Source organism: Citrobacter sp. Cy070, from assembly GCF_030332245.1.
Taxonomy (GTDB): Bacteria; Pseudomonadota; Gammaproteobacteria; order Enterobacterales; family Enterobacteriaceae; genus Citrobacter; species Citrobacter youngae.
In genome coordinates this window covers 1-56,416 of sequence record NZ_JAOWIG010000085.1, presented here as the reverse complement: position 1 = coordinate 56,416, position 56,416 = coordinate 1, and the positions used below count along the sequence as shown (strand labels likewise).

Annotated in this window: 58 protein-coding genes and 3 tRNA genes (1 of these 61 cut by a window edge); 18 read left to right on the top strand and 43 right to left on the bottom strand. The window is 52.4% G+C overall.

The annotated features are described in order from the left end of the window. Positions 1 to 1,508: the 5' portion of a methyl-accepting chemotaxis protein gene (locus OGY19_RS17400; RefSeq protein WP_115601093.1), read on the bottom strand. It extends 64 nt beyond the left edge of the window; 1,508 of the gene's 1,572 nt are visible here — the first part of the coding sequence; it begins with the start codon at positions 1,506 to 1,508; its stop codon lies beyond the left edge, outside the window. A gap of 245 nt (positions 1,509 to 1,753) precedes the next feature. Between OGY19_RS17400 and ytfE the strand changes: the two genes are divergently transcribed. After that, positions 1,754 to 2,416: an iron-sulfur cluster repair protein YtfE gene (ytfE, locus tag OGY19_RS17395; protein ID WP_115601094.1), complete on the top strand. Its 663-nt coding sequence runs from the start codon at positions 1,754 to 1,756 to the stop codon at positions 2,414 to 2,416. An 83-nt stretch (positions 2,417 to 2,499) separates the two neighbouring features. On the opposite strand, the gene cycA is transcribed toward ytfE, so the two are convergent. Together cycA and bamJ are read right to left on the bottom strand one after the other, a co-directional pair. After that, entirely contained in the window at positions 2,500 to 3,909 is a 1,410-nt protein-coding gene (cycA, locus tag OGY19_RS17390) for a D-serine/D-alanine/glycine transporter (RefSeq protein ID WP_048212871.1), read from the bottom strand. A gap of 308 nt (positions 3,910 to 4,217) precedes the next feature. Further along, the gene (gene bamJ, locus OGY19_RS17385) at positions 4,218 to 4,838 is read right to left on the bottom strand and encodes a BamJ family beta-barrel-assembly machinery protein (RefSeq protein WP_048213487.1); all 621 of its coding nucleotides are present in this window, start codon (positions 4,836 to 4,838) and stop codon (positions 4,218 to 4,220) included. 218 nt (positions 4,839 to 5,056) lie between these two features. Here bamJ and OGY19_RS17380 point away from each other — a divergent pair, with 218 nt between their 5' ends. After that, entirely contained in the window at positions 5,057 to 5,707 is a 651-nt protein-coding gene (locus tag OGY19_RS17380; protein ID WP_048212872.1) for a LysM-like peptidoglycan-binding domain-containing protein, read from the top strand. A gap of 58 nt (positions 5,708 to 5,765) precedes the next feature. Here the strand turns inward: OGY19_RS17380 and OGY19_RS17375 are convergent, their stop codons facing one another. The 6 genes from OGY19_RS17375 to OGY19_RS17345 form a co-directional block, all read right to left on the bottom strand. Beyond that, positions 5,766 to 6,689: a DMT family transporter gene (locus OGY19_RS17375; protein WP_115601095.1), complete on the bottom strand. Its 924-nt coding sequence runs from the start codon at positions 6,687 to 6,689 to the stop codon at positions 5,766 to 5,768. A gap of 142 nt (positions 6,690 to 6,831) precedes the next feature. Then, complete coding sequence (rplI, locus tag OGY19_RS17370; RefSeq protein WP_003025676.1) at positions 6,832 to 7,281, bottom strand: 50S ribosomal protein L9; 450 nt, start codon at positions 7,279 to 7,281, stop codon at positions 6,832 to 6,834. A 41-nt stretch (positions 7,282 to 7,322) separates the two neighbouring features. Next, positions 7,323 to 7,550, bottom strand: coding sequence for a 30S ribosomal protein S18 (gene rpsR, locus OGY19_RS17365; RefSeq protein WP_000135199.1), 228 nt, complete (start codon positions 7,548 to 7,550; stop codon positions 7,323 to 7,325). Positions 7,551 to 7,554: 4 nt separating this feature from the next. Further along, on the bottom strand, positions 7,555 to 7,869 hold the full coding sequence (priB, locus tag OGY19_RS17360; protein WP_043018188.1) for a primosomal replication protein N: 315 nt from the start codon (positions 7,867 to 7,869) through the stop codon (positions 7,555 to 7,557). A gap of 6 nt (positions 7,870 to 7,875) precedes the next feature. Next, entirely contained in the window at positions 7,876 to 8,271 is a 396-nt protein-coding gene (gene rpsF / locus OGY19_RS17355; RefSeq protein ID WP_003025672.1) for a 30S ribosomal protein S6, read from the bottom strand. 158 nt (positions 8,272 to 8,429) lie between these two features. Continuing rightward, positions 8,430 to 9,194, bottom strand: a complete 765-nt coding sequence (locus OGY19_RS17345) for a TSUP family transporter (protein ID WP_061067108.1) — start codon at positions 9,192 to 9,194, stop codon at positions 8,430 to 8,432. Between the two features lie 298 nt (positions 9,195 to 9,492). Here OGY19_RS17345 and yjfY point away from each other — a divergent pair, with 298 nt between their 5' ends. Continuing rightward, positions 9,493 to 9,768, top strand: coding sequence for a DUF1471 family protein YjfY (gene yjfY, locus OGY19_RS17340; RefSeq protein ID WP_003025668.1), 276 nt, complete (start codon positions 9,493 to 9,495; stop codon positions 9,766 to 9,768). A gap of 133 nt (positions 9,769 to 9,901) precedes the next feature. Here the strand turns inward: yjfY and OGY19_RS17335 are convergent, their stop codons facing one another. Genes OGY19_RS17335 through ulaA form a run of 6 tightly spaced genes read right to left on the bottom strand, consistent with a single transcriptional unit; the run spans position 9,902 to position 14,310 of the window. Next, a complete protein-coding gene (locus OGY19_RS17335; protein ID WP_115601096.1) occupies positions 9,902 to 10,588 on the bottom strand; it encodes an L-ribulose-5-phosphate 4-epimerase in 687 nt (228 codons plus the stop codon). Beyond that, entirely contained in the window at positions 10,588 to 11,442 is an 855-nt protein-coding gene (locus tag OGY19_RS17330; RefSeq protein WP_115601097.1) for an L-ribulose-5-phosphate 3-epimerase, read from the bottom strand. The genes OGY19_RS17335 and OGY19_RS17330 overlap by 1 nt, the downstream gene beginning before the upstream one ends. A 9-nt stretch (positions 11,443 to 11,451) precedes the next feature. Further along, entirely contained in the window at positions 11,452 to 12,102 is a 651-nt protein-coding gene (locus OGY19_RS17325; protein ID WP_115601098.1) for a 3-keto-L-gulonate-6-phosphate decarboxylase UlaD, read from the bottom strand. Between the two features lie 12 nt (positions 12,103 to 12,114). Beyond that, positions 12,115 to 12,582 carry a PTS ascorbate transporter subunit IIA gene (gene ulaC, locus OGY19_RS17320; protein WP_115601099.1) on the bottom strand — a complete coding sequence of 156 codons (468 nt, stop codon included), beginning with the start codon at positions 12,580 to 12,582 and terminating at the stop codon, positions 12,115 to 12,117. A 9-nt stretch (positions 12,583 to 12,591) separates the two neighbouring features. After that, complete coding sequence (ulaB, locus tag OGY19_RS17315; protein WP_115601100.1) at positions 12,592 to 12,897, bottom strand: PTS ascorbate transporter subunit IIB; 306 nt, start codon at positions 12,895 to 12,897, stop codon at positions 12,592 to 12,594. Between the two features lie 15 nt (positions 12,898 to 12,912). Continuing rightward, a complete protein-coding gene (ulaA, locus tag OGY19_RS17310; RefSeq protein WP_040232971.1) occupies positions 12,913 to 14,310 on the bottom strand; it encodes a PTS ascorbate transporter subunit IIC in 1,398 nt (465 codons plus the stop codon). Positions 14,311 to 14,673: 363 nt separating this feature from the next. On the opposite strand from ulaA, the gene ulaG reads away from it, so the two are divergent. Beyond that, a complete protein-coding gene (gene ulaG, locus OGY19_RS17305) occupies positions 14,674 to 15,738 on the top strand; it encodes an L-ascorbate 6-phosphate lactonase (protein ID WP_115601101.1) in 1,065 nt (354 codons plus the stop codon). A 106-nt stretch (positions 15,739 to 15,844) separates the two neighbouring features. Next, positions 15,845 to 16,600, top strand: a complete 756-nt coding sequence (gene ulaR / locus OGY19_RS17300) for an HTH-type transcriptional regulator UlaR (RefSeq protein ID WP_061067103.1) — start codon at positions 15,845 to 15,847, stop codon at positions 16,598 to 16,600. Here ulaR and yjfP read toward each other — a convergent pair. Further along, entirely contained in the window at positions 16,597 to 17,346 is a 750-nt protein-coding gene (gene yjfP / locus OGY19_RS17295) for an esterase (protein ID WP_115601102.1), read from the bottom strand. The two genes, ulaR and yjfP, sit on opposite strands and share 4 nt — an antisense overlap. 181 nt (positions 17,347 to 17,527) lie before the next feature. On the opposite strand from yjfP, the gene bsmA reads away from it, so the two are divergent. Then, positions 17,528 to 17,857, top strand: coding sequence for a biofilm peroxide resistance protein BsmA (bsmA, locus tag OGY19_RS17290; RefSeq protein WP_040232967.1), 330 nt, complete (start codon positions 17,528 to 17,530; stop codon positions 17,855 to 17,857). A gap of 147 nt (positions 17,858 to 18,004) precedes the next feature. Beyond that, positions 18,005 to 18,280, top strand: coding sequence for a DUF1471 family protease activator YjfN (yjfN, locus tag OGY19_RS17285; RefSeq protein ID WP_145993854.1), 276 nt, complete (start codon positions 18,005 to 18,007; stop codon positions 18,278 to 18,280). Positions 18,281 to 18,365: 85 nt separating this feature from the next. Here yjfN and OGY19_RS17280 read toward each other — a convergent pair whose 3' ends face one another. The 15 genes from OGY19_RS17280 to nnr all read right to left on the bottom strand — a co-directional run bounded on the left by OGY19_RS17280 (position 18,366) and on the right by nnr (position 36,193). Then, complete coding sequence (locus OGY19_RS17280; protein ID WP_115601103.1) at positions 18,366 to 19,988, bottom strand: isovaleryl-CoA dehydrogenase; 1,623 nt, start codon at positions 19,986 to 19,988, stop codon at positions 18,366 to 18,368. A 119-nt stretch (positions 19,989 to 20,107) separates the two neighbouring features. Next, entirely contained in the window at positions 20,108 to 20,839 is a 732-nt protein-coding gene (gene rlmB, locus OGY19_RS17275; protein WP_003830482.1) for a 23S rRNA (guanosine(2251)-2'-O)-methyltransferase RlmB, read from the bottom strand. Positions 20,840 to 20,909: 70 nt separating this feature from the next. Beyond that, positions 20,910 to 23,372, bottom strand: coding sequence for a ribonuclease R (rnr, locus tag OGY19_RS17270; protein ID WP_115601104.1), 2,463 nt, complete (start codon positions 23,370 to 23,372; stop codon positions 20,910 to 20,912). A gap of 156 nt (positions 23,373 to 23,528) precedes the next feature. Further along, the gene (gene nsrR, locus OGY19_RS17265) at positions 23,529 to 23,954 is read right to left on the bottom strand and encodes a nitric oxide-sensing transcriptional repressor NsrR (protein WP_005134424.1); all 426 of its coding nucleotides are present in this window, start codon (positions 23,952 to 23,954) and stop codon (positions 23,529 to 23,531) included. A 216-nt stretch (positions 23,955 to 24,170) separates the two neighbouring features. Then, positions 24,171 to 25,469 (bottom strand): adenylosuccinate synthase, encoded by a 1,299-nt coding sequence (purA, locus tag OGY19_RS17260; protein WP_005134423.1) that lies wholly within the window; start codon positions 25,467 to 25,469, stop codon positions 24,171 to 24,173. Positions 25,470 to 25,571: 102 nt separating this feature from the next. Then, a complete protein-coding gene (locus tag OGY19_RS17255) occupies positions 25,572 to 25,769 on the bottom strand; it encodes a DUF2065 domain-containing protein (protein WP_005122170.1) in 198 nt (65 codons plus the stop codon). 82 nt (positions 25,770 to 25,851) lie between these two features. Then, positions 25,852 to 26,856, bottom strand: a complete 1,005-nt coding sequence (hflC, locus tag OGY19_RS17250; RefSeq protein WP_005122169.1) for a protease modulator HflC — start codon at positions 26,854 to 26,856, stop codon at positions 25,852 to 25,854. A 2-nt stretch (positions 26,857 to 26,858) separates the two neighbouring features. Beyond that, complete coding sequence (gene hflK, locus OGY19_RS17245; protein ID WP_048212892.1) at positions 26,859 to 28,112, bottom strand: FtsH protease activity modulator HflK; 1,254 nt, start codon at positions 28,110 to 28,112, stop codon at positions 26,859 to 26,861. A 189-nt stretch (positions 28,113 to 28,301) separates the two neighbouring features. Continuing rightward, the gene (hflX, locus tag OGY19_RS17240) at positions 28,302 to 29,582 is read right to left on the bottom strand and encodes a ribosome rescue GTPase HflX (protein ID WP_003025589.1); all 1,281 of its coding nucleotides are present in this window, start codon (positions 29,580 to 29,582) and stop codon (positions 28,302 to 28,304) included. Between the two features lie 74 nt (positions 29,583 to 29,656). Beyond that, positions 29,657 to 29,965 (bottom strand): RNA chaperone Hfq, encoded by a 309-nt coding sequence (gene hfq, locus OGY19_RS17235; RefSeq protein ID WP_003025584.1) that lies wholly within the window; start codon positions 29,963 to 29,965, stop codon positions 29,657 to 29,659. A gap of 84 nt (positions 29,966 to 30,049) precedes the next feature. Further along, on the bottom strand, positions 30,050 to 31,000 hold the full coding sequence (gene miaA, locus OGY19_RS17230) for a tRNA (adenosine(37)-N6)-dimethylallyltransferase MiaA (RefSeq protein ID WP_115601106.1): 951 nt from the start codon (positions 30,998 to 31,000) through the stop codon (positions 30,050 to 30,052). After that, on the bottom strand, positions 30,993 to 32,861 hold the full coding sequence (gene mutL, locus OGY19_RS17225; RefSeq protein WP_115601107.1) for a DNA mismatch repair endonuclease MutL: 1,869 nt from the start codon (positions 32,859 to 32,861) through the stop codon (positions 30,993 to 30,995). Before mutL ends, miaA begins: the two co-directional genes overlap by 8 nt. A 9-nt stretch (positions 32,862 to 32,870) precedes the next feature. Beyond that, positions 32,871 to 34,196 (bottom strand): N-acetylmuramoyl-L-alanine amidase AmiB, encoded by a 1,326-nt coding sequence (amiB, locus tag OGY19_RS17220; protein ID WP_115601108.1) that lies wholly within the window; start codon positions 34,194 to 34,196, stop codon positions 32,871 to 32,873. A gap of 16 nt (positions 34,197 to 34,212) precedes the next feature. Then, positions 34,213 to 34,674: a tRNA (adenosine(37)-N6)-threonylcarbamoyltransferase complex ATPase subunit type 1 TsaE gene (gene tsaE, locus OGY19_RS17215; RefSeq protein ID WP_048212897.1), complete on the bottom strand. Its 462-nt coding sequence runs from the start codon at positions 34,672 to 34,674 to the stop codon at positions 34,213 to 34,215. Next, positions 34,646 to 36,193, bottom strand: a complete 1,548-nt coding sequence (gene nnr / locus OGY19_RS17210) for a bifunctional ADP-dependent NAD(P)H-hydrate dehydratase/NAD(P)H-hydrate epimerase (protein WP_286596888.1) — start codon at positions 36,191 to 36,193, stop codon at positions 34,646 to 34,648. The genes tsaE and nnr overlap by 29 nt, the downstream gene beginning before the upstream one ends. Between nnr and queG the strand changes: the two genes are divergently transcribed. Then, entirely contained in the window at positions 36,192 to 37,331 is a 1,140-nt protein-coding gene (queG, locus tag OGY19_RS17205; protein ID WP_115601110.1) for a tRNA epoxyqueuosine(34) reductase QueG, read from the top strand. The genes nnr and queG overlap by 2 nt on opposite strands. A gap of 269 nt (positions 37,332 to 37,600) precedes the next feature. Here the strand turns inward: queG and OGY19_RS17200 are convergent. The 4 genes from OGY19_RS17200 to orn all read right to left on the bottom strand — a co-directional run bounded on the left by OGY19_RS17200 (position 37,601) and on the right by orn (position 38,808). After that, a tRNA-Gly gene (locus OGY19_RS17200) sits at positions 37,601 to 37,676 on the bottom strand. Positions 37,677 to 37,832: 156 nt separating this feature from the next. Continuing rightward, positions 37,833 to 37,908 (bottom strand) — tRNA-Gly (locus tag OGY19_RS17195). Between the two features lie 37 nt (positions 37,909 to 37,945). Then, positions 37,946 to 38,021, bottom strand: a tRNA-Gly gene (locus tag OGY19_RS17190). A 241-nt stretch (positions 38,022 to 38,262) separates the two neighbouring features. Continuing rightward, a complete protein-coding gene (orn, locus tag OGY19_RS17185; RefSeq protein WP_003839477.1) occupies positions 38,263 to 38,808 on the bottom strand; it encodes an oligoribonuclease in 546 nt (181 codons plus the stop codon). A gap of 106 nt (positions 38,809 to 38,914) precedes the next feature. Between orn and rsgA the strand changes: the two genes are divergently transcribed. The 3 genes from rsgA (at position 38,915) to mscM (ending at position 44,360) form a co-directional block, all read left to right on the top strand. Next, positions 38,915 to 39,967 carry a small ribosomal subunit biogenesis GTPase RsgA gene (rsgA, locus tag OGY19_RS17180; protein ID WP_170973043.1) on the top strand — a complete coding sequence of 351 codons (1,053 nt, stop codon included), beginning with the start codon at positions 38,915 to 38,917 and terminating at the stop codon, positions 39,965 to 39,967. A 92-nt stretch (positions 39,968 to 40,059) separates the two neighbouring features. Then, positions 40,060 to 41,028, top strand: coding sequence for an archaetidylserine decarboxylase (gene asd, locus OGY19_RS17175; RefSeq protein ID WP_115601112.1), 969 nt, complete (start codon positions 40,060 to 40,062; stop codon positions 41,026 to 41,028). A gap of 17 nt (positions 41,029 to 41,045) precedes the next feature. Further along, on the top strand, positions 41,046 to 44,360 hold the full coding sequence (gene mscM / locus OGY19_RS17170; RefSeq protein WP_115601113.1) for a miniconductance mechanosensitive channel MscM: 3,315 nt from the start codon (positions 41,046 to 41,048) through the stop codon (positions 44,358 to 44,360). 89 nt (positions 44,361 to 44,449) lie between these two features. On the opposite strand, the gene OGY19_RS17165 is transcribed toward mscM, so the two are convergent. The 4 genes from OGY19_RS17165 to epmA all read right to left on the bottom strand — a co-directional run bounded on the left by OGY19_RS17165 (position 44,450) and on the right by epmA (position 48,533). Continuing rightward, on the bottom strand, positions 44,450 to 44,764 hold the full coding sequence (locus OGY19_RS17165; protein WP_003025555.1) for a YjeO family protein: 315 nt from the start codon (positions 44,762 to 44,764) through the stop codon (positions 44,450 to 44,452). Next, positions 44,765 to 45,478: a hypothetical protein gene (locus OGY19_RS17160; protein ID WP_032948365.1), complete on the bottom strand. Its 714-nt coding sequence runs from the start codon at positions 45,476 to 45,478 to the stop codon at positions 44,765 to 44,767. Positions 45,479 to 45,836: 358 nt separating this feature from the next. Beyond that, on the bottom strand, positions 45,837 to 47,339 hold the full coding sequence (gene yjeM, locus OGY19_RS17155; RefSeq protein ID WP_286596884.1) for a glutamate/gamma-aminobutyrate family transporter YjeM: 1,503 nt from the start codon (positions 47,337 to 47,339) through the stop codon (positions 45,837 to 45,839). A gap of 216 nt (positions 47,340 to 47,555) precedes the next feature. Further along, positions 47,556 to 48,533, bottom strand: a complete 978-nt coding sequence (gene epmA / locus OGY19_RS17150; protein WP_048212905.1) for an elongation factor P--(R)-beta-lysine ligase — start codon at positions 48,531 to 48,533, stop codon at positions 47,556 to 47,558. 324 nt (positions 48,534 to 48,857) lie between these two features. Here epmA and frdA point away from each other — a divergent pair, with 324 nt between their 5' ends. From frdA to frdD, 4 genes are read left to right on the top strand one after another with little or no spacing between them, the layout of a single operon-like run. Beyond that, positions 48,858 to 50,648 carry a fumarate reductase (quinol) flavoprotein subunit gene (gene frdA, locus OGY19_RS17145; protein ID WP_048212906.1) on the top strand — a complete coding sequence of 597 codons (1,791 nt, stop codon included), beginning with the start codon at positions 48,858 to 48,860 and terminating at the stop codon, positions 50,646 to 50,648. Continuing rightward, complete coding sequence (frdB, locus tag OGY19_RS17140; protein ID WP_048212907.1) at positions 50,641 to 51,375, top strand: fumarate reductase iron-sulfur protein; 735 nt, start codon at positions 50,641 to 50,643, stop codon at positions 51,373 to 51,375. The genes frdA and frdB overlap by 8 nt, the downstream gene beginning before the upstream one ends. A 10-nt stretch (positions 51,376 to 51,385) precedes the next feature. Beyond that, positions 51,386 to 51,781, top strand: a complete 396-nt coding sequence (gene frdC / locus OGY19_RS17135; protein ID WP_048212908.1) for a fumarate reductase subunit FrdC — start codon at positions 51,386 to 51,388, stop codon at positions 51,779 to 51,781. Positions 51,782 to 51,791: 10 nt separating this feature from the next. Continuing rightward, positions 51,792 to 52,151, top strand: coding sequence for a fumarate reductase subunit FrdD (frdD, locus tag OGY19_RS17130; protein WP_048212909.1), 360 nt, complete (start codon positions 51,792 to 51,794; stop codon positions 52,149 to 52,151). Positions 52,152 to 52,192: 41 nt separating this feature from the next. Here frdD and ampR read toward each other — a convergent pair whose 3' ends face one another. Continuing rightward, entirely contained in the window at positions 52,193 to 53,068 is an 876-nt protein-coding gene (ampR, locus tag OGY19_RS17125) for a LysR family transcriptional regulator AmpR (RefSeq protein WP_115601115.1), read from the bottom strand. A 131-nt stretch (positions 53,069 to 53,199) separates the two neighbouring features. Between ampR and blaCMY the strand changes: the two genes are divergently transcribed. Continuing rightward, entirely contained in the window at positions 53,200 to 54,345 is a 1,146-nt protein-coding gene (blaCMY, locus tag OGY19_RS17120) for a CMY-2 family class C beta-lactamase (protein ID WP_115601116.1), read from the top strand. Positions 54,346 to 54,438: 93 nt separating this feature from the next. After that, entirely contained in the window at positions 54,439 to 54,972 is a 534-nt protein-coding gene (locus tag OGY19_RS17115) for a lipocalin family protein (RefSeq protein ID WP_048212912.1), read from the top strand. On the opposite strand, the gene sugE is transcribed toward OGY19_RS17115, so the two are convergent. Then, positions 54,969 to 55,286, bottom strand: a complete 318-nt coding sequence (sugE, locus tag OGY19_RS17110; protein ID WP_000118520.1) for a quaternary ammonium compound efflux SMR transporter SugE — start codon at positions 55,284 to 55,286, stop codon at positions 54,969 to 54,971. The two genes, OGY19_RS17115 and sugE, sit on opposite strands and share 4 nt — an antisense overlap. A gap of 259 nt (positions 55,287 to 55,545) precedes the next feature. Between sugE and OGY19_RS17105 the strand changes: the two genes are divergently transcribed. Next, positions 55,546 to 56,145, top strand: a complete 600-nt coding sequence (locus OGY19_RS17105; RefSeq protein ID WP_048212914.1) for a helix-turn-helix transcriptional regulator — start codon at positions 55,546 to 55,548, stop codon at positions 56,143 to 56,145. Between the two features lie 30 nt (positions 56,146 to 56,175). On the opposite strand, the gene ecnB is transcribed toward OGY19_RS17105, so the two are convergent. Both ecnB and OGY19_RS24480 read right to left on the bottom strand, forming a co-directional pair. After that, complete coding sequence (ecnB, locus tag OGY19_RS17100; RefSeq protein ID WP_003025482.1) at positions 56,176 to 56,322, bottom strand: lipoprotein toxin entericidin B; 147 nt, start codon at positions 56,320 to 56,322, stop codon at positions 56,176 to 56,178. 32 nt (positions 56,323 to 56,354) lie between these two features. After that, positions 56,355 to 56,416: IS1 family transposase (locus OGY19_RS24480; protein WP_071528444.1), on the bottom strand; the 62-nt coding region annotated here is incomplete at its 5' end.

Here is a 56,416-nt window from a genome sequence, read left to right as displayed (position 1 = left end):
TCTTCGAGCGCGGCGGCGGCGGAAGCGGACTCCTCCACCAGCGAGGCGTTTTGCTGCGTGACGCGATCCATCTCAGCCACCGCCTGGCCGACCTGATCGATACCCCGACTCTGTTCATCGGAGGCCGAGGCTATCTCGCCCATAATATCGGTCACGCGGGTCACGGCGCTGACGATTTCCGCCATCGTTTCACCCGCTTCATGCACCAGCGCTGTACCGGCATTAACCCGATTCCCCGAGTCATCAATCAGCGCCTTAATCTCTTTTGCCGCCTGAGCGCTACGCTGCGCCAGCGTGCGGACCTCACCGGCAACGACAGCAAAGCCGCGCCCCTGTTCGCCCGCGCGCGCCGCTTCTACCGCCGCGTTCAGCGCCAGAATATTGGTCTGGAAAGCTATGCCGTCGATAACAGTGGTAATTTGCGCAATTTTGCTGGAACTGGTGGCGATTTCATCCATCGTACGCACCACACCGTCGACCACGGCTCCACCTTTCTGCGCCGTCTGCGAGGCATTTTTTGCCAGACTGGTCGCCTGACGCGCGTTATCCGCATTCTGTTTCACGGTTGCGGTGAGTTGTTCCATGCTGGCAGCAGTTTCTTCCAGAGAAGCAGCCTGCTGCTCGGTACGTGAAGAGAGATCGTTACTGCCAGCGGCAATTTCACCCGCCCCGGTATAGATGGTGTCAGCCCCGTCACGCACCACGCTGACAGTGTTCGCCAGCGCCTGCTGCATCTCGCGGACGTTCTGGGCCAATAGCGCCATTTCGTTACGGCCATCAGCAGTAATAGTATGGGTCAGATCACCTGAAGCGATATGCCGAATATGCCCCATCACCTCGTGGAGTGGTTTCAGCAGGACACGCTGCATGGCAATCCAACTGACGATAATGACGGTCAACACAATCAACAGTATGGCGGATAACAACCAGATAATTTTCTGGTAGTCATTTTCGTTATCCCGAACGCCCTCATTTGCCAGCGTGGTTTGCGCGGCACGCCATTCCCGATAAACTTCCTGCATGGCCGTTTGCTTTTGCTCGGCGTTCTGTTTGAACATCTCTTCCAGCTTGCCTTCAGCCAGCAGCGCGTTCATTTTTGCCAGCGTCGCAGAATAGATGCCGTACTGTTCTTCCAGTCGATCGGCCAGATGCTCATCCAGCCCCGGCGTTTCCGGTAGAGCGTAGTATTTATCGTAATGCTCTTTCGATTCGGCCAACAGGCGATTTGCCGTGTTCACCAGTTCCTTCAACTGACCGCCGTTAATATCGCTGGCCATCGTGCCCTGTAAACGCAGCATGCCCCGGTTAAGCGTGACGCGAGCCTGGTTCAGGCTAATCCATGCATCGGTAAACTCCGCCACGTTCTGGCTGGAAAGTTGAGAAACGTTAAAGTTTTCCTTGTCGTTTTTAAGCGCGCCAATAAATACGCCTGCGGAAATGAGTTGCATCGCGCCCATGGCGAGTAACACGGTGATAAGTAAGGTTATCACTTTGATTCGTTTGAACATCTGTTGCCTTTTAATTATGCAGGTATTGTCTGAGGTCTAACTATCGGCAGCTGCGTCGGCTTATTTAATCTTGTGGCGTAGCTTTTTTCGCCGCTTTGTCCCTTTTCAATAAGATTCAGCATGTTAACGAGATAAGAAATTTTCGTGACAATCATCACAAAATCCTCTGACCCGAAAGGGTTATATCCTTCCTAATAAGTTGCATTTAAAATACATCTTATATTATTGAGAATGAGGTAACGGCTATGTCTTATCGCGATCAACCTTTAGGTGAACTGGCGCTCTCTATTCCTCGCGCTTCGGCCCTGTTTCGTAAATACGATATGGATTACTGCTGCGGCGGTAAGCAAACGCTGGCACGCGCTGCCGCACGTAAAGAGCTGGATGTGGAAGCTATCGAGGCGCAGCTCGCCCAGTTGGCTGAACAGCCGCTGGAAAAAGACTGGCGTACCGTGGCACTGGCAGAAATCATCGACCATATCATCGTGCGTTATCACGACAGACACCGCGAACAGCTGCCGGAGCTGATCCTGCAGGCCACGAAAGTTGAACGTGTTCATGCCGACAAGCCGAGCGTACCGCGTGGTCTGGCGAAGAACCTGACGATGCTGCATGAAGAGCTGTCCAGCCACATGATGAAAGAAGAGCAAATCCTGTTCCCAATGATCAAACAGGGCATGGGTAGCCAGGCGATGGGGCCAATCAGCGTGATGGAAAGCGAACATGACGATGCGGGTGAACTGGTGGAAGTGATCAAACACATCACCCACAACGTGACGCCGCCGCCAGAAGCCTGCACCACCTGGAAAGCCATGTATAACGGCATTAACGAAATGATCGATGACCTGATGGAACACATCAGCCTGGAAAACAATGTGTTGTTCCCGCGTGCCCTCGCAGGTGAATAAAAAAAGGCGCCCGAGAGCGCCTTCCTGAAGTCCGAATTCGGCCACTGCTTATGTGGCCTTTTTTGTGTCCGATATGACAACGCTTAACGCATACCCGCCATACGTTTCTTACCGATAAACAACCAGCCCAGACCCAGCGCGATGAACCACAGCGGCGTCACCATCAACGCCTGACGGGTATCTTCTTCCAGAGTCAGCAGCACCAGTACGAAGACAAAGAACGCCATACATACCCAGCACATTAGCTTGCCTAACGGCATCTTGTAGATCGATTTCTCATGCAGGTGTGGACGCTGTTTGCGGTACACCAGGTATGAGCAAAGAATGATGGTCCAGACAAACATAAACAGGATTGCCGACACGGTAGTGATCATGGTGAACGCGCCAATCACGCTCGGGTTCACATAAAGCATCACCACGCCACCCAGCAGACAGATACAGGAGAAGGTTAAACCTTTCGCCGGAACCGCGCGTTTAGACAGCTTGGCAAACGCTTTAGGCGCAACGCCTTCCTGTGCCAGGCCGAACAGCATACGGCTGGTAGAGAACACGCCGCTGTTTGCGGAAGAGGCCGCTGAAGTCAGCACCACAAAGTTAATCAGGCTCGCCGCCGCAGGCAGACCGACCAGCACAAACAGCTCAACGAATGGGCTCTTGGTTGGTACTACCGAGCTCCACGGCGTCACGGACATAATCACGATCAGCGCGAAAACGTAGAACATGATGATACGGATTGGAATCGAGTTAATAGCGCGCGGCAGAGACTTTTCCGGATCTTTAGTTTCTGCAGCCGTCGTACCTACCAGCTCAATACCAACAAACGCGAAAACTGCTATCTGGAAGCCAGCAAAGAAGCCGCTCAGACCTTTCGGGAACCAGCCACCGTCATTCCACAGATGCGTGAACGAAGCCTGAACGCCGGTTGGCGACTGGAAGTGCGTCAGTACCATCACCAGACCGACGACAATCAGGCCGACAATGGCGACGATTTTGATCATCGCAAACCAGAACTCCATCTCACCAAACATTTTCACCGTGGCGAGGTTAAGAGCCAGCAACAGAATGATCACCGCCAGTGATGCCACCCAGTCTGACAGTCCGGGGAACCAGAATTGCGCATACGCCGTAATCGCAACGACGTCTGCCATCCCTGTAACCACCCAGCAGAACCAATAGGTCCAGCCGGTAAAATACCCGGCCCATGGCCCGAGCAGGTCGGAGGCGAAATCACTAAAGGATTTGTATTCGAGATTCGAGAGCAGTAATTCTCCCATTGCCCGCATCACGAAAAACAGCATAAAACCGATGATCATATAGACAAAAATGATCGACGGCCCGGCGAGGCTGATGGTTTTCCCTGAGCCCATAAACAGGCCGGTACCAATAGCGCCACCAATGGCAATAAGTTGAATATGACGGTTTGTGAGATTGCGCCGTAGCGACTGTTCAGACGAAGCCTCTTCAACGGCGTCGACTTTTACCTGATCTACCATGTTTTTTCTTCCTGTACCTGTCTGTGTTGTTCAGGCTCTACGGCCTTTAGTGTGTCTATGATACGACGATCCTGTTGGCAGGACTCATCGATATTAGGTAAGAATCGGCGGGATGAATACTAAGATTTAGATATAATGTTAATTTTATGTTTAAAGTGAGTGTCATATCACTCTGATAGCGAGAATCAGTTCACAAAAATACACGCAATAACATCATTTGCAAGATAAAATATCGACATCGACGTAACTATAGCTTTTCACGCTATTTTGTTGCTCCCCCCAGCGTCGGGGGGAACAGAAGTTACTGCTTACAGGATTTCAAGCAGCTCAACTTCAAATACCAGTGTGCTGAACGGAGGAATGGATGCGCCAGCGCCACGCTCACCGTAAGCCAGTTCCTGAGGAATAGTCAGTTCCCATTTCGAACCTACCGGCATCAGGGTCAGTGCTTCAATCCAGCCAGGGATCACGCCGTTAACCGGGAATTCAGCCGGTTCGCCACGCGCAACAGAGCTGTCAAACACGGTACCGTCGATCAGTTTACCGGTATAATGCACGCGTACGTGGTCGGTACGTGCCGGGATAGAACCTTCGCCCTGAGTCAGAACACGGAACTGCAGACCGGATTCAGTGCTGTTCACACCCTCTTTCTCACGGTTTTCTTCCAGATATTTGACGCCATCAGCCGCCATAGCCTGGAAACGCTCGCGACGTACTGCATCAGCACGTTCGTGAATTTCACGCAGCGCACGGTGCACAACATCAACAGGCACTGCCGGGTGTTTACCTTCCAGCGCATCAGCGATACCCGCTACCAGCGCTTCAGGCAACAGCCCTTCCAGACCGGATTCGCTCAGCTGTTGTCCTACCTGCAAACCAATGCCGTAGCTTGCTTGCGCTTCGATAGTGTCAAAAGTCGGGTTAGCCATCATATTTCCTTTCATCGGATGTAAAGTAGCGGGCAGCATATCAGCCATGCCGCATCCGGTAAAACTTTGTCTCGGGAACAGATGACAAATCGCGAGGAAAAAGAAACAATGCTATTGCCCGCATCAATGTCACGAAAGCGGGTACCTGAACAAGTATCATAGAGTTAGCGATCTATACTCTATGACAGAGGAACGAGACGCGGAGCAGGAGGAAAGCCATGCCCGGGCGCTTTGAATTAAAACCAACCCTGGCGAAAATCTGGCATGCACCGGACAATTTTCGCATTATGGACCCGCTACCGCCTATGCACCGACGCGGCATTATTATTGCTGCTATCGTGCTGGTGATAGGTTTCCTGCTTCCTTCCAGTGACACTACTGATACCCCTGTGGTTACGCGTACTGCCCAGCTGGATTTACAGTCACAGTCGCAGCCGCCAACCGAGGCTCAGCTTCAGGCACAGTTAGTGGCCCCGCAAAACGATCCCGGCCAGGTGGCTCCCGTTGCGCCGGAACCCATCCAGGAAGGAGAACCAGACGCGCAGCCGCAGGCTCAGCAATCACAGCCTCAGACGCAGCCCTTTCAGCAGAATAGTGGTATTGAGCAGCAGTGGCGTACCTACCGCGTAGACTCAGGGAAAACGCTGGCGCAGGTCTTCCGGGACCATAACCTTCCGCCAACTGATGTGTACGCCATGGCGCAAGTGGAAGGTGCCGGGAAGCCGCTGAGCAATTTGAAAGACGGCCAGATGATCCAAATCAGGCAGAATGCTAACGGGGTGGTGACCGGGTTAACCATTGATAGCGGAAATGGTCAGCAGATATTGTTTACCCGCCAGCCCAACGGCAGCTTTATTCGCGCACGCTAAGACTGTCTCAGTCAGTAGGCCTGATGCGCGTAGCGCCATCAGGCCTCAAGGTGAAGCACTAACGCTTCACCTTATTCACCCACCAGATCCCCGAACAGACCAGCACCAGCGCCAGCGCATATTTCCATTCGAGAATGTTTTCGCCGAGGAATATCGCCGACAGCACCGCCCCCGAAACCGGGATCAGGAAGTTAAACGGCGCAATCATCCCCACGCGGTTGTACTTGAGCAAAATGCTCCACAAAGCGAAGGCCACCGATGAAAGCAACGTCAGGTAACCCAGAATAGCCACTGAAGCTAAGCCGTGTACGGTCAGCGTGCCACCAAAAGCATAACCGCCGATAACTAACGCCAGACCGCCCATCCCCAGTTGGTAGCCTGTCATGACCGTCGGGTCTAGCGTCTGAGAAATGCGTTTACCGTATAGCGTGGCGGCAGAAAGGATAAAGGCCGCTATCACCACTGAACCATCACCTAACAGGCTGAAGCTAAAATCCATTCCGCTGTTAAAGTTCACCACCATCACGCCGGTAAAACCCAGAATACAACCTAGTGCTTTGTTGTAGCTTAGTTTGTCGTTTTGATAGATAAAATGGGCCAACAGCACGCTAAAGAATGTCCCGGTCGCATTCATGATGGACCCTTTCACCCCCGTCGTGAACGCCAGGCCAATATAGAAGAAGATGTATTGCAGCGAGGTTTGCGTCAGCCCCAACAGCGTGAGTTGGCCGTACTGACGCAGGCTTAACCGGCCAATCGGTTTACGCTGCGCCATCGCCAACAGTAGCAGCAATAATCCCGCAAACAGGAAGCGATAGCCGGCAAAGACAATTTTTGACGGAATGTCATCCGTGGCAATCTGGAAGATCTCGTATCCGCTTTTTATCGCTGGATAAGCGCTCCCCCACAACAGACAACAGAAGGCTGCGCCCAGGTAGACAACATTTTTACGCGCGAACAGAGGTTGGTGCGTTGGTTCCATTCCATCACCACTTTGAAATAATGTTTTATTTTTATGATTATCCCGAAAAGGACAAAGAATAGCCAGAGCGAAAAACAGGAGGGTAGAAAAGCAAAACGCCGGCACAGGGCCGGCGCTTTTACGCGGTCATCAGAATAAAAACTTATTCTGCAACTACGTTTACAGTCAGCTTAGCAAACACTTCGCTGTGAACCTGGAAGCTCACTTCGTGCTCACCAGTGGTACGCAGAACGCCGTTCGGCAGACGAACTTCGCTCTTAGCAACTTCAACGCCAGCTGCAGTTACAGCGTCAGCGATGTCGCGAGTACCGATGGAACCGAACAGTTTACCTTCGTCGCCAGCTTTAGACGCGATGGTTACGGTTTCCAGTGCGTTGATTTTCTCAGCACGAGCTTCAGCAGCGGACAGAACGTCAGCCAGTTTGGCTTCCAGTTCAGCGCGACGCGCTTCGAAAAATTCAACGTTTTTCTTGGTAGCAGGAACAGCTTTACCCTGTGGTACCAGGAAGTTACGAGCATAGCCCGCTTTAACGTTAACCTGATCACCCAGGCTACCCAGGTTTGCTACTTTATCAAGCAGAATAACTTGCATTACCTTATCCTCTCAAAGTCGTATTAATGGACCGTGACCGATTACTGATGACGATCAGTGTACGGCAGCAGGGACAGGTAGCGAGCGCGTTTGATAGCGCGAGCCAGCTGACGCTGGTATTTTGCACGGGTACCGGTGATACGGCTTGGGACAATCTTACCGCTTTCGGTGATGTAGTTTTTCAGCGTAGCGATATCTTTATAGTCGATCTCTTGAACGCCTTCCGCGGTGAAACGGCAGAACTTGCGACGACGGAAATAACGTGCCATATGGCTAGTCTCCAGAATCTATCAATTCAATCTGCTCGGCATGCAGAACCATTTTGCTCAGGCCGTTCTTTGCCTTGTGGCAAGAGATGAACCCCTGAACGGTTACTGCGCTACCGACCGTTATACTGTGAGTAATGGCCTGGTTTTCGTGTCCGCTAATAATAACGGGCATTTGGCACCACGCCTGCCGGTGAAACCCGGCTTCCTCCTGCACAGAACGATGCTCAAGCACGAACTGGCAATGAGGAATTCCTGATGGACTGACCTTTCGAAGGGGAGCCCTGCACACGGTGCCGGACAGCGCCAGACGGTTGGCCATCAGAAATTACTCTTCAGAATCCCCAGCTTCAGCATCATCTGCGGTTTCGTTAGCGAAATCATCGCGACGTTCACGACGCTCGTCTTTCGCTTTAACCATCGGAGATGCTTCGGTAACAGCGTGTTTAGTACGCATAACCATGCTGCGGATAACGGCATCGTTGAAGCGGAAGGTAGTTTCCAGCTCATCGATCACTTCCTGCGGCGCTTCAACGTTCATCAGAACGTAGTGAGCTTTGTGCAGTTTGTTGATCGGGTAAGCCAGCTGACGGCGGCCCCAGTCTTCCAGACGGTGGATCGTGCCTTCTGCACCAGTGATGGCAGCAGTGTAGCGTTCGATCATACCCGGAACCTGTTCGCTCTGGTCAGGATGGACCATAAAAACGATTTCGTAATGACGCATCGAATTGCTCCTTACGGATTATTCAGCCTCCTGTCTGGGTCAGCCGAGGCCCATGGAGGCAAGGAACGTGTTAAAGGTCGGCTGAAAAATGACGCGTCATAATACTGGGGTCAGCAGGTAAACTCAAGGTGCTTGTACGATTATTTATCGTGTCGCCATTAATACATATCCAGCAGCATTTTGACGCTGATGCAAATGGAGACAATGACAATCATCGGCCGGATAACTTTCTTCCCGCGCGTCAGTACCACCGTCGCACCAAGACGTGCGCCAAGGGACTGACCGGCAAACATCACCAGCCCCAGCGACCAGATCATTTTACCACCGAAAATGAAGAACAGAATCGAGGCAATGTTCGACGCCAGGTTGATAAAATTCGAGTGAATTTGCGCCTTATCGATGCTGTATCCCCACAGCAGGATGTAGCAGAGCGTATAAAAGGAGCCGGCCCCGGCACCGAGAAAACCATCATAAAACCCAATACCTCCCCCGCAGATCAACGAGAAGAGAAACAGGGATACCTGCTGCTTCCTTTTCGGTTCGCTAAGATTAGGCGCAGAAATAAAGTAGATAGCGACCGCGATAATCAGGATCGGCAGCAGTTTCTTCAACACGTCCGGCTCAATAAACTGGATAAGCGTCGTGCCCAGCGCAGAACCGATAAAGGCAGATAAAAAGACATATTTGTGTTCCTGCACATTAATATGTCCCCGGCGTAAAAAGTAAATTCCGGAGGTCAGCGAACTGCCCAACGCCTGAATCTTATTGGTTGCCAGCGCGTTAGCCGGGGGTAAACCGGAAATCAATAATGCGCCAATAGAGAGAAAACCGCCGCCGCCCGACACCACATTAATAAAGCCTGCCACCAGCGCGACCATAAACATAATCACAAAGTAGCTGAAATCCATGAATGAAGTATCCATAAGTTTTTGCCTTATTATCATAAAGTTATATTAATTATCTGGCTCACTATAAACGGCGTACTCACCCGATTAAATTGACTATTTGGTAAGAGCTTATGCGCGTAAGGCAGGTATTTTTAACCGCAGCGGAAGGCATCAGCTGATTGTTAATTAAAGAAAAGATGGCTTTGCGGTAATTTTTTGAACAACTGCATCAGAAATGGTCGCTATCGACTGCGCCGGCAGCAGTTAAAATTAAATCAGAAGTTATCCACTCACAGGAGAGAGCTAACCAGAGACCGCAGTCGAGGAGGTACCTATGCGAGCCCGTGTTTTGACCCTTCTGGCTGTACTTTTGCTCAGTGCAAATGCAACGGCAGCCATCAAAATTGACAATCATCAGGCCAGGAATATGGATGATGTGCAGAGCTTAGGCGTTATTTACATAAATCATAACTTCGCCACTGAAAGTGAAGCCACTCAGGCCCTGAATGAAGAAACCGATGCGCAAGGCGCAACCTACTATCACGTGATCCTCACCAGGGAACCCGGTAGTAACGGAAATATGCACGCCAGTGCAGATATTTATCGCTAGCACCCAGAAATAACCAACGAGAACATTGCCACAGTTTGACTTGCCCCCTTCATTGGGGGCTTTTTTTTGCAAAAAAATCCCGCAGCCAGACCGATCTCATCCCCATGAGGAGTTGGCTTCGGAACGTTTTTTCTTACTTCTGCCCGTAATAGGCGTTTGGGCCGTGCTTACGCATGAAGTGCTTATTCATCAGATAACCGTCAATAGCGCTGAGAGCCGGGTTAATGCCACGCGCAATCCATGCCATTTTTGCCACCTCTTCCATCACAACAGCGTTATGTACTGCGTCGTGAGCATCTTTGCCCCAGGCAAAGGGACCGTGCTGATACACCACAATACCCGGCGTATGCAGTGGTTCTTCGTTGCTCAGCGTTTCAATGATCACCTTGCCGGTATTCAGCTCATACTCGCCCTGCACTTCAGCTTCAGTTAATGCTCGGGTACAAGGGATATCGCCAAAGAAGTAGTCCGCGTGAGTGGTACCCAGTGCCGGGATCGCCAGCCCCGCCTGCGCCCAGGCCGTGGCATGAGTAGAGTGCGTATGCACGACTCCGCCCAGCGACGGATAACGCTGGTAGAGCGCCAGATGGGTGGCGGTATCGGAAGAAGGACGAAAGCCGCCTTCTATCACCTTCCCTGACATATCGACCACGACCATATCATCAACGGTCATGTGCTCGTAGGCGACGCCGCTGGGCTTGATCACCACCCGCCCGCGCTCGCGGTCAATGGCGCTGACGTTGCCCCAGGTAAATGTCACCAGCCCGTAGCGCGGCAGATCCATGTTAGCCTCAAAAACCTGCTGTTTAAGTTTTTGCATTACACCGCCTCCACCAGACCTGCGTTGGCCATACGCGTTTTCACCCAATCGCGCGCCTTCGCAACTTCACGTACCGGGTCATCCGACGTTTCACTCCACATCTCAATCAGGTATGGCCCGCAGTATCCACTCTGTTTGAGCGTCGCAAAACAACGTTCGAAATCAACGACTCCTTCACCAAACGGCACATTTTTGAATACGCCAGGTTTGGTATCCTTCACATGTACCGCGACGATATGGCCTACCCCAGCCTGCAGTTCCATCTGCACGTCGTTATCCCACGCCGACAAATTGCCAATATCGGGATACAGCTGGAACCACGGATTGTTGAGATAGTGGGCGTAACCCAACGCCTTGCTGATCGAATTCATCAGCGGATAATCCATGATTTCCATCGCCAGCGTCACCTGCGCACGGCTCGCCATCTCCACGCTCTCTTTTAGCCCATCGCGAAACCGACGACGCGTTTCGTTATTGGCCTGCTGGTAATAGACGTCGTAACCCGCCAGTTGAATAACGCGAATACCAATATCCTGCGCAAACTGAATGGCTTTACGCATAATTTCCAACCCCTGTTCGCGCACCCGATCATCTTCGCTGCCAAGCGGGAAACGACGATGAGCGCTCAGGCATATGGACGGTACTCGTATCCCTGTCTCGGCGATAGCCGCCACCAGCGCCAGTCGCTGCTCGCGATTCCAGTCAAGACGCGCCAGACGGGCATCGGTTTCATCAACCGACATTTCGACAAAGTCAAAGCCCAGTTCCTTCGCCAGTTGCAAGCGTTCGAGCCAGCACTCCCCGCCGGGGAGTGCTTTTTCATAAATACCGAGCGGGACCTGTTTCGACAACATAGCCGCTCCTTATCCCCACAGCTGGGCGATGGAACGTTTAAACTGACGAGCGGCCTCAACCGGAGAGGCCGCGTCGCGAATGCTGCGACCAGCGATAAAGACGTGAATCGGGATCCCTTTGAACAGCGGCAGATCCTCCAGCGCCAGACCACCAGTAACGGTAACTTTAAAGCCCATATCGGCCAAACGCCTGATCGCACTGATATCCGCCTCTCCCCACGCCACGCCTGCCGCCTGCGCATCACGACTGCGGTGATAGACTACTTGCCCAATACCCGCGTCACACCACTCCTGCGCCTGCTCCCAGGTCCAGTAGCCGGTCAGTTCAATCTGTACGTCACCGTTAAATTCTTTCGCCACCTCCAGCGCACCCTTGGTGGTGTTGATATCGGCACAGCAGATGACAGTAATCCAGTCAGCGTTGGCTTCGAAACACATGCGGGAGAGGATTTTGCCCGCGTCGGCAATTTTAGCGTCCGCCAGCACTATTTTATGCGGGTAAAGCGCCTTCAGATCGCGAACGGCACGAACGCCCTCTGCCACGCAAAGAATCGTACCCACCTCAATGATATCGACCTCTTCGGCAATCAGACGCGTCGTTTCATACGCGGAAAACATTGATTGGTTATCCAGCGCTACCTGCAACATAGGTAATGACATTTTGGTATCCTTTTAAACAGCCGCCGCAGTGGCGTTATCAATTAAATCCAGCACTTCCTGCGTGGTGCGGCAGGCGCGTAAACGGTCGAAATTGGCTTCGTCGTCAAACAGATTCACGATCTGCATAATGCCCACTTCCTGATGCGTGTTGGCGTCAACTGCCGCCATCGTGATCAGAATATCGACCGGGTCGTTATCTTCGTGGTTAAACACCAGCGGCGTTTTCAGCGTCACCAGCGCAAAACCGGTTTTCTTAACCCCTTCCTCGGGACGTCCATGCGGCATCGCCAGGCCTGGCGCAATCACAAAGTACGGGCCAAACTGCTCAACGCCATCAAGGATGGCCTGGTAGTAGCGTGGTTCAACCACATCAGCCTTAACCAGCAGATCCACGCCAAGCTTTACCGCTTCCTGCCAGGTGCTGGCCTCGGCCTGTAAAAGGATGGAATTATTGTTTGCCAGCGAATCACGTAGTTTCATGGTGCGTCCTTACTTCACGTCCTGTGGGAAATGCGCTTGGATCACTTCCAGCAGTTTTGGTCCAAAATCGGCGGGAGACAGCATGTTGCGCACGCCGACAACATATTTATTGCCAGATACGGTAATCTCGCCGGCAATATGGGTAGAGGCGATGATGATATCTGCGCCGCTCAGTTCACTTTTGTATTCCCCCACGGCACAGCTGTTTACCGTATGGTCGATATTTGACTGGGTTAAAAACTGATCCACCTTCATTTTCATGATCATGGAACTGCCCTGCCCATTGCCACATACAGCCAGAATACGTACGGTCATAATCGGAACTCCTTTTTAAGCAGAGTGTTCTGCCAGTTGTTTTTCTGCGTCTTCCTCAGCGCGCAACGTACGCCCTGCGAAAAACATATAAGCCAGTGCAATCAGAATAATGACGGCCATAAACACGATGCCGATGGAGGCGAAACCCTGCATCATCGGCGGCGCCAGAATTGACCAGTCCGCCATGCCCATCCAGGCACTCATACCGGTAAGCTTCACCGCCCAGACGCAGCCAAAGATTTCGATCATCCCCATCACCAGGCAAATCTTGAGCGCCGCGCGCCAGCCGCCAAAGTGGTTAGCAAATACGCCGATAGTGGCGTTCGAGAAGAACATCGGGATAAAGCCTGGGATAATCAGGATGGAGGAGCCGCAGCCCACAAGGATGCCCACCGCAATCAGTTGGCCGATAGTGCCCCACATAAAGCCCCAGACCACCGCGTTAGGAGCAAAGCTATAAATCGCCGCGCAGTCGATGGCCAGCACCGCGCCGGGAATCAAACGTTGAGAGATACCGTTGAACGCTTCTGAAAGTTCAGCAACGAACATACGTACACCCTGGGTGATGATGAAAATAGCGACGGCGAACGAAAAACCAGTCTGCAGGATATAGACTGTCCAGTGGGTTTTACCCGCCATAGCCTGAACCACATCAATACCAAAAGAGAGCAGGATCGCGCCGAAGAAAATGGTCATCACTATCGCGGTAGAAACGATGTTGTCATGGAAGATATTCAGCCAGCCTGGCAGCTTGAGATCTTCCACGCTCTCCTCTTTCTTACCCAGGTAAGGCGCGACTTTGTAGGCAATCCACGAGGCGAACTGCTGCTGGTGACCGATGGAAAAACCGCAACCGTCGGTCACTTCCTGGGTCGGTTTGTACATCATATTGGAGGTAATACCCCAGTAGAGCGACACCAGCACCGCAGTGCAGATGATGGTCGTCCACATGGAATAACCAAAGATGTAGAAAGAGACGGCAATCAGGCCCGCCTGCTGGAACATGATGTGCCCGGTCAGCATGATGGTGCGAATACCGGTTATCCGCCGTAGCAGTACGTAACAAATGTTTAGCGCCAGCGCCAACAGTACCGCGTACCCTACCCAGCTATAGGCATCCCCCATACGTTCGATGGTTGCCATCATGGAAGCATAGGTATCGGAGATCGCGCCATTGATACCGTAAACCTCGGACATCTTCGCCACTACCGGTTTGAACGTGCTGGTGAGAATGCCAGATCCCGCCTGCAGCAGCATAAAACCGATAATCGTTTTGATCGTGCCTTTAATGATAACGCTGACACTTTTACGCAACAGGATATAGCCAAGACAGGTCACAATCCCCAGCAACAGCGGGGCGTTGGTCATAACCTGATTAAAAAAGACGGTAAAGATGTTGTAGAGGATCTCCATAACGATCTCCAGTAGACGAAGTTGCCGGGCTTTCCACACGCCAGGATGTTGTGCACTCACTGTAATTTTCAAAAGTAATCACAACAAGATTAAATTTGATTAAATGTGATGCAGTACGCAAATAATTACCACATTTGAAGAATGGGTAATTATTCAATGCTATGAAAAACATTCAATACCAATTAAATCAATGAATTACAGAAATCGGAATAGCGTAAAATCACCTAAAATCATTACATTACCTTTTCTGTTATCCGCACAAAGCTCAAAAATACCCCATTGCCAATATGAAAAAATAATGTCAGGATTAATCAAAACAAATCACATATTGATTTAATTTGAACAAAAATGAAGGTAAATGCGATGAGTAAAGTAAAAAGCATCACGCGTGAATCATGGATCCTGAGTACATTCCCGGAGTGGGGAAGCTGGCTGAATGAAGAGATCGAACAGGAACAGGTCGCACCAGGCACTTTCGCTATGTGGTGGCTTGGCTGTACCGGAATTTGGCTGAAGTCGGAAGGCGGGACTAACATCTGCGTCGATTTCTGGTGCGGCACGGGTAAACAGAGTCACGGCAACCCGCTGATGAAAACCGGCCACCAAATGCAACGTATGGCTGGGGTAAAAAAACTGCAGCCTAACCTGCGCACCACGCCGTTTGTTCTTGATCCGTTTGCCATTCGACAGATCGATGCGGTACTGGCGACGCACGATCATAACGATCACATCGACGTGAATGTTGCGGCAGCCGTCATGCAGAACTGCGCCGACGACGTGCCGTTTATCGGCCCACAAACCTGCGTGGATCTGTGGATCGGTTGGGGTGTGCCAAAAGAACGCTGCATCGTGGTGAAACCGGGCGACGTGGTTAAAGTAAACGATATTGAGATTCATGCGCTCGACGCGTTTGATCGTACTGCATTAATCACCTTGCCTGCAGATCAAAAAGCAGCAGGCATCCTGCCTGACGGCATGGATGCACGTGCAGTTAACTACCTGTTCAAAACGCCGGGCGGTACGCTGTACCACAGCGGTGATTCGCACTACTCCAACTACTATGCAAAACATGGCAACGAATATCAGATCGACGTCGCGCTCGGCTCCTACGGTGAGAACCCTCGTGGGATTACGGACAAAATGACCAGCGCCGACATGCTGCGTATGGCGGAAGCGCTGAATACAAAAGTCGTGATCCCTTTCCATCATGACATCTGGTCAAACTTTCAGGCCGACCCACAGGAGATCCGCGTCCTGTGGGAGATGAAAAAAGATCGCCTTAAGTATGGCTTTAAGCCATTCATCTGGCAGGTAGGCGGCAAATTCACCTGGCCGCTGGACAAAGATAACTTTGAATATCACTATCCGCGCGGCTTTGATGACTGTTTCACGATTGAGCCGGATTTACCGTTTAAATCCTTCCTGTGATCCACACAAAATGCCGGGCTATCCCGGCATTTTTTCCCTTTTACTTTAGTATTTCCAGGCTATTTCAAATATCATCTTTTCAAATCAATTTGTATCGGAATAGCTCATGACTGAAGCACAAAGACATCAAATATTGCTGGATATGCTGGCGCAGTTGGGCTTTGTTACCGTTGAGAACGTAATTGAGCGTCTGGGGATTTCACCCGCAACGGCGCGTAGGGACATCAACAAACTCGACGAAAGCGGCAAACTCAAGAAAGTCCGCAACGGCGCAGAAGCTATTACCCAGCAGCGTCCACGCTGGACGCCAATGAATTTACACCAGGCGCAGAACCACGATGAAAAAGTCCGTATTGCCAAGGCGGCGTCCCAGCTTGTGAATGCGGGAGAAAGCGTGGTGATCAACTGCGGATCGACCGCTTTCCTGCTGGGTCGTGAAATGTGCGGCAAGCCGGTGCAGATCATCACCAACTATCTGCCGCTGGCAAACTATCTGATCGACCAGGAGCATGACAGCGTGATCATCATGGGCGGGCAATACAACAAAAGCCAATCCATCACGCTTAGCCCGCAAGGCAGTGAAAATAGCCTGTATGCCGGACACTGGATGTTTACCAGCGGTAAAGGATTGACTGCGGACGGACTGTATAAAACCGATATGCTGACCGCGATGGCCGAGCAGAAGATGCTTAACGTGGTGGGCAAACTGGTGGTGCTGGTCGATAGCAGTAAGGTCGGTGAACGTGCGGGAATGCTGTTCAGTCGCGCCGATCAAATCGATACGCTGATTACCGGTAAAAACGCGAACCCTGAGATTCTGCAACAACTTGAAGCTCAGGGCGTGAACATTTTGCGGGTTTAGAGGTGCTGGCGGAAAAATGCTACCGTCGCAGCCAGCGCTTCTGGCGTAATGCGGTGTCGGACACCCGCTTCCCACAGGCAGGTCAGATGGTTATCCAGACCTGCCTGAATTAACGCCTGCTGCAAACGAAAAGTTTCCACAGCCGGAACCACATCGTCCTCCTGTCCATGCCACAGCAGCAACGGTCTGTCGGCCAGGCGTTGCAGTTGATGCGTAACGTCCCATTCGGCGAGCGGTGCAATAACGGCATCGAACTCCACCTGCTGCTCTGGCGTCTGGACATGCAAAGGGGGAAAAAGCGTCTGCGCAAGCCGGGTAAAATAGCCCGACCCCATCAGGCTGGCTACACATTTAACCTCGGGGTGGCGGGCCATAATGCCCAACGCCGTCATTCCTCCCATTGACGCCCCCGCAACGGCAAGTCGTTCATCTGATAGCCAATTTTCCGCCACCAGCGCCGCACGTAACGTCGTAAACTCCTGCATATTTTGCTGCAAAATCTGCCAGAAGCGGTACATTCTCCCCTGTGCATCACTAGTGAAGCGGGCACCATGATCGGCCGCATCTGGCATCACGACCCGGAATCCAGCCTGAGCCAGAGCAACGGCAAAATAGCTGTAGACCAGGCTTGAAGAGGTAAACCCGTGATAGAAGATAATACAAGGGAGTGAACATTCGCGTTTGCCAGCCGGAACGGCGTGCAGGACAGGGATACCCGCCAACTGTCGTGTCTCAATTTCGATCATTTGTCGCCTCTTTCTTTCTGGTATGCCATGCAGCAATACTTAACGCAAGCGAATGTGTTCGGCAATGATTCATAATGTTGAGAACTGGGTTACGCTTTCGCAACATTTTCATTCGAAAATCGCGTGAGAGATAACAATTCGGGAACATTCCCCTAAAGGGAATTTAATAAGGCACTACACTATGGCTATCAGGAAACGAGATAGAGTTATGCGTCGGTTTGCCTCTTTGTTGCTGGTGACGTTTTTAAGCGCCTGTAGCGTGTTACAGGGTACACCACAACCTGCACCGCCCGTAGCCGACCACCCGCAAGAGATCCGCCGTGACCAGAGTAACGGGTTGCAGCGAATAGGGACAGTCAATGCGCTGGTAAGAGGCTCTCCAGATGATGCGCTGGCAGAGATCCGTGCCAAAGCCGTCGCGGCTAAAGCTGATTATTACGTTGTCTTATTAGTTGATGAGACTATCGTGACAGGCCAATGGTATTCACAAGCTATTTTGTATCGTAAATAATATTGGCTTGAAATTTAGTCAGCTTTACATTGCTTTGCGCCCCTATGCGTTTACCTGTGCACAATAAACCAACAGCAGGGAGCTTGAGGTTTATTATCGCGATGGAATGCCCTGCCATGTGTAGGGGTACGAATAATGGAGCTGACGATGAAACAATCACTTGCCTTATCCTCACTGCTGTTTTCTGCCGGACTGGTAGGTACAACGGCGCAGTCTGCCGAGTTCGCCAGTGCTGACTGCGTTACGGGCCTGAACGAAATTGGCCTGATCTCTGTCAGTAACATTGCAGGGAATCCGCAGGATGTAGAACGTGTAATCGCGTTAAAAGCGGATGAACAAGGTGCCTCATGGTATCGGATCATTCAGATGTACGAAGACCAGCAGCCAGATAACTGGCGCGTACAGGCCATACTTTATGCCTAACAGATTGCCGGATGGCGTAAACGTATCCTGCCTGTATTGAACGTAGACAGGATACGACGCGACAGCATCGCCATCTGGCATAGTATTACCGTATTCCTCCCGTCGCCCGCAGCAGCAAATCACCCTGCACCTGTGCAGAAAACTGTGTTACACCACGCGTATCCAGCATCATCTGACACCAGGCTTGCGCGACTGGCGGAGAGGCATAACGCAACATCTGCGCCCCGCAGCCGAGCAGGAACAATTGCTGCGTAATCTCCCGTCCCAACTCCTCGCTGGGTTTACGTAAATGCTGCTGCAGCTTGCGCACCATTCGATCGTAATGCCGATCTTGTCCCTTTACCTCCGCAAAGGCTTCGCTGAGCATATCGTAGATGCCGGGTTGTTTTGTAAGTACCCGCAATACATCAAGGCACATAATGTTGCCGGAGCCTTCCCAGATACTGTTTACCGGCATCTCACGGTACAGGCGCGGTAGCTCGCTCTCCTCGCAGTAGCCAATCCCGCCCAGTACTTCCATCGCCTCGGCAACGAACGGCATGCCATTTTTGCAGATGGCAAATTTCGCTGCGGGTGTGAATAATCTGGCCCACAGCGCTTCTTTCGTATCGGTACGACGATCCCAGGCTCGCGCCAGCCGAAACAGTAGCGCGGTCTGCCCTTCCAGTTGCAACGCCATTCGGCTTAGTACCTGACGCATCATCGGTTGTTCGATCAAAGGTTTACCAAATACCTGCCGCTGATGCGCATGGTAAATCGCCACGGAAAAAGCACGTCGCATCATGCCGTGGCTGCCGAGCGCGCAGTCAAAACGCGTCATCCCGCCCATTTTCAGGATATGGCGGATACCTTCCCCTTCTTCACCCAATAGCCAGCCGATCGCATCGTGGAATTCAACCTCGCAGCTGGCGTTGGAGCGGTTGCCTAACTTATCTTTCAGTCGTTCAAGGCAAATCGCATTCCGGCTCCCATCGGGTAAAAATCGCGGTACAAAAAAACAGGATAAACCGCCCTTTGCCTGGGCCAGCACCAAATGGGCATCGCTTTGCGGTACGGAGAAAAACCACTTATGTCCCACCAGCCGATACGAGCCGTCGACAAGACGTTCTGCCTGAGTGGTATTGCTCAGCACATCTGAGCCACCCTGTTTTTCAGTCATACCCATACCAATCAGTAGCCCGCGCTTTTGCCCTCCGGGCAGTAAATGCGAGTCATAACGGTCGCTTAGCAGCGGCGTCAACCAGTCGTGAAATTGTGCAGGTAACATTTGGAGCAACAGCGGCGTGGCGGCAAACGTCATGGTCACCGGACACAAGGTGCCCGCTTCCACCTGCGCATGCAGCATAAAACGTGCAGCCCGGGCAACAAACGAGCCCTGCCTGGCCTCCTCTTCCCAGGCCAGGTTATGTACGCGGTTGGCGCACAATCCCTGCATCAGCAAATGCCATGCGGGATGAAACCGCACATCATCCAGCCGCTGCCCCTGCGGGTCGTAGCGCAACAGTTCGGGTGGATAAGCGTTAGCTAACCGACCCAATTCGAGCGATTCCGCAGTCCCTAACTGCTGACCAATACTGGCGAGGAGATCGCTGTCCCAAGCTGCGCCTTCGCGATTGACCGCTTCGCACAGTGCGCCATCTGACAGGTATAAGTTGCTGTTATTGAGCGGTACAGGTTGGTTAAAAACGGTATGCGTTTGCCAGTGCATTGTGTCTCCCTCCGTCAATGGCCGTCGCCTTAAGTATGGCCAGTCAGAGAAGAGAGTGCCTGGGATTAAGGTCACAAAAAAGCCATCCCGAAGGATGGCTTAAGAGAAGGAGGAATCAATTACCCGCGTTGACGAACAGCTTCAAACAGGCAAATTCCCGTCGCAACAGAGACGTTAAGCGATGAAACGCTCCCGGCCATTGGGATGCTGATCAGTTCATCACAGTGTTCACGGGTCAGACGGCGCATACCTTCGCCCTCTGCACCCATTACCAGCGCCAGACGTCCGGTCATTTTGCTCTGATACAACGTATGGTCAGCTTCGCCTGCGGTACCAACGATCCAGATGTTCTCTTCCTGCAACATACGCATGGTGCGCGCCAGGTTGGTTACGCGGATCAGCGGTACGCTTTCTGCCGCGCCACAGGCGACTTTTTTCGCCGTCGCATTCAGCTGCGCAGAACGATCCTTCGGTACGATAACCGCATGCACGCCGGCAGCATCGGCGCTACGCAAACATGCGCCCAGGTTATGTGGATCAGTGACGCCATCGAGGATCAAAAAGAACGGCTGATCGAGTGTAGCAATCAGATCCGGCAGATCGTTTTCCTGGTACTGACGGCCCGGTTTCACGCGAGCAATAATTCCCTGATGTACCGCACCCTCGCTTTTCTCATCCAGAAACTGACGGTTAGCCAGTTGAATGACAACACCCTGTGCTTCCAGTGCGTGGATCAGCGGCAGCAGGCGTTTATCTTCACGACCTTTGAGAATAAAGACGTCCTGGAAGCGCTCCGGCGCACGTTCCAGCAGAGCCTGCACCGCATGGATGCCGTAAATCATTTCACTCATGAATATACTCGTTAATAGTTTATGCGTAACGCGGGCAACGCGAGGCTGCCCGACTTACTGTTTGTGGCGGTTATTGTGCGACGTTCTTTTTCGCTGCACGTTTAGCTTTGGTGGCGGCAGCGATTTTAAGCGTTTTTGCCGATGGCTTTTTCGCTTTTTTATCGCCTTTCTTCTCAGCCGCTTTCTTATCCGCCTGAGGTTTGGCTCTGCCTTTCTTCTCGCCGCGGAAAGCGCTGTCCGGCTCGAAATTCACCTTTTTGCCCATCTGACGGCGTTTACCGGTGTTTTTACCCGCATCGCCTTTTTTCGCTTTTTCGCGCGCGGTTTTACCTTCATTGCGCGGCGCACGTTCGCTGGAGATCAAACTGAAGTCGATTTTACGCTCGTCCATATTGACCGCTTCCACGCGAACTTCAACGCGATCGCCCAGGCGATACATTTGACCGCTGGATTCCCCCGTCAGGCGCTGCCCAACCTGGTCGAAACGATAGTAGTCGTTATCCAGGGAGGAGACATGCACCAGACCATCGATAAACAGCTCATCAAGGCGGACAAAGAAGCCAAAACCCGTCACGCTGGCAATCACGCCTTTAAAGACATTACCCACCTGATCCAGCATGAAGTCGCACTTCAGCCAGTCAGAGACATCGCGCGTGGCTTCGTCAGCACGGCGCTCTGCCATCGAACAATGCTGACCCAGTTGCAGCATCTCTTCCATCGAATAATGGTAGCCACCCGTTTCCGTGGTGTTGCCTTTATGGCCCTGCTCCTGCGCCAGCAGATACTTAATCGCCCGGTGCAAGGAGAGATCCGGGTAACGACGAATCGGCGAGGTAAAGTGCGCATAAGATTGCAGCGCCAGACCAAAGTGCCCACGGTTTTCCGGATCGTAAATCGCTTGCTTCATCGAACGCAGCAGCATGGTTTGCAGCATTTCTGCGTCAGGACGGTCAGCAATCGACTCCAGCAGTTCCGCGTAATCACGTGGCTCCGGTTTGTTGCCGCCAGGCAGCTCCAGTCCCAGCTCCGCCAGCACGGAACGGAACGAGTTAATCGCTTCGGTCGTCGGCTTATCGTGAATACGGAACAGTGCGGGTTCTTTGGCTTTCTCAACGAATCGCGCCGCTGAGATGTTCGCCATGATCATGCACTCTTCAATCAGTTTGTGCGCGTCATTACGTTGCGTCTGCTCGATACGCTCAATACGGCGTTCAGCATTGAAGATAAACTTCGCTTCTTCACTTTCAAACGAGATACCACCACGCTCTTCACGCGCTTTATCCAGCACTTTGTAGAGGTTGTGCAGCTCTTCAATGTGTTTAACCAACGGCGCGTACTGCTCACGCAGTTCCTGGTCGCCCTGCAGCATGTGCCAGACCTTGGTGTAAGTCAGACGAGCATGGGAACTCATGACCGCTTCGTAGAATTTAAAGCCAGTTAAACGGCCTTTCGACGAAATGGTCATTTCGCAGACCATACACAACCTGTCCACCTGCGGGTTGAGCGAACACAATCCGTTAGACAGCACTTCCGGCAGCATCGGAACAACCTGCGATGGGAAGTAGACGGATGTGCCGCGGCTGCGGGCTTCCTGGTCCAGCGGAGTCGGCGGGCGAACGTAATAGCTTACGTCAGCAATCGCCACCCATAAACGCCAGCCGCCGCCACGTTTCTTCTCGCAATAAACCGCATCGTCGAAGTCACGCGCATCTTCGCCGTCAATAGTGACCAGAGGGAGATCGCGCAGATCGACACGTCCTATTTTCGCTTCTTCCGGTACTTCTTCTTTCAGTCCGGCGACCTGTTTCTCAACAGCCTGCGGCCAGATGTATGGGATTTCATGAGTACGCAGGGCCATATCAACGGCCATGCTGGTTCCCATATTATCGCCCAGCACTTCAACAATTTTACCCACCGCTTTGGTGCGGCGAGTCGGACGCTGGGTCAGTTCAACGACGACCACAAAGCCCATACGAGCGCCCATCACCTCTTCCGGCGGGATCAGGATATCGAAGCTCAGGCGGCTGTCGTCAGGGACAACAAACCCAACGCCAGCATCGGTAAAGTAGCGACCGACAATTTGGCTGGTTTTTGGCACCAGTACACGCACAATACGCGCTTCGCGACGACCTTTACGGTCCGCGCCCAGCGGCTGTGCCAGTACCTGATCGCCATGAATGCAGGTTTTCATCTGCTCGCTGGACAGGTACAGGTCATCTTTGCGGCCTTCAACGCGCAGAAAGCCGTAGCCATCACGGTGGCCAATAACGGTGCCTTTCAGCAGGTCAAGACGTTCTGGCAGCGCATAGCACTGACGGCGGGTGAAGACCAGTTGCCCGTCACGCTCCATGGCGCGCAGGCGGCGACGCAGCGCTTCTTGCTGCTCTTCACCTTCAATGTTGAGTTCAGCGGCCAGCTCATCGCGGTTGGCCGGTTTTTCACGTTTAGTTAAATGTTCGAGGATAAATTCCCGGCTTGGGATAGGATTCGCGTATTTTTCTGCTTCGCGTTCCTGGAAAGGATCTTGTGACATCGAGGTTCCTCCATTGTCAGCTCTGATGGAATTCCTTCGTCTTTCACGACGCCTCTTTGTTGGCTGCCTTTGCTCACCCTCAGTCACTTACTTTTGTAAGCTCCCGGGAGTCGCTCAGTTGCCGCCGCGATGCGACGCGAAATACTTTGGACTTCATTACTCCACCAGCAATAATTTATAAAGCGGTTGATTTTCTTCAACCAAATCAGCAAGTGTGTAGTTGTCCAGTTCCGTGAGAAAACTTTGCACTGCCTTAGAAAGCGCCTGTTTGAGTCGACAGGCTGGGGTAATGTGGCAAAACTCGCTGCTACAATTGACCAACGATAGCGGTTCCAGCTCGCGAACCACATCACCAATACCAATAGCTTTAGCCGGTTTGCCCAGGCGGATACCGCCATTTTTTCCACGAATAGCAGTAACAAAGCCCGCCCGGCTAAGTTGATTGATTATTTTGACCATATGATTACGGGACACGCCGTAGACTTCTGTCACCTCAGAAATACTGGTCATACGTCCTTCGGGAAGTGACGCCATGTAGATTAGCGCACGTAATCCGTAATCGGTGAAACTTGTTAACTGCACATCAACCTCAGGAAAAGGGATAAAACGGATAAACCTGGTGGTATTAATTATATTGATGATAAACCAGCCACCAGCCAGGTCGCTAATTTATTTCAGTTCAGGAAGGAAAAAAGCGAGGAACTTACGTGATTTTAAGCCGAATGCTGCTGCAAAGCACTCCATCCGGCCTAAGATAGTGCAAGCGCAGCGCCATTCGACGCCACGCTATAACCAGAATTATGCGTCGAACGGGTCGCGCAGGATCATGGTTTCAGTACGGTCTGGGCCAGTTGAGATAATATCAATCGGCACACCGGTCAGTTCTTCAATACGCTTGATGTAGTTCAGTGCTGCCTGCGGCAGACCGCTACGTTCCTTCACGCCGAAGGTAGATTCAGACCAGCCCGGCATGGTTTCGTAAATCGGCTCAATACCTTTCCAGTCGTCAGCTGCCAGCGGAGTCGTCGTGACTTCACGACCATCCGGCATACGGTAAGCGACACAGATTTTCACCTCTTTCAAACCGTCCAGTACGTCCAGTTTGGTCAGGCAGAAGCCAGACAGGGAGTTAATCTGTACTGCACGGCGTACAGCAACGGAGTCCAGCCAACCGGTGCGACGACGACGACCGGTGGTCGCGCCATACTCGTTACCTTGTTTGCACAGGAACTCGCCAACGTCATCAAACAGCTCAGTCGGGAACGGACCCGCACCGACACGTGTAGAGTAAGCTTTGATGATACCCAGAACGTAGTCCACATAACGCGGACCCAGGCCGGAGCCGGTTGCCACGCCACCTGCGGTGGTGTTGGAAGACGTTACGTACGGATAGGTACCGTGGTCAATATCCAGCAGCGTACCCTGCGCACCTTCGAACATGACGAAATCGCCACGCTTACGCGCCTGGTCCAGCAGATCGGAAACATCAACAACCATAGATGTCAGGATGTCGGCAATTGCCATCACGTCATCCAGCACTTTCTGGTAGTCAACTGCTTCAACTTTATAGAAATTCACCAGCTGGAAGTTGTGATATTCCATCACTTCTTTCAGTTTTTCAGCGAAAGTTGCTTTATCAAACAGATCGCCAACGCGCAGACCGCGACGAGCCACTTTATCTTCATAAGCCGGGCCGATACCACGACCGGTGGTGCCGATCGCTTTCTCACCGCGCGCTTTCTCACGAGCGTTATCCAACGCAACATGATAATCAAGGATCAGCGGACACGCTTCAGACAGCAGCAGGCGCTCACGAACCGGGATACCACGATCTTCCAGCCCTTTCATCTCTTTCATCAGCGCGGACGGAGACAGTACAACACCGTTACCGATGATGCTGGTTACATTCTCGCGAAGAATACCTGATGGAATAAGATGGAGGACGGTTTTTTCACCGTTGATTACGAGAGTATGGCCTGCGTTGTGACCGCCCTGGTAGCGCACAACATATTTAGCCCGTTCAGTCAGAAGATCGACGATCTTCCCTTTACCTTCGTCACCCCATTGGGTGCCCAGTACGACGACGTTGTTACCCATTTTTCAAAATCACCGTTTGCTTAAAAATGGATTCTACCACCGCTTTTTCAGATATACAGCACTTTTTGCATCCAAAATCCTGCAAATTAGTCTACTTATTGTTCAGCCAATCGTTTTCCTCAACATGTAGTAGACCACTACGCCCGCAACCACAAGACCTCCACCAAAACGACGTAAAATATTTTCAGGAAGTTGTGCCATCGCCGAGATCATTTTCTTCCAGGCGCGGGGATACAGCATAGGGCCTAGGCCTTCCAGCACCAAAACCAGCGCGAGCGCCAGCAAAATTGTTGAATTCATCCGTCGTCCTTATATAAAAAGAAAACCACCTCATCCCTGGGGATGCCGGTGGTTTTGCTGGTCTAAAACCGCTGGAGCTATTTTAGCGTGTTGCGCTATTCGGCGTCTTCATGTAACGGAAGAAATCGCTGTCCGGGCTCATGACCATCACATCCTGGTTTCCTTCGAAACTCTTCTCGTAAGCGCGCAGGCTACGGATGAAGGCGTAGAAGTCAGGATCCTGGCTGAACGCATCGGCAAACAATTTAGCGGCTTCTGCATCACCTTCACCGCGCATGATGCGGCCCTGGCGCTCAGATTCTGCCAGCGTTTTAGTGACTTCATAGTCCGCTGTTGCACGCAGTTTTTCCGCTTCTTCCTGACCTTGTGAACGATGGCGACGCGCTACCGCTTCACGCTCAGCGCGCATACGGTTGTAAATAGCCTCGGATACTTCAGCTGGCAGGTTGATTTGCTTGATACGCACATCGACCACTTCGATACCCAGTGCCGCCATACTGTTCGGGTTGATGACCGGAACTTTACCGTTCGTTTCTGCCTGCACACGTTCAGCCGCTTCGGCTATCGCGCTATCCGCCGCCGGCGTCGCGACTTCATCTTCCGTGCCAGCAGAACCGGAGTTCAGCGCGTCACGGACTTCCAGGGTCAGACGACCGCGGGAATCGGTAACGATGTCTTTCACGTCCAGACGACCAATTTCAGAACGCAGACGGTCAGAGAACTTACGTTTCAACAGCACTTCTGCCTGAGATACATCGCCACCGCCCGTTGCCAGGTAGTAGCGGCTAAAGTCACTGATACGCCACTTGATGTAGGAGTCAACAATCAGGTCTTTCTTCTCTTTGGTAACAAAGCGATCGGCCTGGTTGTCCATGGTCTGAATACGCGCATCCAGCATCTTCACGGATTCAATAAACGGAATCTTGAAGTGCAGGCCTGGTGCAACGACCAGCGGCTTGTTGTCATCGTCACGCAGAACTTTACCAAAGCGCAGTGTAATACCGCGCTCGCCTTCTTTGACCACAAAGACAGACATGAACAGAACTACCAGAACGATGATGATAATCGCAATAACTGACTTACGCATCGTTATTCCCCCTGACGCTGGTAGTCGTTACGCTGCGCGTTCGCGCGGCGTTGGTCCATAATATCGCCCTGACTGGTGGACGAGGTGTTGCTTGCCCCAGTGCTGGAAGACGTTACCGGTGGCAGACGCAGAAGATTTGAACTGCTGTCGCTCTTCGCTGCTGGCGCATTACCACCTTTCAGCATCTGATCCAACGGCAGAACCATCAGATTGCTGCCCTTATCGTTAACCAGTACTTTACGGGTATGGCTCAGCACTTTTTCCATGGTTTCGATATACAGACGCTCGCGAGTAATCTGCGGTGCGGCTTTATATTCCGGCAGAATTTTTGCGAAACGAGCCACTTCACCCTGTGCTTCCAGGATGGTCTGGGTCTTATACGCACGCGCTTCTTCCAGAATACGCTGCGCCTGACCGTTTGCACGTGGCTGAACTTCGTTGGTATACGCTTCTGCTTCACGGATGTACTGCTGCTCGTTTTCACGCGCTGCGATAGCATCATCAAACGCCGCTTTTACCTCTTCCGGTGGACGTGCAGCCTGGAAGTTGACGTCCAGCAGGGTGATACCCATGTTGTATGGACGAATGGTTTCTTCCAGTTCACGCTGGGTATCGCTACGAATAACGGTACGCCCTTCAGTCAGGATACGATCCATGGTGTATTTACCGATGACCCCACGCAGGGCGCTGTCGGTTGCCTGACGCAGACTGTCATCCGCGCTGGTTACGCTAAACAGGTAACGCTGCGGATCGGTCACACGGTACTGCACGTTCATTTCAACGCGCACGACGTTTTCGTCTGATGTCAGCATCACGCCGGATGCGGCGAGTTCACGCACAGCTTCCACGTTGACCGGGGTCACTTCGTCGATAAAGGTCGGTTTCCAGTTCAGACCCGGCTCAACCAGATGGCTGAATTTACCGAAGCGTGTCACCACGCCACGTTCCGCTTCTTTAATGGTGTAGAAACCGCTGGCCGCCCAGATAATGACGATAGCTGCCGCTGCAATAGTAAAGACTCGGCCGCCCAGTTGCGGACGCGGGCCTTGTGATGAACTACCACCACCAGAACCCGTACCTTTACCGCCACCCAAACCACCGAGTTTTTTACTCAGTTTGCGGAAGATATCATCCAGATCGGGAGGTCCCTGATCGCGACCACCTTTGTTTCCATTTCCCTCTGGGTTGCCGCCAGGTTTGCTGCTTCCCCAGGGGTCGCGGTCTTGTCCGTTATTACCGGGCTGATTCCACGCCATGTTTGTGCTCCATATTTGTTATGCGATGCTATACCTGCGTTTTTTGCGCTGCAGATGCGTTGGCTACATCTTTCAACCCCAGTCACATAGTTGACTATGCACCTGGAGATTTCAGGACTTGCCGCCTTTCTGCCGCATAAAATCCACGAGGAATAGAGGCGAAAAAATCTTCAGGCCATATCCGTCAGGTCAGACAACATAGTCTTCCAGTGCCGGTTCTTGTTTACAGAGGCGACGCCAGTCTACGATCGGCATACGAACCTGCAGACCTACGCTGCCGTCCTCCTCCATCCACTCTTTCTCTATTGCCTGAAGTTGGTAAAACCGGCTTCTCAGTCGCCCTTCCTGCGGCGGCAAACGCAACGTATGTTGCGCAACCTCACCGGAAAGTCGCTCTGTCAAAGCCTGAAAAAGCTGTGGTATACCTATTCCCGTTTGCGCGGAAACCCAAACGCGAATCGGTTTATTCTCTTCATCTCTGTCGATACGCGGTTCAAAATCATCCAGCATATCGATTTTATTCATCACCAACAGAGTCGGGATCTCATGCGCATCGATCTCTTCGAGCACCGTGTCGACGGCCTCGATGTTTTCCTGTACACGAAAATCTGCTGCATCAATGACGTGCAGCAGCAATGTCGCCTGACGAGTTTCCTGCAGGGTGGCTTTAAACGCCGCCACCAGGTCGTGCGGTAAATGACGGATAAACCCTACGGTATCCGCCAGCACGGTTTCACCGACGTCCGCTACGTCTATTCGGCGCAGCGTCGGGTCCAGGGTCGCAAACAACTGATCCGCTGCGTAGACCCGGGCTTCGGTTATCTGGTTGAACAGGGTGGATTTTCCGGCGTTGGTATATCCCACCAGTGATACGGTTGGGACATCCGCTTTCTTGCGCGACTGCCGCCCCTGCTCACGTTGCTTTTCAACTTTTTCCAGGCGCGACTGTATTTGCAAAATGCGATTACGCAGCAAACGACGGTCGGTTTCGAGCTGGGTTTCACCCGGACCACGCAAACCAATCCCGCCCTTTTGCCTTTCAAGGTGAGTCCAGCCACGGACCAGGCGTGTAGCCATATGGCGCAACTGCGCCAGCTCAACCTGCAACTTACCCTCATGGGTGCGCGCACGCTGGGCAAAAATATCTAAAATAAGACCAGTCCTGTCGATAACAAGACACTGGCACAACTGTTCCAGGTTACGTTCCTGGGCAGGGCTTAGAGCATGATCAAAAATCACCACCGCAGCGCCAGTCGCTTTTACGGCTTCGGCAATTTCGATTGCCTTACCTTCACCAACAAAATACTTCGGGTGCGGTGCTTTACGGCTCCCGGTAATCACCTGCATTGCTTCGACACCGGCGGAAGAAACCAGAGATTCAAACTCCTGGAGGTCTTCCATATCTTTGTCTTGCGAAAAATAGATGTGTACCAGTACCGCCTGCTCACCGGCATCATAACGGTCAAACAAGCGTCAACCCCTTAATATATATCAACGGGGAACGCAGGATCGCTGGCTCCCCGTGTGTAAAACAGCTAACAACCTTATTCGGTTTCTTCGCTGTCCTGTTGCGCAGATGAACCTTGCGCGTTGCTACCGTGATGGTAGTTGCTGCCAGTGCCGCCGGTGGCATTATTGCTGTGATGAGAAACCGGGCGAGACGGGACAACAGTAGAAATCGCGTGCTTATAAACCATCTGGCTGACCGTGTTTTTCAACAGGATCACGAACTGATCAAAAGACTCGATTTGACCTTGCAGCTTAATACCATTCACCAAATAAATAGAAACTGGAACACGTTCCCGACGCAGTGCGTTCAGGAACGGATCTTGTAAAGATTGCCCCTTAGCCATTCTCTCTTTTCCTTATATGCTTATTTGTACTTTGAACCTTTCGATTCTGAAAAATTGCGCACGATACGTTTCAATTGTACACATTCAGTTCGCGATAGCACCAACAACCTGTAATACTTCGTTTCGCGCCTGGTCAGGCTTTTCACTGTCAAGCCAGTGCACCCCTTCCCAACCACGCAACCAGGTTATCTGCCGCTTCGCTAACTGCCTCGTGGCGCAAACACCTCTATAAACCATTTCATCGTATGAAATTTCGCCTTCAATGTATGACCACATCTGGCGATACCCGACACAACGAATGGAAGGCAAATCCGTATGCAAATCTCCTCGGGCAAAAAGCGCCCGGACTTCTGCTTCAAAACCTGAAGCTAACATCTGATGAAAACGCTGCTCAATTCGCTGATGGAGCAATTCACGGCTCGCCGGAGCGATCGCAAACTGGTGCACCTTATACGGCAAAGCATCTCCTGACGTTTGCGTCAGCTCCGTTAAAGTTTTACCCGAAATGAAAAAAACTTCCAGTGCCCGGGAAAGTCTTTGCGGATCATTTGGATGAATACGCGCCGCAGCCACCGGATCGATGTCCTGAAGCTGTCGGTGTAACGCGTCCCAACCCTGCTCTGCCGCCTGCTGCTCAATTCTGGCCCTGACTTCCGGGTCCGCCGACGGTAACGGCGACAGCCCTTCAAGCAAGGCTTTGAAATATAACATTGTGCCGCCCACCAGCAACGGGATACGCCCCGCGGCGGTGATGTCGGCCATCTCAGCTAACGCATCGCGACGAAAATCCGCAGCAGAATACGCTTGCGCCGGATCGCGAATATCCAGCAATCGGTGTGGTGCGGCCTTCAATTCATCAGCATCAGGCTTCGCGGTGCCGATATCCATCCCCTTGTAAATAAGGGCGGAATCAACGCTTATCAACTCTACGGGCAAAACTTTACGCAATTCAATTGCTAATGCTGTTTTACCGGAGGCAGTTGGCCCCATCAAAAAAATCGCCTTTGGCAGGCTCGCCTTACAGGTATCACTCATGTTTCAGGGCGTTCATTACCGAATGTAAATCAACAGGTTGTAACAGACCACCCGGCGGTGCCTTCACGAGTTGTGGGCATAGCCGCTCAACATCCGCCAACAGCGTAATCGCCTGGGCCATGCTCCACTGCGGATGCTCGCTCATCAGGTTACGTGCAATCCACTGCGCAATGTTACCCGCTTCGAATACGGTTTGCTGCGCCAGGTAGCCTATCAGTTCAGGAATCAAGATTTGTAAATTTTGTTGGCGTAAGGGTAAAGGCACCGCCCGGATGGTCACATGCTGCGCATCCAGCTGAAATTCAATCCCCAAATCGGCCAGTTGGCTCTGCCCTTTTTGCAACGCTGCTTTTTCATCAGCGGTGACTTTTAGACGTAACGGGATCAGCAATGGCTGAGCGCAAACAGGGGTCTGGCCGGGCGTAAGCTGCGCCTGCCGCAACCACCGTTCCGCAACAGGTAACGCCAGCAGCCGAATCTGGCTATCGCTTTCCAGTAATGCACAGTCGGTCCCTACGATAGTCAGCACCCTTCCAAACCCTTGACTGTTACCGGTAAGAGGTGCTGCCGGCGTTTCAGCGACCGGTGGTTTGTGCATTGGAGCCGGTGTCTGCAGCAGGCGCTGATAAATTTCGCCCTGCTGCTTTTGATATCCAGGCTGGGCATGCGGCCAGCTCGCCACCTGACGGCCTGCGCCACTACTGCCGCTTCCAGCGCCAGTGGAAGCAGAGTAACGCGGTGTCGCTGGTTCGCGCGCGGGAGTCGGTTCGGCAAAATGGTTACGTCCGGCGGCGACACGGTTTTCCGGGATGTGCCTTGGGGCAGGCTCATTGTCGTCAGCCAACGGCAGCGATGTTTCAAGCTGCTGTTGCAGGACGCTCAACACGCCCTGGTAAATAAAATCGTGCACCAGGCGGGATTGATGAAAACGGACCTCATGTTTGGCAGGATGTACGTTAACATCCACCTGATGCGGGTCGATTTCCAGATACAGCACAAAAGCGGGTTGTTGATCGGCTCCCAGCTTATCTTCACAGGCCTGGCGGATAGCATGGTTGATCAGCCGATCTCGCATCATCCGACCATTCACATAACAGTACTGGATTTCTGCCAGTGCCGCCGTTGTGTGGTTAGGATCGGCCACCCAGCCACGCAGCGTCAAATCACCATGCTGCCATTCAATCGCCAACGCATGCTCCAGAAACGGCGTACCGCAAATCGCGCCCAGTCGACGCTCTTTCTGTCCGTCTGCAGCCACAGCGCGGTACTGGCGCACCATTTTGCCGTTATGTGACAAATTAATCGTCACATCAAAACGTGCCAGCGCAATGCGGCGAATAATCTCATCAATATGATTAAATTCGGTTTTTTCGGTGCGCATAAACTTGCGCCGTGCCGGGGTGTTGTAGAACAAATCTAACACCTCCAGCGTAGTCCCCACCGGATGTGCGGCAGGTTTAACCGTCACATCCATGTCGCGCCCTTCGGCATAGGCTTGCCAGGCTTCAGGCTGCTCTTGCGTGCGCGACGTCAGGGTTAAACGAGAGACTGAGCTAATGCTGGCTAACGCTTCGCCGCGAAATCCGAGGCTCACGATGGCCTCGAGATCGTCAAGCGAGGCAATTTTACTGGTGGCGTGACGCGCCAGCGCCAGCGCCAGCTCGTCTTTTTTAATCCCGCAGCCGTTGTCACGAATACGGATAAGCTTCGCACCACCGCGCTCGATATCAATATCAATGCGCGTCGCACCGGCATCAATGCTGTTTTCCACCAGCTCTTTCACCACTGACGCAGGCCGTTCTACCACCTCGCCTGCGGCAATCTGGTTCGCCAGCTGTGGCGGTAGAACCTGAATCGGCATGGCTAATCCTTAATTTGTTAACGTGTTACCAGGCGATACAGCACTGGCGGTTTGCGCCTGTGCGCCCTGCGGCCCAGTTTGCATTGGGTGCGCCTGGAAATAGTTACGCAATCCTTTGTAAATCGCCTCGGCCAGCTGCTGCTGATAATCATCACTCGCCAACAGACGCTCTTCGCTGTTGTTACTGATAAAGCCGGTCTCAACCAGCACTGACGGGATATCCGGCGAGCGTAATACCCCCAGGCTGGCGTGTTCAGGACGACGCTTATGCATCGAGCCAATACGTTCTAACTGACCGATCATGCTGGTCGCCACATCATACCCGACACGTTGCGAATGGCCGAACTGCAGGTCCAGCACGGCCTGGCTGAGATAAGGATCGGACTGGCTGTTTGCCAGCACATCGCCCGCGCCGCCCAACAGCTCTGATTGCTTCTCGTGCTGTTCCAGCCAGCCGGCCATCTCACTGTTCGCCCGACGGTTTGACAGAACCCAGACGGAAGCGCCGGTGGCATCCCGGTTTGGCGCGGCATCCGCATGAATAGAGACCAGGAAATTGGCGTTTTGTTTACGCGCGACGTCTGAACGCCCCATCACCGAGATAAAGTAATCGCCATCACGGGTGAGTACCCCTTTAAACATCGGGTCATCATTGAGCAAGCTGCGCAGTTTGCGCGCCACGGCAATCGTGACGTTTTTCTCACGCGTGCCGCCAGGGCCAATCGCCCCCGGATCCTGCCCGCCGTGTCCGGCATCAATGGCAATAACCACTTTATCGCCGTTACCGGTGCTGGCGCGCGCCGCAGGTCGTGTGGAGGTATTACTGTTAGTAACGATCGTCGTGCGATCATTTTCCGCTTTAAACGGGTTACGCGCAGGCTCGGCAGGACGAGGGGCGACAACCGGCGCTTCAACACGCTTCGCAACCACTGGCGGTGGCGGCGGTGGCGCATCCGCTTTGATGGTAAACACAACGGTATAATTGCCACCGTTCTGGCGTTTAACGGCTTCGGCTTTGCCGTTCTCGGTTAAATCCACCACCAGGCGCAGAGACTGCGCATCTTTTGGCGTGCCGGAACGGATAGATTTCACCAGATTATTGCCGCTAAACTGCAGCGGTAATCCCTGAATGACACCGGTTTGTTTAATATCCAACGAGACGGTGCGTTTCCCGTCCTGAGTCACGGCGTATTCAGGATCGCCAATAAAGCTCAGCGTAATCCGCGCCTGTTGATCGCCATTGGAAACCTGAAGATCGGAGAGGCTGGCGGCCCCTGCCTGCGCGCACAGCAGGACCAGGGTTGCCATCAGCCAGTTTCTGATGCGATAAATCATCCCGCCACCCTTAAGGTTAATCGGCTAAACGCGCCAGCAATAATTCACCCGATGAGGAGACAGCACTTACGCGCGCCTCACGACCTTGCGCCTGATATTCAATGTGTATTTCGACGTCCGGGTCTGGTAGTACACCTTTACCTTGTTGCGGCCATTCCACCAGGCAGATGGCATCATTGGCAAAATAATCGCGGATCCCCATAAATTCCAGCTCCTCCGGGTCCGCAAGTCGGTACAGATCGAAGTGATATACCATCAAATTATCGAGCGCATAGGGTTCAACCAGCGTGTAGGTGGGGCTTTTTACATTACCTTTGTGGCCTAACGCCTGCAGGAATCCCCGGCTGAAAGTGGTTTTACCCGCCCCCAGGTCGCCGTACAAATAAATTACCGTTGCGCCGTCACAGGCTTTAGCTACCCGCAGTCCCAGGTCTAAAGTCGCCTGTTCATCAGGTAGTGGAATTACTCGATTCATCATGATAAACGTCAATCACATCAGGGTTAACAATACGCTGTAGCGTGGTAAAGAGATCTGTCGCCAGCATGCCGCGCGTACCAAAACGCGCCGCCAGCACATCCGCTGCCGCACCATGCGCAACACATCCCGCACAGGCTGCATCATACGGGGTAAGCTTCTGTCCGAGCAATGCGCCAATAATACCGGAAAGCACATCACCCATTCCGCCGCTGGCCATCCCGGCATTGCCGGTATCAATAATACCCAGCTCAGCCTGTTCAGCAGCAACAACCGTACCCGCGCCTTTCAGCACAACCACGCCTCCGTACCGTTTTACCAGACGTTGCGCACAAAGTAAGCGATCGTCTTCAATTTCTGCAATGGAACAGCCCAGCAGCCGCGCGGCTTCACCAGGATGCGGCGTGATCACGCGATTGTGACGTTTATCGGGATTGATTGCCAGCAGGTTCAGCGCATCCGCATCCCAGAGCATCGGTTTGCGAAAATTCTCCACTTTTTGCAGCGCTTTTTTGCCCCACTCCTGCTGACCAAGCCCTGGGCCTATCACCACCACATCCGCCCATGCCAGACACTCTTCCAGAGTCTGCGGCGTCAGCGCATCGACCATCAGTTCTGGTCTGGCAGTCAGAACAGGCGCAATGTTTTCACTGCGCGTCAGCACTTTGACCAGCCCGGCTCCTGCGCGCAGCGCCGCTTCACCGGCCATGCGTATTGCGCCTGCCGTGCCGTGGTCGCCGCCGATAATCACCAGCCGACCGTGGGAGCCTTTGTGTGAGGTGGGACGACGCGGCGTTAGCCAGTACGCAAGCTGTTGAGCATCAAAACGTTGCAGCGGCGCGTTCTGCCCCGCCAGCCAGTCGTCCAGCCCGAGTGCGTTAACATGCAGACGTCCGGTGACATCGCGTGCTTTACCGGTGAGCAGACCAGGCTTGAGCGCAATAAAGGTAACGGTGTGCGCAGCGTTGATGACAGCCCCCGGCGTCGCCCCTGTCTGCGCCAGTAGGCCGGATGGAATGTCGATTGCGATTGTAGGGGCTGGGTGGCTATTGGCACGTTCGATCAACGCCGGGAGAGGTTCACGCGGCGCGTTTTTTAAGCCAGTACCTGACAGCGCATCAATAATGACGTCCACGCTGTCTGGCCAGTTAATATCCGCAGCATGAATCACGCCACCGGCGTTAAGCCAGGCGTCGTGCGCCTGCCGCGCTTCCTCGGGGAGCGGTTTATCACTCTCGAGCGCCAGCAACGTAACGTCAAGCCCCTGCGCTTTGGCAAGCCTTGCCACCACGTAACCATCACCGCCATTGTTGCCATGACCGCAGAGCACCAGCCAGTGTTGGGCATTCGGATAGGCCTCTCGGGTGACCTGAAACGCCGCCTCTCCCGCCCGTTGCATCAGCTCATACAACGTCAGCCCTAAACTGTCTGCCGCCTCTCGCTCCATCCGCCTGATGTCATCGGCGTGCCAGATGGAATGTGGTATACTTGCGGGGTTTTTCTTCATTGTATGGTCCGTCATGTCAGAGCCCCTCGATCTCAATCAGTTAGCGCAAAATATTAAGCAGTGGGGGCTGGAGCTTGGCTTTCAGCAGGTCGGTATTGCCGATACCGACCTCAGCGAAGCGGAGCCCAAACTGCAGGCCTGGCTGGATAAACAATACCACGGCGAGATGGACTGGATGGCCCGTCACGGCATGATGCGCGCCCGACCTCACGAATTATTACCCGGTACGCTACGCGTCATCAGCGTACGTATGAACTATCTGCCTGCTAATGCCGCCTTTGCCAGCACGTTGAAAAACCCCTCACTCGGTTACGTCAGCCGTTACGCGCTTGGGCGCGACTACCATAAGCTACTGCGTAACCGCTTAAAAAAGCTGGGAGAGAGGATTCAACAGCACTGCGTTTCGCTGAATTTTAGACCTTTTGTCGATTCCGCGCCCATTCTTGAGCGTCCTTTGGCGGAAAAAGCCGGACTTGGCTGGACAGGTAAGCACTCACTTATCCTCAATCGCGAAGCAGGTTCATTTTTCTTCCTCGGGGAATTACTGATCGACGTGCCCCTGCCGGTCGATAAGCCAGTCGAAGAAGGATGCGGGAAATGCGTCGCCTGTATGACCATCTGTCCCACCGGGGCCATCGTGGAACCCTACACGGTAGACGCACGCCGCTGTATCTCGTATCTCACTATCGAACTGGAAGGTGCTATCCCGGAAGAATTTCGTCCTCTGTTGGGGAATCGAATTTACGGCTGCGATGATTGTCAGCTCATTTGCCCGTGGAACCGCTATTCGCAGTTGACGACAGAGGATGACTTCTCCCCCCGCAAGCAACTTCATGCTCCGGAGTTGATAGCGCTGTTTAGCTGGAGCGAAGCGTGGTTTTTAAAAGTCACGGAAGGTTCTGCCATTCGCCGTATTGGCCACCTGCGCTGGCTGCGAAATATCGCCGTTGCGTTGGGTAATGCCCCATGGGATGACGCGGTTATTCACGCTCTGGAAAGTCGCAGAGGTGAGCACCCACTTCTCGACGAACACATAGACTGGGCGGTTGCTCAGCAAATTGAGAAGCGAAATGCCTGCGTAGTTGAGGTGCAGTTACCGAAGAAACAACGTTTGGTCAGGGTCATTGAAAAGGGTCTGCCGCGCGACGCGTAAGTCATCCACAGCTTGTGTATAAAAATAAAAACACATTGATATTCAAGAGGGAAAAAATCGTCAAGTGATCGCATTAACAATTTGAAATGATAATTAGCTCAATAATTTCAAATAGTTAAAATGATACTATTCACCCAGCGAAGTTTTTTGTATTCCAGGAATAATACCCGAGCCTGTGGATAAGTCTGTTTACAAGAGTATGTCAATGACGAAACAAAACGTCCCCAACGCGATTATTCGTTGTGGATATTTTTATTGGGGTAAGAATTTGGAGCGGGAAACGAGACTCGAACTCGCGACCCCGACCTTGGCAAGGTCGTGCTCTACCAACTGAGCTATTCCCGCATAATCTTCATCTTTCGAACCGCTACTGCGTTGGCTGCCTTCATTAGCCTGAGTCACTTACTTCAGTAAGCTCCTAAGGACTCATTCAGTTGCCGCCTTGTCGCAATTCGAAATCCTGCGATTGGTGGTCTGTGCTTTATAAGCACTTTCAAATTTTGGAGCGGGAAACGAGACTCGAACTCGCGACCCCGACCTTGGCAAGGTCGTGCTCTACCAACTGAGCTATTCCCGCTTGGGTGTGTCTTTGCTTTACAAGCATTTTCAAATTTTGGAGCGGGAAACGAGACTCGAACTCGCGACCCCGACCTTGGCAAGGTCGTGCTCTACCAACTGAGCTATTCCCGCAAATCTGTACTGCTTTTGTTGCTGCCGTAACGAGTAATTCTCTGTCGTTACGGGAGGCGCATTATACGAGAAATCCGTTTAGCTGCAACCCCCCGAAAAGCGATTTTCTCATTTTTCTGTTTAAGTGCTGAATTTATCGGCAAGTCGTCTAATTTAGCGACAATTCTGCCTCAGTGCAAGCTCACAGGAACGATATTCGTAAGCCGGGTAAGGCGTAGCCGCCACCCGGCAATCCACAAAATCAAAGCTTAATGAAATGTTCGCGATAGTAAGCAAGCTCGGCAACCGATTCACGAATATCGTCCATCGCCTGATGCGTACCCTGCTTGGTGAAGCCAGCCAGGATTTCCGGCTTCCAACGACGCGCCAGTTCTTTGAGCGTACTGACGTCCAGATAGCGATAATGGAAATATGCCTCCAGCTCCGGCATGTATTTAAACAGGAAACGGCGATCCTGGCCGATGCTGTTGCCACAGATAGGTGATTTCCCTTCCGGAACCCACTCTTTTAAAAAGGCCAGCGTCGCCAGTTCGGCTTCACGATCGCCCATGGTGCTCGCTTTTACGCGTTCCACCAGCCCACTTCCGGTATGCGTACGTACGTTCCAGTCATCCATTAACGCCAGTTGCTCATCAGACTGATGCACCGCAATTGTCGGTCCTTCAGCCAGGATATTCAGGTTGGCATCAGTCACTAGCGTAGCGATCTCAATAATGCGATCGCGCTCGGGATCCAGACCTGTCATCTCCAGATCGATCCAAATCAGGTTGTTTTCATTGGCACTCATGCTATTTTCCACCCTTCAGACGTCACATTCAGTGTGACTATATTCATCTAAAATTGCGTGTATCATAAATGTTTTGCCCATCATGGGCGACCAGGAGCCAGTCCGATTGAGTAAGAATAAACTCTCCAAAGGCCAACAGCGCCGCGTGAACGCCAATCACCAGCGTCGTCTTAAAACGTCCGCGGAGAAGCCCGACTACGACGACAACCTGTTTGGCGAGACCGCTGAAGGCATCGTTATCAGCCGTTTTGGCATGCATGCCGACGTAGAATCTGCTGACGGGGAAATTCACCGTTGCAACATCCGCCGTACCATTCGTTCGCTGGTTACCGGCGATCGTGTAGTCTGGCGTCCGGGTAAAGCGGCAGCAGAGGGCGTGAATGTTAAAGGGATCGTTGAGGCGGTACATGAGCGTACCTCAGTACTCACTCGCCCGGACTTTTACGACGGGGTGAAACCCATTGCGGCCAACATCGATCAAATCGTAATTGTCTCAGCCATCTTACCTGAGCTGTCACTGAATATTATCGACCGCTATCTGGTGGCTTGCGAAACCTTGCACGTAGAGCCCATCATCGTACTCAACAAAATTGATCTGCTGGACGACGAAGGTATGGCCTTCGTTAACGAGCAGATGGATATTTATCGCCACATTGGTTATCGCGTGTTGATGGTCTCAAGCCGCACTAAAGACGGCCTGAAACCGCTTGAAGAAGCGTTGACCGATCGCATCAGCATTTTCGCCGGTCAGTCGGGCGTAGGCAAATCCAGCCTGCTCAATAACCTTCTCGGCCTGCAGGAAGAGATCCTGACCAATGATGTCTCCGACAACTCTGGTCTTGGGCAGCACACCACAACAGCTTCTCGCCTGTACCACTTCCCTCACGGCGGCGATGTCATCGACTCCCCCGGTGTACGTGAGTTTGGGCTGTGGCATCTTGAACCGGAACAAATCACTGATGGCTTTGTCGAATTTCATGACTATTTAGGCCATTGCAAGTACCGCGACTGTAAACATGATGCAGATCCGGGCTGTGCAATTCGTGAAGCTGTCGAGGAAGGGAAAATCGCTGAGATTCGGTTTGAAAATTATCACCGCATCCTGGAAAGCATGGCGCAGGTAAAAACGCGTAAAAACTTTTCTGATACAGACGACTGACAACTAAGCTAAGCATCGCTAGAATCGTCCCCCTTTTTTCAGGATCCGGCCCACATGCCGGATCGGGAACAAATTATGGCCTGGAGGCTACCTTGTTAAACTCATTTAAGCTTTCGCTACAATACATTCTGCCGAAACTATGGCTCACTCGCCTGGCGGGTTGGGGTGCGAGCAAACGAGCGGGATGGCTGACCAAATTGGTTATCGATCTGTTCGTGAAATATTACAAGGTCGATATGAAAGAGGCGCAAAAGCCGGACACCGCCAGCTATCGCACCTTTAACGACTTCTTTGTTCGCCCGCTGCGCGACGATGCTCGCCCGATTAATACCGATCCAAACGTACTGGTCATGCCCGCTGACGGCGTGATCAACCAGTTAGGCAACATCGAAGAAGACAAATTGCTGCAGGCTAAAGGGCACAGCTATACCCTTGAAGCGCTGCTGGCTGGCAACTACCAGATGGCGGACAAATTCCGCAACGGTACGTTTGTAACCACTTACTTGTCTCCACGCGATTACCACCGTGTACACATGCCGTGTAACGGTATCCTGCGTGAAATGATGTATGTGCCGGGCGATCTCTTCTCTGTAAACATCCTGACTGCGCAAAACGTGCCGAACCTGTTTGCCCGCAACGAACGCGTAATCTGTTTGTTTGATACCGAATTTGGTCCGATGGTGCAGATTCTGGTCGGCGCGACCATCGTCGGCAGCATTGAAACCACATGGGCTGGCACCATTACCCCACCGCGTGAAGGCGTCATCAAGCGCTGGACCTGGCCGGAAGGCGAAAGCGAAGGGTCGGTGGCGCTGTTGAAAGGTCAGGAAATGGGCCGCTTTAAACTCGGTTCCACCGTCATCAACCTGTTCGCACCTGGCAAAGTTAACCTGGTTGAGCAGTTGCAGGATCTTTCCGTGACCAAAATCGGCCAGCCGATGGCCATCTCTACCGAGACCTTCGTGACGCCAGAGGCAGAACCCGCGCCATTGCCGAAAGAAGAGATCGAAGCAGAACACGACGCCAGCCCGCTGGTTGACGACAAAAAAGACGAAAGTTAAACATAGGAATCGCTGCTGTGCGCCTGATTATCACTTTTCTGATGGCCTGGTGCCTCAGCCTGGGGGCGTACGCTGCGACGGCCCCCGATGCCAAACAACTCACCCAGGAACTGGAGCAGGCAAAAGCGGCAAAACCCGCTCAGCCAGAAACCGTCGAGGCGCTCCAGTCCGCGCTGAATGCTCTCGAAGAGCGGAAAGGCTCCCTTGAGCGTGCTGAACAATATCAGCAGGTTATCGATAACTTCCCCAAGCTGTCCGCAACATTACGCGCGCAGCTAAACAACCTGCGCGACGAACCGCGTAGCGTACCGACCAGCCTCACGACGGATGCATTAAACCAGGAAATCCTTCAGGTCAGCAGTCAGTTACTGGATAAAAGCCGCCAGGCTCAACAGGAGCAGGATCGCGCCCGGGAAATCGCCGACTCGTTAAGCCAGCTTCCTCAGCAACAAACCGATGCTCGCCGCCAGTTAAATGATATTGAGCGACGCCTGGGTACAGCTAACAGTAACTCAGCGCTCAATCAGGCGATGCAGGCGGAATCCGCCAAACTCAAAGCCCAGGTCGATGAACTGGAGCTGGCGCAGCTTTCCGCAAACAACCGCCAGGAACTGGCGCGAATGCGCTCCGAACTGGCAGAAAAGCAGAGCCAACAACTCGACGCTTATCTGCAAGCATTACGCAACCAACTCAACAGCCAGCGCCAGCGTGAAGCCGAACGTGCGCTGGAGAGCACGGAACTGTTGGCAGAAAACAGCGCGGGACTGCCGGAAGGTATTGTCGATCAGTTCAAGGTTAACCGCGAGTTGTCTCAGGCCTTGAACCAGCAGGCGCAACGTATGGATCTGGTCGCCTCCCAGCAGCGTCAGGCCACCAGCCAAACGTTGCAGGTACGTCAGGCCTTGAATACGCTGCGGGAACAGTCACAATGGCTTGGCGTCTCGAATATGCTGGGAGAAGCACTGCGTGCACAAGTTTCTCGTCTGCCAGAAATGCCCAAACCCCAGCAGTTAGATACCGAAATGGCGCAGCTGCGCGTACACCGTATGCGCTATGAAGACCTCCTCAACAAGCAGCCGCAATTACGTCAAATTCACCAGGCCGACGGGCAACCGCTAACCGCTGAGCAGAGCAGCATTCTCAACGCCCAGTTGCGCACTCAGCGTGAACTGCTGAACTCTCTGCTACAGGGTGGCGATACGCTGATCCTCGAGCTCACTAAGCTAAAAGTCTCCAATAGCCAACTGGAAGACGCCCTGAAAGAGGTCAACGAGGCGACGCACCGTTATCTGTTCTGGACATCAGACGTCAGCCCCATCTCGCTCTCCTGGCCCGTCGATATTGTTCAGGATCTGCGCCGTCTGATCTCACTCGATACATTTAATCAGCTTGGCAAAGCCACTATCATGATGCTGACCAGCAAGGAAACGCTGCTACCACTGTTCGGTGCACTGGTGCTGGTTGGGTTTAGCCTTTCTTCACGTAAACACTTTACTCGCTTTCTGGAACGCTCGTCAGCGCGTGTTGGTAAAGTAACCCAGGATCACTTCTGGCTGACGATACGCACGGTATTCTGGTCGATACTCGTCGCCTCACCGCTGCCGGTGCTATGGGCAACGCTCGGTTACGGGTTGCAGGAAGCCTGGCCTTACCCGCTGGCTGTTGCTATCGGCGATGGCGTTACCGCCACGGTGCCTATGCTATGGGCGGTAATGATTTGCGCCACCTTCGCGCGCCCCAACGGGTTGTTCATCGCCCACTTTGGCTGGCCGCGTAACCGTGTCGCGAAGGCCATGCACTATTACCTGATGAGTATCGGGCTGATTGTCCCGCTGATCATGGCGGTGATTATGTTTGATAACCTCAATGACCGGGAATTCTCCGCCTCACTGGGACGTCTGTGCTTTATCCTGATTTGCGGAGCGCTGGCGATCGTAACCCTGAGCCTGAAACGCGCCGGCATACCACTGTATCTCGACAAAGAAGGCAATGGCGACAACATGGTCAACAGCATGCTGTGGAATATGCTGATGGGTGCACCACTGATTGCTATTCTCGCGGCAGCTGTGGGCTACCTGGCAACATCACAAGCCCTGCTGGCGCGCCTGGAGACTTCGGTAGCAATTTGGTTCTTGTTACTGGTGGTCTATCACGTCATCCGCCGTTGGATGCTTATCCAGCGTCGCCGACTGGCCTTCGATCGCGCCAAGCATCGACGCGCCGAAATGCTGGCGCAACGCGCGCGCGGTGAGGAAGAGCCGCCACACTCAACCAGCCTCGAAGGAGCCGTTGATGTTGACGAAAGCGAAGTGGATCTTGATGCAATCAGCGCACAATCATTGCGCCTGGTGCGTTCTATCCTGATGCTCATCGCCCTGCTTTCGGTTATCGTGCTGTGGTCAGAAATTCATTCCGCTTTCGGCTTCCTGGAAAATATCTCACTATGGGATGTCACCTCCACGGTGCAGGGCGTGGAAAGTTTAGAGCCCATTACACTGGGTGCGGTGTTAATTGCGATTCTGGTGTTTATCATCACGACGCAGTTGGTGCGAAACCTGCCCGCATTGCTGGAGCTGGCGTTGCTGCAGCACCTGGATTTAACCCCCGGCACCGGTTATGCCATCACCACCATCACCAAATATCTGCTGATGCTGATTGGCGGTTTGGTTGGCTTCTCGATGATCGGTATTGAGTGGTCCAAACTGCAGTGGCTGGTGGCGGCTCTCGGTGTCGGGCTAGGCTTTGGCTTGCAGGAGATCTTCGCCAACTTTATTTCCGGCCTGATCATCCTGTTTGAAAAACCAATCCGTATTGGCGACACGGTGACCATTCGCGATCTCACCGGTAGCGTGACGAAAATTAATACCCGCGCCACGACCATCAGCGACTGGGACCGCAAAGAGATCATCGTGCCCAACAAAGCGTTCATCACCGAGCAGTTTATCAACTGGTCACTATCTGACTCGGTCACGCGTGTCGTGTTAACTATCCCGGCGCCGTCGGAAGCTAACAGCGAGGAAGTCACACAAATCCTGCTTACCGCCGCCCACCGCTGTTCGCTGGTTATCGATAACCCGGCGCCAGAAGTCTTTCTGGTTGATCTGCAGCAGGGGATTCAAATCTTCGAACTGCGTATTTATGCCGCAGAGATGGGGCACCGTATGCCACTGCGCCACGAGATACACCAGCTGATTCTGGCAGGCTTCCGCGAGCACGGTATCGATATGCCGTTCCCACCATTCCAGATGCGTCTGGAGAGTCTGGGGGGTAAGCAAACGGGGAGAACGTTAAGTTCTGCGGGCAGAGGCAGTCGCCCGGCGGGAAGTTTGTAATACCTGAGTAGCCCGGACGAGGGGCGCTAGCACCGACACCGGGGAAATCCCGGCGTCACTACGTTAGGCCGGGCTACCAGACTATTGGGTTACAGGCAGAACTGGTATCGCAGGAAGAAGCGCCATAGCCAAAAGCAAACCAATACCGTCACCGTCAGTAACTGCCAGAAACTACGCTGCTTCCTGTATGCAATGACATAGATATAGGGAATAAAAAGCGGGAGCGTGAAGATAATACCAGCATCACGGATATCATCACTTTCAACATAGGTCATCAGGTCACAAATATTATTAACCCCCAGCCCATCGATAAACCACTCTTTATCCTGGGTAGAGAAAATAATAATCAGAACGAAACTTACTGTTCCCCAGATAACATTCAGCGATATGGCTTTCGAATTCATTCATCCTCCTCGCATAATTTCCATTATTGCTGTCTTTTTCTCAATAATTCGCCGCCCATACTCACTGTATTCACGCTGTTTAGTACCAACCGGAGCAGAAATAGAATCAGTAATGCTTTGAATTTCTCGTTGGGTACCACGATTATATCTTGAGCCGATAATAATAATTTGCTCATCGGTAAGATGAGCAGTATCTTTCCCAGGGTAACTTAACATAATAAGATCGCGCAAATGAAACGCGACAACCCGAATATTAAAGCGATTATCCAGCAGACAATTCGATAGCTGAAACTGCTCAAAAGAGGTCAACTTATCGGGCCTGATGCCCATCGTGCTAGCGGCCACACCCAGCTGTATTGCGATAGAACCAACTGAAGTAGCATTAGATAAGGCCTTATCCTCCCTTCGCGAGATAGTTTCCAGAATTTGTCTGACTTGTAATACACCCACTGACTTAAATCTTTCTGGCGTCCCCCCCACCTCTGCTGCAGCGACACCAGCCAACAACAATAGAGGGATTTGGGCTTCCTCAGCCGATTTTTTTAGCATATTCCTATGATAAACTAACCATGCTGTTTTATATATCCATAAATGTGCAGTCCCTGTATCAAAACGCCAATTTGTTGGAAGAGTTTTCCAACGAAGAAAATCCACACCATTCCAATGTGGAAAACCATAGCTGTCGACCTTACAGAAAATAACTGAATCACGCATATCACTGTCCTTAGCTTAAAAGATAAGTAAACCACTGGATACTACATCAAGCGAGAAACAGAAACATAAAATATCAAAAACATTTAAAGCAATTGATTAAAGATATAATTCACAGTAAATAGCATTTATCTAAAAAATAATTACAACACTAATCTATCGTCCATAAATACCATATTATTTATGGACGATGTGTATGAGTAATAACGTCGCTAACACTCGCACCGGGAAATCCCGGCGTCACTGCGTTAGGCCGGGCTACAGTGTGGGTCTTGTAGGCCTGATAAGCGTAGCGCCATCAGGCAATTCGATACTGATTGCCGGATGGCGGCATTGCCTTATCCGGCCTACACGGCCCAATTTACTCTGTCACCAGAACCGGCTGACGGTCAACGCGGCGATGATAGTTCTGATAAATCGCCATCGCCAGCAGTGAGAAGAAGATCGGGCCACCGGTCATCCACAATGCGCTGTTCCAGTCCCCGGCCTCAATCACCGGCTGGATGATGGTGAATACGTTGGCAAACGTCACCACCAGAACGACCACACCTGTTGCCAGTAGCGTCGCCGCTCGGGTTTTAAAGACCACAAACGGTCTTTCCAGACTCGTGCGGGCTTTAAAGAACGGAAACGCCAGCGCAAGGAACAGATACGGCAGCGTCATCGAAACGTTCGCCATCAGGGTCAATTTGTTATAAAACGCTGAAGCCGTATCGCCGCCGAACGAAACCAGCAGGATAAACAGGCTTACCAGCAGACACTGCAACCACATTGCGGTCGTCGGCATCCCCACCGCATTCAGTTTGGTCATCGGCGCGGGCCACAATGCCTTCGGCGTACCCTGAATAATCGCTTTCAACGGCGAGTAGCTAAGGGTAAAAAAAGCACCGGTATAGGCAAGGAACATCGAAAGCCCGGTGATACGCGCGAACCATACGCCCATCGCCATCGCGGTCTCAGGGGAAAGATGCAGCGCATTACCCAACGTCATCCCGAGGCTCTTCATCAGGATATAAGTAATATTGCCGAGGTTGACCGAGCTATTACTTAATACCTGCTGCCAGTTGGTGCTAACGCCCCATAAAAAGATGGCCAGTGAATAACCAACAGAAATGACAATAGCGGCAAAAACAATGCCTTTTGCAAAGTTCTTTTCTGGTTTTTCTGTTTTATCAACTAATCCACCCACGGCCTCTATTCCGCCGTAAGCAAAAATGGCGAATACCACAAATGACAGCATGGACAGACCAGACTGATATCCCGGATTAGGCGAGGAGATAAAATTAATATCCTGAGCAAAGTGGCCACCAGTTAATAACAAAATAGCGACACTCACTAACAACAGAACTAAATTAAGACACATTACGGCAATTCCGCCTACTGCCGTAATACGCGCAATCTTATTAATACCCCGGGAGGCCACGCAGGTCACCAGAATCATCCAGCCAACGGCGAGCAGTCCGACGACTTGCGTAGGCTCAAGCTCCGCGATACGCCAGTGCTGGGTCATGTCTGCGCCAAATAAGAAGGTTGAAAAAGGTACCCAGACTTTCGCGGCAGTACTGACCATCCAGATAACATAGGAGGAGAACCACATAAAGGTGCCGATAAAGGCATAGCGAGGTCCAACGCTATTATTCATCCACGAATAGATTCCGCCCTCTTCTTTCCGATAGGCGGAACCCATCTCCGCCATCATTAACGCGAAGGGAATAAAGAATAATAATGCAGAAAATACATACCATGGAATAGCACTGTATCCCATTAAATAGAAAGCCGAAGGGCTATTGGCAAATCCAAAAACTGACGTAAATATCATAAGGATGAGACCTGGCAGGCTCATCTTCTTTATTGTTTGGGTCATTCAACTATCCCTTACTCTGGCAAGCGTTTCGCAAACGCCGCTCACCGATTGGCACCGCTCTCTTTGCAGAGTTCAGCAATTAAAAATCAACACAGAATTGATACCTAAACGATATCAGATATCCAGATGTAAATTGTGGCCATTAGAGGGAAAGTGAAAAAATGTGCTACAAAGTGGCGGTTTTATCGCCACTTTGTATTGTAGAGGGATAACCCGTTATGCACGATCGACGGTAAAGGCGATAACGTCAGCCAGACTCTCAGCGCCCAGCGCCAGCATCACCAGACGGTCAACACCCAGCGCCACGCCAGAGCAATCCGGCATCCCAACCTTCAACGCTTCAAGCAGGTTGGTGTCAATAGGCTGCTGCGGCAGGCCGCGCGCGGCACGCTTACGATTATCCTGCTCGAATCGTTGCTGCTGTTCACGTGCATCAGTCAACTCATGGAAACCATTCGCTAGCTCAATACCTTTGTAATAAACCTCGAAACGCTCAGCCACGCGATGATCTTCGGTACTGATTTGTGCCAGTGACGCCTGACTGGCCGGGAAATGGTACACAAACGTTGGTTTGTCTTTGCCAATATGTGGCTCAACGCCCATTGTAAACAGCAGTTGCAGCAAGGTATCCCGGTCCTCTTCAGTATCCGCGATATTGCTGAGATCCAGCTTCGCCGCCACTTCCCGCAGTTGGGTTTTATCCGCAGACAGCGGGTCAATCTCCAGATGACGCTGGAAAGCTTGCTGGTAAGAAAGGCTTTCGGCAGGTGAACAGTCCAGCACTTGCTGCAGCAAATCATCCACTTCGTTCATCAGGCGATACATGTCGTAGTGTGGGCGATACCACTCAAGCATGGTGAACTCAGGATTATGATGACGTCCCATCTCTTCATTACGGAAGCTGCGACATAGCTGATACACCGGGCCACATCCTGCGACCAGCAGGCGCTTCATATGGTATTCCGGGCTGGTCATTAAATAGAGGTTCATCCCCTGGGAATGACCAGGGCCAACGAAACGCGTTTCGAACGGGAACAGGTGGATGTCCGTTACCGTCGCCTGACTCATGCAAGGTGTCTCAACCTCAAGCACTCCACGATCGGCAAAAAAGCGACGAATCTCCGCTATAATTGCTGCACGTTTTAACAGATTGGGGATGGACGCGCTCGGCTGCCAGGTTGCCGTTTCGCTCATGGTTGTTTCTCCGATTTCAGACAAGGGCACGAAGTCTACTCGTATCGCGCTAGCGAGACAAATTTCACGCGGGAATAATAAACACTGGCTGGCGGGTAAAAAAAGCAACATTGGGTGGTTTAGTAATTAAATTAATCAAATTCAATGATAATTCAGCCCTCTGATACGCTAAAAAAATCGAACACGTCAAATTTCCCTCACATCCCTAAGACTATACTATTGTACCTATAAAGGAGCAGTGGAAACGCGTTCATAACCTGTTTGAATCCGATTAAGCATCTGAATTCGGGCGGGGATGAAATAACAACAATCTGGAGGAATGTCGTGCAAACCTTTCAAGCCGATCTTGCCATTATAGGCGCCGGTGGCGCGGGATTGCGTGCAGCAATTGCTGCCGCACAAGCAAATCCCAACGCTAAAATCGCACTGATCTCAAAAGTGTACCCAATGCGCAGCCATACCGTTGCTGCCGAAGGCGGCTCTGCTGCTGTCGCGCAGGATCATGACAGCTTTGACTACCATTTTCACGATACGGTAGCAGGCGGAGACTGGCTGTGTGAGCAGGATGTCGTGGATTACTTTGTCCACCACTGCCCAACTGAAATGACGCAACTGGAACAATGGGGCTGCCCATGGAGCCGCCGTGAAGACGGTAGCGTCAACGTACGTCGCTTCGGCGGCATGAAAATCGAGCGTACCTGGTTTGCCGCGGATAAAACCGGCTTCCACATGCTGCATACGCTGTTCCAAACTTCTTTGCAGTTCCCGCAAATTCAGCGCTTTGATGAACACTTCGTTCTGGATATCCTGGTGGACGACGGTCATGCTCGCGGCCTGGTCGCCATGAACATGATGGAAGGCACCCTGGTACAAATCCGTGCTAACGCAGTCGTGATGGCAACGGGCGGCGCGGGTCGTGTTTACCGTTACAACACCAACGGCGGCATCGTAACCGGCGACGGTATGGGCATGGCGCTGAGCCACGGCGTTCCGCTGCGTGATATGGAATTCGTTCAGTATCACCCAACAGGTCTGCCTGGTTCCGGTATCCTGATGACTGAAGGCTGCCGTGGTGAAGGTGGTATTCTGGTCAACAAAAATGGCTACCGTTATCTGCAAGACTACGGCATGGGTCCAGAAACTCCGCTGGGCGAGCCGAAAAACAAATACATGGAACTCGGTCCGCGTGACAAAGTTTCTCAGGCTTTCTGGCACGAATGGCGTAAAGGCAACACCATCTCCACCCCACGTGGCGATGTTGTTCACCTCGACCTGCGCCATCTCGGCGAGAAAAAACTGCTCGAACGTTTACCGTTCATCTGCGAACTGGCGAAAGCCTACGTGGGTGTCGATCCGGTTAAAGAACCGATCCCGGTACGCCCGACCGCACACTACACCATGGGCGGTATCGAAACCGATCAGCACTGCGAAACCCGTATTAAAGGTCTGTTCGCGGTGGGTGAATGTTCCTCTGTTGGTCTGCACGGCGCTAACCGTCTGGGCTCTAACTCCCTGGCGGAACTGGTGGTCTTCGGTCGTATGGCCGGTGAACAAGCTGCGGAACGCGCTGCAACAGCTGGCGCTGCAAACAGTGCCGCTCTTGATGCACAGGTTGCTGGCGTTGAAAAACGTCTGAAAGATCTGGTTAACCAGGAAGGTAACGAAAACTGGTCTAAGATCCGTGACGAAATGGGTATCTCCATGGAAGAAGGTTGCGGCATCTACCGTACACCGGAACTCATGCAGAAAACCGTTGATAAGCTGGCGGAACTGCAGGAGCGCTTCAAGCGCGTACGTATCACTGATACTTCCAGCGTATTCAACACCGACCTGCTGTACACCATTGAACTGGGTCACGGCCTGAACGTTGCCGAATGTATGGCGCACTCCGCGCTGGCACGTAAAGAATCCCGCGGCGCGCACCAGCGTCTGGATGAAGGCTGCACCGAGCGTGACGACGTGAACTTCCTCAAACATACCCTCGCCTTCCGCGATGCTGACGGCACGACTCGCCTGGAATACAGCGACGTGAAAATCACCACTCTGCCACCGGCTAAACGTGTTTACGGTGGCGAAGCGGAAGCAGCCGATAAGAAGGAGAAGGCGAATGGCTGAGTTGAAAAACCTGAAAGTTGAGGTGGTGCGCTATAACCCGGAAACCGATACTGCGCCGCACAGTGCTTTCTATGAAGTTCCTTATGATGAAACCACGTCTCTGCTGGATGCGTTGGGCTACATCAAAGATAACCTGGCACCAGACCTGAGCTATCGCTGGTCCTGCCGTATGGCAATTTGCGGCTCTTGCGGCATGATGGTCAACAACGTGCCGAAACTGGCGTGCAAAACCTTCCTGCGTGATTACACCAACGGTATGAAGGTTGAAGCGCTGGGCAACTTCCCGATTGAACGCGATCTGGTCGTCGATATGACGCACTTCATCGAAAGTCTGGAAGCGATCAAGCCGTATATCATTGGTAACCCGCGTACACCGGATCAGGGTCCAAACACCCAGACTCCGGCGCAGATGGCGAAATATCATCAGTTCTCCGGTTGCATCAACTGTGGTCTGTGTTACGCCGCGTGTCCGCAGTTCGGCCTGAACCCTGAGTTCATTGGACCGGCTGCAATTACGCTGGCGCATCGCTATAACGAAGATAGCCGCGACCACGGCAAGAAGGAGCGTATGGCTCAGTTGAACAGCCCGAACGGCGTCTGGACCTGTACTTTCGTGGGCTACTGCTCCGAAGTCTGCCCGAAACACGTCGATCCGGCTGCGGCCATTCAGCAGGGTAAAGTTGAAAGTTCAAAAGACTTTCTTATCGCTACCCTGAAACCACGCTAAGGAGTGCATGATGACGACTAAACGCAAACCCTATGTGCGGCCGATGACGTCCACTTGGTGGAAAAAGCTGCCATTTTATCGCTTTTACATGCTGCGCGAAGGCACGGCAGTTCCGGCAGTCTGGTTCAGTATTGAACTGATTTTCGGCCTGTTTGCTCTGAAGCATGGTGCTGAGTCCTGGATGGGCTTTGTCGGCTTTTTGCAAAACCCGGTGGTGGTCATCCTCAACCTGGTTGTCCTGGCTGCAGCACTGCTGCATACCAAAACCTGGTTTGAGCTGGCGCCGAAAGCCGCCAACATCATCGTAAAAGACGAAAAAATGGGGCCAGAGCCGATCATCAAAGGTCTCTGGGTAGTTACTGCGGTAGTGACCGTAGTCATACTGTATGTAGCCCTGTACTGGTAAGGAGTCCGGGATGATTAATCCAAATCCAAAACGCTCTGACGAACCTGTATTCTGGGGTCTGTTTGGTGCAGGTGGTATGTGGGGCGCAATCATTGCGCCGGTAGTGGTTCTGCTGGTTGGTATTATGCTGCCGCTGGGTCTGTTCCCGGGCGATGCGCTGAGCTATGAGCGCATTATGGCATTTGCCCAGAGCTTCATCGGACGTGCGTTTCTGTTCCTGATGATCGTTCTGCCGCTGTGGTGTGGTTTACACCGTATGCACCACGCTATGCATGACCTGAAAATCCACGTGCCTGCTGGCAAATGGGTATTCTACGGCCTGGCTGCTATCCTGACCGTTGTAACAGCGATTGGCATTCTGACTATCTAATCGCAGCTGTTACCTATTGGGCCCGCCACTGGCGGGCCTTTTTATTTGTGCAATACGCCGATCAGCCAACGAGAAAACTCGCGCATCGCAGGTGTCTCCGGGCGAGATTGCAAACGCGTTATCCAGTAACTCCCCAGATCAATCTGCGTTAAAAACGGCTGTACGATACGCTCACTACTGAGTAAATGCGTGAACATTCTGACCGGGGCGATTGCCACACCAATCCCCGCCTGCGCGGCTTCCAGCATGGTGACCGACGAGTCAAACACCACCACGTTGTGCGTCGGTGACGGCGGCGCTTCTCCAGCGGCCTGCATCCACAGCGCCCATTCATCACGACGATACGATCGTAATAGCGGAAATTTCAGGATATCTGCAGGAGTCTGAATCTGAGAGGCCAGCTCGGGTGAACAAAGCGGAGACATCAGCGCGCTACATAAATATTGCGCATCAGTATCGTGCCAGGCTCCCCCTCCGTAGCGAATGGTATAATCCAGCCCCTCTGCAGCAGGATCAACACGGTTATTATGCGTGGAAAGCTGTAAATCGATATACGGATAACACCGTTTAAAATCGTGTAGAAGTGGGAAAAGGCAACCCACCGCAAAAGTGCCCACCACACCAATTTTCAGCTTTTCCTGAGCCTGGTTACCGGCAAAACGGTCTAACATCGCTGCCATACGATCGAAAGAGTCATTAAGTACAGGTAACAGACTCTCACCTTCTGTCGTGAGCATCAGGCCCCGTGAAACGCGAATAAAGAGCTGACAATTCAGCTGTTGTTCCAACGCTTTCACATGCTGGCTGATGGCAGAATGCGTCACGTTAAGCTCAATCGCTGCGCGGGTAAAGCTGAGATGCCTGGCGGCCGCTTCAAAAGCCCGCAGAGAATTAAGTGGGATATAGCTACGCGTCATCATCTAACCTGTTAGAAAAACTTATATCTGCTGCTAAATTTAACCGTTTGTCAACACAGTGCAAATCAAACACACTGATTGCGTCTGACGGGCCCGGACACCCTTTCGCTTTTTATTACGGAAATGATTTCATGATGAAAAAATCGTTATGCTGCGCACTACTGCTGACAGCCTCTTTCTCAACGTTTGCCGCCGCAAAAACAGAACAACAGATTGCCGATATCGTTAATCGCACCATCACCCCGTTGATGCAGGAGCAGGCTATTCCGGGTATGGCCGTTGCGGTTATCTACCAGGGAAAACCGTATTACTTTACCTGGGGTAAAGCTGATATCGCCAATAATCGTCCGATTACACAGAACACACTGTTCGAACTCGGTTCAGTCAGTAAGACCTTCAATGGCGTGCTGGGCGGCGATGCGATCGCCCGCGGCGAAATCAAACTCAGCGATCCGGTCACCCGGTACTGGCCGGAACTCACAGGCAAACAGTGGCAGAACATTAGTCTGCTGCACTTAGCCACCTATACGGCGGGTGGCCTGCCGCTTCAGATCCCCGACGAGGTGACGAATAAAACTGCATTGCTGCGCTTTTATCAAAACTGGCAACCCCAGTGGGCCCCGGGCGCTAAACGTCTCTATGCTAACTCCAGCATTGGTCTGTTTGGCGTACTGGCGGTGAAACCCTCTGGAATGAGCTACGAAGGGGCGATGATCAGACGCGTCCTGCAGCCATTAAAACTCACACACACCTGGATTACCGTTCCGCAGAACGAGCAACGAGATTATGCCTGGGGCTATCGCGATGGCAAGCCCGTACATGTTTCGCCAGGCCAGCTTGATGCCGAAGCGTATGGTGTGAAATCCAGCATTATGGATATGGCTCGCTGGGTTCAGGCCAATATGGACGCCAGCCACGTGCAGGAGAAAACCCTGCAGCAGGGCATCGGGCTCGCACAGTCACGTTACTGGCGCATTGGTGAGATGTACCAGGGCTTAGGCTGGGAAATGCTTAACTGGCCGGTAAAAGCAGACACTATTATCAACGGCAGCGACAGTAAAATCGCTCTGGCGGCGCTTCCGGCCGTTGAGGTAAACCCACCTGCCCCCGCAGTAAAAGCCTCCTGGGTACATAAAACAGGTTCGACTGGCGGATTTGGTAGTTATGTGGCTTTTATTCCGGAGAAAAATCTTGGCATCGTGATGCTGGCCAATAAAAGCTACCCGAATCCTGCTCGCGTCGACGCGGCATGGCGCATCCTTGAAAAACTGCAGTAACCGGCGTTGAGGTCCGATCCGTCGGGCCTCCTTTCTTCCACTTCTTTTCCTGCTGTCATCTACACTTAACAAAAATACAGCAAGGAATATCCCATGCGCATTCTGCCCGTTGTTGCTGCAGTTACGGCTGCATTTCTGGTTGTTGCCTGCAGTTCTCCTACACCGCCGAAAGGCGTTACCGTGGTGAATAACTTTGATGCCAAACGCTATCTGGGCACCTGGTATGAAATTGCGCGTTTCGACCATCGATTCGAACGTGGGCTGGAAAAAGTGACCGCAACCTACAGCCTGCGCGATGATGGTGGGCTCAACGTCATCAACAAAGGCTATAACCCGGACAGGGAAATGTGGCAAAAAACGGAAGGCAAAGCCTATTTCACCGGCGATCCTGGCCGGGCTGCTCTTAAGGTCTCGTTCTTTGGCCCTTTCTATGGTGGGTATAACGTGATTGCTCTCGATAGGGAATATCGTCATGCGCTGGTCTGCGGCCCGGATCGCGACTATCTGTGGATCCTCTCTCGCACCCCAACGATTTCAGATGAGATGAAACAGCAGATGCTGGCAGTCGCGACCCGGGAGGGATTTGAAGTGAATAAGTTGATTTGGGTAAAACAACCCGGCGCTTAGTGGGTGCTGAGCTTCAGGCCAATAATGCCGGCAACAATCAACCCCAGGCTGAGCAGACGTGCCGGACTGGCTGATTCACCCAGTAGCAGAATGCCGGTAATGGCCGCCCCTACCGCGCCAATCCCGGTCCAGACGGCATAAGCCGTACCAACCGGTAGCGTTCTCATCGCCCAGGAAAGCATAGCGATACTGACGATCATCGCCGCAATGGTGATAATACTTGGCGTTAAACGGGTAAAACCGTGGGTATATTTCAGACCAATAGCCCAGACAACTTCAAGCAGGCCCGCGATAAGTAAAACGATCCAGGACATGACTGGCTCCAGTACACAATGGGGCCGTCCCCGGGTGAAAGATGCGTTTGCAGGTCGTCCTGCAAAGCGGATGTATGAAATGGCATTTTTGCCCGGGAGAAAATGAATTTCAACCTTTTTATTCATTGCTTACTTAAAGCAAGAATTAAGCCCAATTAGAGGCGTAGTTCCCGCATTTGGCTCACATTGGACTTCTCTATGATGAAGAGCTTTCTGAACTCAGAAAGCCATTTGATCCTCTTCTGAATGCGAAAGGTTTATGCTTAAAATTTTAGTGATTGACCGGTGCCACTTCACCCGCACAGGGATAGAGGCCTTGCTTAATCATTCTGGTATGTTCAACTCTTCATTTCTGGTGTCAGGGATTAATAATCTGATGTTGGCTAAAGAGCATATTTTGCAGTGGAAGCCACATCTGGTAATCGCAGATTTATGTAGTTTTCTCAGCGATATTCACTCCAGCCCCCCCATCGCACCATTTTTTATGAGCTGCGGCGCCATCCCGCTGATTTTACTACAATCAGGCGACCGATCGCATAACCCAATCGATCCCCCTCACTCTGCCGTTCACTCGACATTGTCCAAACACATCGCGTTGCATGATCTTTCGCGCACGATCCAGAATGCACTACAGATCCGCCCCGTATTGGATACACCTAAAAATGCCACACCGCTGCTTACACCACAGGAAGAGAAGGTACTGTCGTTGTGGATGGATGGCGTTGATAACAATGCAATAGCCGCCGCGCTCTGCATTCATGGTAAGACGGTATACACCTATAAGCGAAATATCCGTATGAAGCTGCACCTGGGGAACCGCTTTTCACCGTTTCTCTCTCTACCTGAGAAGATGAATTAACGGTACGACGGTGCGTCGTACCGTTCATAGCTATTGCTGAGCCTTTGTCGCTGCACCAGAAATGGCACTACCGCCCTCAGAAATATCCTGACCTACGCCTCGCGTCGTATTACACGCCGTTAATACGGAAGAAAGTACCAACACAGAAAAGATCGCAGCAATTGTCTTCTTAACCATAACGTCTTCCTTTTTTTGGTAATGACTCCAACTTATTGATAGTGTTTTATGTTCAGATAATGCCCGATGACTTTGTCATGCAGCTCCACCGATT

What these genes read in the sequence shown, in the direction of transcription:
- ytfE (WP_115601094.1), top strand. Translation starts at nt 1,754, where the DNA reads ATGTCTTATCGCGATCAACCTTTAGGTGAACTGGCGCTCTCTATTCCT.
- cycA (WP_048212871.1), bottom strand. Translation starts at nt 3,909, where the DNA reads ATGGTAGATCAGGTAAAAGTCGACGCCGTTGAAGAGGCTTCGTCTGAA.
- bamJ (WP_048213487.1), bottom strand. Translation starts at nt 4,838, where the DNA reads ATGGCTAACCCGACTTTTGACACTATCGAAGCGCAAGCAAGCTACGGC.
- OGY19_RS17380 (WP_048212872.1), top strand. Translation starts at nt 5,057, where the DNA reads ATGCCCGGGCGCTTTGAATTAAAACCAACCCTGGCGAAAATCTGGCAT.
- OGY19_RS17375 (WP_115601095.1), bottom strand. Translation starts at nt 6,689, where the DNA reads ATGGAACCAACGCACCAACCTCTGTTCGCGCGTAAAAATGTTGTCTAC.
- rplI (WP_003025676.1), bottom strand. Translation starts at nt 7,281, where the DNA reads ATGCAAGTTATTCTGCTTGATAAAGTAGCAAACCTGGGTAGCCTGGGT.
- rpsR (WP_000135199.1), bottom strand. Translation starts at nt 7,550, where the DNA reads ATGGCACGTTATTTCCGTCGTCGCAAGTTCTGCCGTTTCACCGCGGAA.
- priB (WP_043018188.1), bottom strand. Translation starts at nt 7,869, where the DNA reads ATGGCCAACCGTCTGGCGCTGTCCGGCACCGTGTGCAGGGCTCCCCTT.
- rpsF (WP_003025672.1), bottom strand. Translation starts at nt 8,271, where the DNA reads ATGCGTCATTACGAAATCGTTTTTATGGTCCATCCTGACCAGAGCGAA.
- OGY19_RS17345 (WP_061067108.1), bottom strand. Translation starts at nt 9,194, where the DNA reads ATGGATACTTCATTCATGGATTTCAGCTACTTTGTGATTATGTTTATG.
- yjfY (WP_003025668.1), top strand. Translation starts at nt 9,493, where the DNA reads ATGCGAGCCCGTGTTTTGACCCTTCTGGCTGTACTTTTGCTCAGTGCA.
- OGY19_RS17335 (WP_115601096.1), bottom strand. Translation starts at nt 10,588, where the DNA reads ATGCAAAAACTTAAACAGCAGGTTTTTGAGGCTAACATGGATCTGCCG.
- OGY19_RS17330 (WP_115601097.1), bottom strand. Translation starts at nt 11,442, where the DNA reads ATGTTGTCGAAACAGGTCCCGCTCGGTATTTATGAAAAAGCACTCCCC.
- OGY19_RS17325 (WP_115601098.1), bottom strand. Translation starts at nt 12,102, where the DNA reads ATGTCATTACCTATGTTGCAGGTAGCGCTGGATAACCAATCAATGTTT.
- ulaC (WP_115601099.1), bottom strand. Translation starts at nt 12,582, where the DNA reads ATGAAACTACGTGATTCGCTGGCAAACAATAATTCCATCCTTTTACAG.
- ulaB (WP_115601100.1), bottom strand. Translation starts at nt 12,897, where the DNA reads ATGACCGTACGTATTCTGGCTGTATGTGGCAATGGGCAGGGCAGTTCC.
- ulaA (WP_040232971.1), bottom strand. Translation starts at nt 14,310, where the DNA reads ATGGAGATCCTCTACAACATCTTTACCGTCTTTTTTAATCAGGTTATG.
- ulaG (WP_115601101.1), top strand. Translation starts at nt 14,674, where the DNA reads ATGAGTAAAGTAAAAAGCATCACGCGTGAATCATGGATCCTGAGTACA.
- ulaR (WP_061067103.1), top strand. Translation starts at nt 15,845, where the DNA reads ATGACTGAAGCACAAAGACATCAAATATTGCTGGATATGCTGGCGCAG.
- yjfP (WP_115601102.1), bottom strand. Translation starts at nt 17,346, where the DNA reads ATGATCGAAATTGAGACACGACAGTTGGCGGGTATCCCTGTCCTGCAC.
- bsmA (WP_040232967.1), top strand. Translation starts at nt 17,528, where the DNA reads ATGGCTATCAGGAAACGAGATAGAGTTATGCGTCGGTTTGCCTCTTTG.
- yjfN (WP_145993854.1), top strand. Translation starts at nt 18,005, where the DNA reads ATGAAACAATCACTTGCCTTATCCTCACTGCTGTTTTCTGCCGGACTG.
- OGY19_RS17280 (WP_115601103.1), bottom strand. Translation starts at nt 19,988, where the DNA reads ATGCACTGGCAAACGCATACCGTTTTTAACCAACCTGTACCGCTCAAT.
- rlmB (WP_003830482.1), bottom strand. Translation starts at nt 20,839, where the DNA reads ATGAGTGAAATGATTTACGGCATCCATGCGGTGCAGGCTCTGCTGGAA.
- rnr (WP_115601104.1), bottom strand. Translation starts at nt 23,372, where the DNA reads ATGTCACAAGATCCTTTCCAGGAACGCGAAGCAGAAAAATACGCGAAT.
- purA (WP_005134423.1), bottom strand. Translation starts at nt 25,469, where the DNA reads ATGGGTAACAACGTCGTCGTACTGGGCACCCAATGGGGTGACGAAGGT.
- OGY19_RS17255 (WP_005122170.1), bottom strand. Translation starts at nt 25,769, where the DNA reads ATGAATTCAACAATTTTGCTGGCGCTCGCGCTGGTTTTGGTGCTGGAA.
- hflC (WP_005122169.1), bottom strand. Translation starts at nt 26,856, where the DNA reads ATGCGTAAGTCAGTTATTGCGATTATCATCATCGTTCTGGTAGTTCTG.
- hflK (WP_048212892.1), bottom strand. Translation starts at nt 28,112, where the DNA reads ATGGCGTGGAATCAGCCCGGTAATAACGGACAAGACCGCGACCCCTGG.
- hfq (WP_003025584.1), bottom strand. Translation starts at nt 29,965, where the DNA reads ATGGCTAAGGGGCAATCTTTACAAGATCCGTTCCTGAACGCACTGCGT.
- miaA (WP_115601106.1), bottom strand. Translation starts at nt 31,000, where the DNA reads ATGAGTGATACCTGTAAGGCGAGCCTGCCAAAGGCGATTTTTTTGATG.
- mutL (WP_115601107.1), bottom strand. Translation starts at nt 32,861, where the DNA reads ATGCCGATTCAGGTTCTACCGCCACAGCTGGCGAACCAGATTGCCGCA.
- amiB (WP_115601108.1), bottom strand. Translation starts at nt 34,196, where the DNA reads ATGATTTATCGCATCAGAAACTGGCTGATGGCAACCCTGGTCCTGCTG.
- tsaE (WP_048212897.1), bottom strand. Translation starts at nt 34,674, where the DNA reads ATGATGAATCGAGTAATTCCACTACCTGATGAACAGGCGACTTTAGAC.
- queG (WP_115601110.1), top strand. Translation starts at nt 36,192, where the DNA reads ATGTCAGAGCCCCTCGATCTCAATCAGTTAGCGCAAAATATTAAGCAG.
- nnr (WP_286596888.1), bottom strand. Translation starts at nt 36,193, where the DNA reads ATGACGGACCATACAATGAAGAAAAACCCCGCAAGTATACCACATTCC.
- orn (WP_003839477.1), bottom strand. Translation starts at nt 38,808, where the DNA reads ATGAGTGCCAATGAAAACAACCTGATTTGGATCGATCTGGAGATGACA.
- OGY19_RS17165 (WP_003025555.1), bottom strand. Translation starts at nt 44,764, where the DNA reads ATGAATTCGAAAGCCATATCGCTGAATGTTATCTGGGGAACAGTAAGT.
- OGY19_RS17160 (WP_032948365.1), bottom strand. Translation starts at nt 45,478, where the DNA reads ATGCGTGATTCAGTTATTTTCTGTAAGGTCGACAGCTATGGTTTTCCA.
- yjeM (WP_286596884.1), bottom strand. Translation starts at nt 47,339, where the DNA reads ATGACCCAAACAATAAAGAAGATGAGCCTGCCAGGTCTCATCCTTATG.
- epmA (WP_048212905.1), bottom strand. Translation starts at nt 48,533, where the DNA reads ATGAGCGAAACGGCAACCTGGCAGCCGAGCGCGTCCATCCCCAATCTG.
- frdB (WP_048212907.1), top strand. Translation starts at nt 50,641, where the DNA reads ATGGCTGAGTTGAAAAACCTGAAAGTTGAGGTGGTGCGCTATAACCCG.
- frdC (WP_048212908.1), top strand. Translation starts at nt 51,386, where the DNA reads ATGACGACTAAACGCAAACCCTATGTGCGGCCGATGACGTCCACTTGG.
- frdD (WP_048212909.1), top strand. Translation starts at nt 51,792, where the DNA reads ATGATTAATCCAAATCCAAAACGCTCTGACGAACCTGTATTCTGGGGT.
- ampR (WP_115601115.1), bottom strand. Translation starts at nt 53,068, where the DNA reads ATGACGCGTAGCTATATCCCACTTAATTCTCTGCGGGCTTTTGAAGCG.
- blaCMY (WP_115601116.1), top strand. Translation starts at nt 53,200, where the DNA reads ATGATGAAAAAATCGTTATGCTGCGCACTACTGCTGACAGCCTCTTTC.
- OGY19_RS17115 (WP_048212912.1), top strand. Translation starts at nt 54,439, where the DNA reads ATGCGCATTCTGCCCGTTGTTGCTGCAGTTACGGCTGCATTTCTGGTT.
- sugE (WP_000118520.1), bottom strand. Translation starts at nt 55,286, where the DNA reads ATGTCCTGGATCGTTTTACTTATCGCGGGCCTGCTTGAAGTTGTCTGG.
- OGY19_RS17105 (WP_048212914.1), top strand. Translation starts at nt 55,546, where the DNA reads ATGCTTAAAATTTTAGTGATTGACCGGTGCCACTTCACCCGCACAGGG.
- ecnB (WP_003025482.1), bottom strand. Translation starts at nt 56,322, where the DNA reads ATGGTTAAGAAGACAATTGCTGCGATCTTTTCTGTGTTGGTACTTTCT.